At 59.0% G+C, this 57,671-nt stretch carries 50 protein-coding genes and 1 pseudogene (1 of these 51 running past the window's edge); 34 read left to right on the top strand and 17 right to left on the bottom strand.

The features are described 5' to 3' along the window. Both AB4P91_RS27020 and AB4P91_RS27015 read left to right on the top strand, forming a co-directional pair. Positions 1-762: the end of an efflux RND transporter permease subunit gene (locus tag AB4P91_RS27020; RefSeq protein ID WP_395604048.1), read on the top strand. Its footprint begins 2,307 nt before the window's first position; only the last 762 of its 3,069 coding nucleotides appear in the window; the start codon falls outside the window, past its left edge; its stop codon occupies positions 760-762. A gap of 1,156 nt (positions 763-1,918) precedes the next feature. Beyond that, positions 1,919-2,199: pseudogene (locus AB4P91_RS27015) on the top strand (DUF6124 family protein). Positions 2,200-2,258: 59 nt separating this feature from the next. On the opposite strand, the gene AB4P91_RS27010 reads toward AB4P91_RS27015, so the two are convergent. The 3 genes from AB4P91_RS27010 to plsB form a co-directional block, all read right to left on the bottom strand. Then, positions 2,259-2,948, bottom strand: a complete 690-nt coding sequence (locus tag AB4P91_RS27010) for a DUF4197 domain-containing protein (RefSeq protein ID WP_395604047.1) — start codon at positions 2,946-2,948, stop codon at positions 2,259-2,261. Positions 2,949-2,969: 21 nt separating this feature from the next. Further along, positions 2,970-3,368, bottom strand: coding sequence for a YbaY family lipoprotein (locus tag AB4P91_RS27005; protein WP_395604046.1), 399 nt, complete (start codon positions 3,366-3,368; stop codon positions 2,970-2,972). Between the two features lie 122 nt (positions 3,369-3,490). After that, a complete protein-coding gene (plsB, locus tag AB4P91_RS27000) occupies positions 3,491-5,992 on the bottom strand; it encodes a glycerol-3-phosphate 1-O-acyltransferase PlsB (RefSeq protein WP_395604045.1) in 2,502 nt (833 codons plus the stop codon). A gap of 503 nt (positions 5,993-6,495) precedes the next feature. Here plsB and AB4P91_RS26995 point away from each other — a divergent pair. Beyond that, positions 6,496-6,705, top strand: a complete 210-nt coding sequence (locus AB4P91_RS26995) for a cold-shock protein (protein WP_150687717.1) — start codon at positions 6,496-6,498, stop codon at positions 6,703-6,705. Positions 6,706-6,809: 104 nt separating this feature from the next. On the opposite strand, the gene AB4P91_RS26990 is transcribed toward AB4P91_RS26995, so the two are convergent. The 4 genes from AB4P91_RS26990 to AB4P91_RS26975 form a co-directional block, all read right to left on the bottom strand. Next, positions 6,810-7,187 (bottom strand): hypothetical protein, encoded by a 378-nt coding sequence (locus AB4P91_RS26990; protein ID WP_150594540.1) that lies wholly within the window; start codon positions 7,185-7,187, stop codon positions 6,810-6,812. A 75-nt stretch (positions 7,188-7,262) separates the two neighbouring features. Next, a complete protein-coding gene (locus AB4P91_RS26985; RefSeq protein ID WP_395604044.1) occupies positions 7,263-8,072 on the bottom strand; it encodes a putative RNA methyltransferase in 810 nt (269 codons plus the stop codon). Further along, entirely contained in the window at positions 8,072-9,223 is a 1,152-nt protein-coding gene (gene dapE, locus AB4P91_RS26980) for a succinyl-diaminopimelate desuccinylase (protein ID WP_395604043.1), read from the bottom strand. The genes AB4P91_RS26985 and dapE overlap by 1 nt, the downstream gene beginning before the upstream one ends. Positions 9,224-9,462: 239 nt before the next feature. Continuing rightward, positions 9,463-12,054, bottom strand: coding sequence for a glycosyltransferase (locus AB4P91_RS26975; protein ID WP_395604042.1), 2,592 nt, complete (start codon positions 12,052-12,054; stop codon positions 9,463-9,465). A gap of 214 nt (positions 12,055-12,268) precedes the next feature. On the opposite strand from AB4P91_RS26975, the gene tcdA reads away from it, so the two are divergent. After that, positions 12,269-13,087 carry a tRNA cyclic N6-threonylcarbamoyladenosine(37) synthase TcdA gene (tcdA, locus tag AB4P91_RS26970; RefSeq protein ID WP_042557865.1) on the top strand — a complete coding sequence of 273 codons (819 nt, stop codon included), beginning with the start codon at positions 12,269-12,271 and terminating at the stop codon, positions 13,085-13,087. Between the two features lie 44 nt (positions 13,088-13,131). Here tcdA and AB4P91_RS26965 read toward each other — a convergent pair whose 3' ends face one another. The 4 genes from AB4P91_RS26965 to AB4P91_RS26950 all read right to left on the bottom strand — a co-directional run bounded on the left by AB4P91_RS26965 (position 13,132) and on the right by AB4P91_RS26950 (position 16,220). Next, a complete protein-coding gene (locus AB4P91_RS26965; protein ID WP_150687721.1) occupies positions 13,132-13,536 on the bottom strand; it encodes a SufE family protein in 405 nt (134 codons plus the stop codon). Then, positions 13,533-14,738, bottom strand: coding sequence for an aminotransferase class V-fold PLP-dependent enzyme (locus tag AB4P91_RS26960; protein ID WP_395604041.1), 1,206 nt, complete (start codon positions 14,736-14,738; stop codon positions 13,533-13,535). The genes AB4P91_RS26965 and AB4P91_RS26960 overlap by 4 nt, the downstream gene beginning before the upstream one ends. A 107-nt stretch (positions 14,739-14,845) precedes the next feature. After that, positions 14,846-15,880, bottom strand: a complete 1,035-nt coding sequence (gene dapD, locus AB4P91_RS26955; protein WP_003222105.1) for a 2,3,4,5-tetrahydropyridine-2,6-dicarboxylate N-succinyltransferase — start codon at positions 15,878-15,880, stop codon at positions 14,846-14,848. A gap of 31 nt (positions 15,881-15,911) precedes the next feature. Continuing rightward, complete coding sequence (locus AB4P91_RS26950) at positions 15,912-16,220, bottom strand: arsenate reductase (protein WP_230679665.1); 309 nt, start codon at positions 16,218-16,220, stop codon at positions 15,912-15,914. A gap of 284 nt (positions 16,221-16,504) precedes the next feature. On the opposite strand from AB4P91_RS26950, the gene AB4P91_RS26945 reads away from it, so the two are divergent. Continuing rightward, a complete protein-coding gene (locus AB4P91_RS26945; RefSeq protein ID WP_150594532.1) occupies positions 16,505-18,136 on the top strand; it encodes a Na+/H+ antiporter in 1,632 nt (543 codons plus the stop codon). Between the two features lie 25 nt (positions 18,137-18,161). Here AB4P91_RS26945 and AB4P91_RS26940 read toward each other — a convergent pair whose 3' ends face one another. The 5 genes from AB4P91_RS26940 to map all read right to left on the bottom strand — a co-directional run bounded on the left by AB4P91_RS26940 (position 18,162) and on the right by map (position 25,020). Continuing rightward, positions 18,162-18,902, bottom strand: coding sequence for a peptidase M12 (locus AB4P91_RS26940; protein ID WP_150594531.1), 741 nt, complete (start codon positions 18,900-18,902; stop codon positions 18,162-18,164). A 202-nt stretch (positions 18,903-19,104) separates the two neighbouring features. Then, entirely contained in the window at positions 19,105-19,827 is a 723-nt protein-coding gene (locus AB4P91_RS26935) for a M12 family metallopeptidase (RefSeq protein WP_395604040.1), read from the bottom strand. 254 nt (positions 19,828-20,081) lie between these two features. Further along, entirely contained in the window at positions 20,082-21,281 is a 1,200-nt protein-coding gene (gene dapC / locus AB4P91_RS26930) for a succinyldiaminopimelate transaminase (RefSeq protein ID WP_150594530.1), read from the bottom strand. Between the two features lie 213 nt (positions 21,282-21,494). Further along, positions 21,495-24,197 (bottom strand): [protein-PII] uridylyltransferase, encoded by a 2,703-nt coding sequence (locus tag AB4P91_RS26925; protein WP_150687723.1) that lies wholly within the window; start codon positions 24,195-24,197, stop codon positions 21,495-21,497. A 40-nt stretch (positions 24,198-24,237) separates the two neighbouring features. Further along, positions 24,238-25,020 carry a type I methionyl aminopeptidase gene (gene map / locus AB4P91_RS26920; RefSeq protein WP_042557873.1) on the bottom strand — a complete coding sequence of 261 codons (783 nt, stop codon included), beginning with the start codon at positions 25,018-25,020 and terminating at the stop codon, positions 24,238-24,240. 375 nt (positions 25,021-25,395) lie between these two features. On the opposite strand from map, the gene rpsB reads away from it, so the two are divergent. From rpsB to ispD, 23 genes are all read left to right on the top strand, one after another. After that, on the top strand, positions 25,396-26,136 hold the full coding sequence (gene rpsB, locus AB4P91_RS26915; RefSeq protein ID WP_042557874.1) for a 30S ribosomal protein S2: 741 nt from the start codon (positions 25,396-25,398) through the stop codon (positions 26,134-26,136). 192 nt (positions 26,137-26,328) lie between these two features. After that, on the top strand, positions 26,329-27,192 hold the full coding sequence (tsf, locus tag AB4P91_RS26910; protein WP_042557875.1) for a translation elongation factor Ts: 864 nt from the start codon (positions 26,329-26,331) through the stop codon (positions 27,190-27,192). Between the two features lie 208 nt (positions 27,193-27,400). Beyond that, positions 27,401-28,144: a UMP kinase gene (pyrH, locus tag AB4P91_RS26905; RefSeq protein WP_003222124.1), complete on the top strand. Its 744-nt coding sequence runs from the start codon at positions 27,401-27,403 to the stop codon at positions 28,142-28,144. Next, positions 28,141-28,698: a ribosome recycling factor gene (gene frr / locus AB4P91_RS26900; protein WP_042557876.1), complete on the top strand. Its 558-nt coding sequence runs from the start codon at positions 28,141-28,143 to the stop codon at positions 28,696-28,698. The genes pyrH and frr overlap by 4 nt, the downstream gene beginning before the upstream one ends. Positions 28,699-28,712: 14 nt before the next feature. Continuing rightward, the gene (gene uppS / locus AB4P91_RS26895) at positions 28,713-29,468 is read left to right on the top strand and encodes a polyprenyl diphosphate synthase (protein WP_042557877.1); all 756 of its coding nucleotides are present in this window, start codon (positions 28,713-28,715) and stop codon (positions 29,466-29,468) included. After that, a complete protein-coding gene (locus AB4P91_RS26890; RefSeq protein ID WP_150594528.1) occupies positions 29,468-30,274 on the top strand; it encodes a phosphatidate cytidylyltransferase in 807 nt (268 codons plus the stop codon). The genes uppS and AB4P91_RS26890 overlap by 1 nt, the downstream gene beginning before the upstream one ends. Further along, positions 30,271-31,461 (top strand): 1-deoxy-D-xylulose-5-phosphate reductoisomerase, encoded by a 1,191-nt coding sequence (ispC, locus tag AB4P91_RS26885; protein ID WP_395604039.1) that lies wholly within the window; start codon positions 30,271-30,273, stop codon positions 31,459-31,461. Before AB4P91_RS26890 ends, ispC begins: the two co-directional genes overlap by 4 nt. 54 nt (positions 31,462-31,515) lie before the next feature. Then, positions 31,516-32,868, top strand: a complete 1,353-nt coding sequence (gene rseP, locus AB4P91_RS26880; RefSeq protein WP_150597625.1) for a sigma E protease regulator RseP — start codon at positions 31,516-31,518, stop codon at positions 32,866-32,868. A gap of 74 nt (positions 32,869-32,942) precedes the next feature. Beyond that, positions 32,943-35,333, top strand: coding sequence for an outer membrane protein assembly factor BamA (gene bamA / locus AB4P91_RS26875; protein ID WP_150594525.1), 2,391 nt, complete (start codon positions 32,943-32,945; stop codon positions 35,331-35,333). 45 nt (positions 35,334-35,378) lie between these two features. Beyond that, positions 35,379-35,882, top strand: a complete 504-nt coding sequence (locus AB4P91_RS26870) for an OmpH family outer membrane protein (RefSeq protein WP_042557882.1) — start codon at positions 35,379-35,381, stop codon at positions 35,880-35,882. Between the two features lie 3 nt (positions 35,883-35,885). Then, positions 35,886-36,941 (top strand): UDP-3-O-(3-hydroxymyristoyl)glucosamine N-acyltransferase, encoded by a 1,056-nt coding sequence (lpxD, locus tag AB4P91_RS26865; RefSeq protein ID WP_150594524.1) that lies wholly within the window; start codon positions 35,886-35,888, stop codon positions 36,939-36,941. A gap of 106 nt (positions 36,942-37,047) precedes the next feature. Continuing rightward, positions 37,048-37,488 (top strand): 3-hydroxyacyl-ACP dehydratase FabZ, encoded by a 441-nt coding sequence (fabZ, locus tag AB4P91_RS26860; RefSeq protein ID WP_042557884.1) that lies wholly within the window; start codon positions 37,048-37,050, stop codon positions 37,486-37,488. Further along, a complete protein-coding gene (lpxA, locus tag AB4P91_RS26855; protein WP_150594523.1) occupies positions 37,485-38,261 on the top strand; it encodes an acyl-ACP--UDP-N-acetylglucosamine O-acyltransferase in 777 nt (258 codons plus the stop codon). Before fabZ ends, lpxA begins: the two co-directional genes overlap by 4 nt. 2 nt (positions 38,262-38,263) lie before the next feature. Further along, the gene (gene lpxB, locus AB4P91_RS26850; protein ID WP_150594522.1) at positions 38,264-39,394 is read left to right on the top strand and encodes a lipid-A-disaccharide synthase; all 1,131 of its coding nucleotides are present in this window, start codon (positions 38,264-38,266) and stop codon (positions 39,392-39,394) included. Between the two features lie 11 nt (positions 39,395-39,405). Next, positions 39,406-40,032: a ribonuclease HII gene (gene rnhB / locus AB4P91_RS26845; protein WP_150594577.1), complete on the top strand. Its 627-nt coding sequence runs from the start codon at positions 39,406-39,408 to the stop codon at positions 40,030-40,032. Positions 40,033-40,108: 76 nt separating this feature from the next. After that, the gene (gene dnaE, locus AB4P91_RS26840) at positions 40,109-43,630 is read left to right on the top strand and encodes a DNA polymerase III subunit alpha (RefSeq protein WP_150594521.1); all 3,522 of its coding nucleotides are present in this window, start codon (positions 40,109-40,111) and stop codon (positions 43,628-43,630) included. A 139-nt stretch (positions 43,631-43,769) separates the two neighbouring features. Beyond that, positions 43,770-44,717: an acetyl-CoA carboxylase carboxyltransferase subunit alpha gene (locus tag AB4P91_RS26835; protein WP_042557889.1), complete on the top strand. Its 948-nt coding sequence runs from the start codon at positions 43,770-43,772 to the stop codon at positions 44,715-44,717. A gap of 145 nt (positions 44,718-44,862) precedes the next feature. Next, positions 44,863-46,191 (top strand): tRNA lysidine(34) synthetase TilS, encoded by a 1,329-nt coding sequence (gene tilS, locus AB4P91_RS26830; protein WP_150594520.1) that lies wholly within the window; start codon positions 44,863-44,865, stop codon positions 46,189-46,191. Between the two features lie 274 nt (positions 46,192-46,465). Beyond that, positions 46,466-48,097, top strand: a complete 1,632-nt coding sequence (locus AB4P91_RS26825) for a CTP synthase (RefSeq protein WP_150594519.1) — start codon at positions 46,466-46,468, stop codon at positions 48,095-48,097. 5 nt (positions 48,098-48,102) lie between these two features. Beyond that, entirely contained in the window at positions 48,103-48,948 is an 846-nt protein-coding gene (gene kdsA, locus AB4P91_RS26820; RefSeq protein WP_150594518.1) for a 3-deoxy-8-phosphooctulonate synthase, read from the top strand. A 156-nt stretch (positions 48,949-49,104) separates the two neighbouring features. Next, positions 49,105-50,394, top strand: coding sequence for a phosphopyruvate hydratase (gene eno / locus AB4P91_RS26815; protein WP_042557893.1), 1,290 nt, complete (start codon positions 49,105-49,107; stop codon positions 50,392-50,394). A gap of 171 nt (positions 50,395-50,565) precedes the next feature. Further along, on the top strand, positions 50,566-50,844 hold the full coding sequence (gene ftsB / locus AB4P91_RS26810) for a cell division protein FtsB (RefSeq protein WP_007908838.1): 279 nt from the start codon (positions 50,566-50,568) through the stop codon (positions 50,842-50,844). Then, the gene (ispD, locus tag AB4P91_RS26805; protein WP_395604038.1) at positions 50,841-51,548 is read left to right on the top strand and encodes a 2-C-methyl-D-erythritol 4-phosphate cytidylyltransferase; all 708 of its coding nucleotides are present in this window, start codon (positions 50,841-50,843) and stop codon (positions 51,546-51,548) included. Before ftsB ends, ispD begins: the two co-directional genes overlap by 4 nt. Before the next feature lie 33 nt (positions 51,549-51,581). On the opposite strand, the gene AB4P91_RS26800 is transcribed toward ispD, so the two are convergent. Next, on the bottom strand, positions 51,582-52,478 hold the full coding sequence (locus AB4P91_RS26800; RefSeq protein ID WP_395604037.1) for a LysR substrate-binding domain-containing protein: 897 nt from the start codon (positions 52,476-52,478) through the stop codon (positions 51,582-51,584). Between the two features lie 116 nt (positions 52,479-52,594). On the opposite strand from AB4P91_RS26800, the gene AB4P91_RS26795 reads away from it, so the two are divergent. The 6 genes from AB4P91_RS26795 (at position 52,595) to AB4P91_RS26770 (ending at position 57,605) form a co-directional block, all read left to right on the top strand. Further along, positions 52,595-53,707: an S-(hydroxymethyl)glutathione dehydrogenase/class III alcohol dehydrogenase gene (locus tag AB4P91_RS26795; RefSeq protein WP_042557895.1), complete on the top strand. Its 1,113-nt coding sequence runs from the start codon at positions 52,595-52,597 to the stop codon at positions 53,705-53,707. A 65-nt stretch (positions 53,708-53,772) separates the two neighbouring features. Beyond that, on the top strand, positions 53,773-54,618 hold the full coding sequence (fghA, locus tag AB4P91_RS26790) for an S-formylglutathione hydrolase (protein WP_150594514.1): 846 nt from the start codon (positions 53,773-53,775) through the stop codon (positions 54,616-54,618). Between the two features lie 44 nt (positions 54,619-54,662). Then, positions 54,663-55,136, top strand: coding sequence for a 2-C-methyl-D-erythritol 2,4-cyclodiphosphate synthase (gene ispF / locus AB4P91_RS26785; protein WP_150594513.1), 474 nt, complete (start codon positions 54,663-54,665; stop codon positions 55,134-55,136). Further along, positions 55,133-56,191: a tRNA pseudouridine(13) synthase TruD gene (gene truD, locus AB4P91_RS26780; protein WP_150687730.1), complete on the top strand. Its 1,059-nt coding sequence runs from the start codon at positions 55,133-55,135 to the stop codon at positions 56,189-56,191. The genes ispF and truD overlap by 4 nt, the downstream gene beginning before the upstream one ends. Continuing rightward, positions 56,179-56,928 (top strand): 5'/3'-nucleotidase SurE, encoded by a 750-nt coding sequence (surE, locus tag AB4P91_RS26775; protein WP_042557899.1) that lies wholly within the window; start codon positions 56,179-56,181, stop codon positions 56,926-56,928. The genes truD and surE overlap by 13 nt, the downstream gene beginning before the upstream one ends. Before the next feature lie 41 nt (positions 56,929-56,969). Further along, positions 56,970-57,605, top strand: a complete 636-nt coding sequence (locus AB4P91_RS26770) for a protein-L-isoaspartate(D-aspartate) O-methyltransferase (protein ID WP_170947254.1) — start codon at positions 56,970-56,972, stop codon at positions 57,603-57,605. Positions 57,606-57,671: the final 66 nt, after the last annotated feature.

Raw genomic sequence — 57,671 nt, 5'->3', positions numbered from 1 at the left:
GAGTTGTCGTTGTTGCCGAGCCTGGCGGTACCGACTGATAACGGTCGCAGTGTGGCGTTGTCGCAGGTCGCCACGCTCGAATATGGTTTTGAAGAAGGCATCATCTGGCACCGTAATCGTCTGCCGAACGTGACCGTGCGTGCGGACATTTATGGCAAGGAGCAGCCCGCGACGCTGGTGAAGCAGATCATGCCGACGCTGGATCCGATTCGCGCTGAATTGCCGGACGGTTATCTGTTGGATGTCGGCGGTACAGTGGAGGATTCGGCGCGCGGGCAGGCGTCGGTGAATGCCGGTGTGCCGATGTTTATTGTCGTGGTGCTGACCTTGCTGATGGTGCAACTGCGTAGCTTCTCGCGCACGGTGATGGTGTTTTTGACGGCGCCGTTGGGGTTGATCGGGGTGACGTTGTTTTTGATGGTGTTCCGTCAGCCGTTCGGGTTTGTGGCGATGCTGGGGACGATTGCGCTGTCGGGGATGATCATGCGCAATTCGGTGATTCTGGTGGATCAGATCGAGCAGGATATTGCCTCGGGTTTGAAGCCTTGGCAGGCGATTATCGAGGCGACGGTGCGGCGTTTTCGGCCGATTGTGTTGACGGCGCTGGCGGCGGTTCTGGCGATGATTCCGTTGTCGCGCAGTGTGTTTTTTGGACCGATGGCGGTGGCGATCATGGGCGGGTTGATTGTGGCTACGGCTCTGACGCTGTTGTTTTTGCCTGCTCTGTATGCGGCTTGGTTCAGGGTTCGTCGGGAGGGGTGATCTTCTTGGGGCTTGGCGGCCTTTGGGCCGACCATGCTCTGGGGGGGTTGGGGGTATATCCGTTTCTGCGGGTGTTGCCGCTGGCGGTTTCGCTCTTACAGCGAGTCCCTTTGGCAAACGCCCCAAAGGAACCAAAGGTCTGGGCCCCGGCGTTCGGCCCGCTCGCTGGGGCTCGGGGTTCCTTCGCTCCGGAATTGATCCGGGGGCATCGCTTCCGGTTTGCTTCGCTGCACCTCCTTTCGATGTATTCGACTTCGTCGAACGGCGCTTCGCGCCCACCCCCGGATCAATCCCTCCACTCAGCCTGCCGAAGGGGCCGGTACGGCAAGATCAAGAGCTGCAGCCGAGCTAACGCTCATCCTGTTGAGTGGTTAAGAGCGATGCGGTGTGAGTCATACGGTGTGCTGTTTTTGCTTTTGTTTTTCTGTGGGAGCGAGCCTGCTCGCGAAGGCGGCCTGACAGCCGACCGATCTCTGCCTGAATGCGCGCGGCCGAAATTGTGGGAGCTGGCTTGCCAGCGATGGCGTCCTGACAGACCCCGGTTTTCTATCTGAATGCCCCGAGCCCAAATTGTGGGAGCGAGCTTGCTCGCGAAGGCGGCCTGACAGCCGACCGATCTCTGCCCGAATGCGCGCGCCCGAAATGGTGGGAGCTGGCTTGCCAGCGATGGCGTCCGACAGACCCCGGTTTTCTATCTGAATGCCCCGAGCCCAAATTGTGGGAGCGAGCTTGCTCGCGAAGGCGGCCTGACAGCCGACCGATCTCTGCCTGAATGCGCGCGCCCGAAATGGTGGGAGCTGGCTTGCCAGCGATGGCGTCCTGACGGGCTTCCAGTTTTCTATCTGAATGCCCCGAGCCCAAATTGTGGGAGCGAGCTTGCTCGCGAAGGCGGCCTGACAGCCGACCGATCTCTGCCCGAATGCGCGCGGTACTGATTGTGGGAGCTGGCTTGCCAGCGATGGCGTCCTGACAGGCTTCCAGTTTTCTATCTGACTACCCCGAGCCCAAATTGTGGGAGCGAGCCTGCTCGCGAAGGCGGCCTGACAGCCGACCGATCTCTGCCCGAATGCGCGCGGTACTGATTGTGGGAGCTGGCTTGCCAGCGATGGCGTCCTGACAGGCTTCCAGTTTTCTATCTGAATGCCCCGAGCCCAAATTGTGGGAGCGAGCTTGCTCGCGAAGGCGGCCTGACAGCCGACCGATCCCGCCCAAACCCATTAATCATCCCAGCACGATCTTCACTGTCCTCCCCGAAGTCGATTCCGAAACACTACTCGCTCACGCCTGTGAAACGTTGGCCTCAGCCAATATCATGGTCACGGAACTGGCGTTCACCCTGAGTGGCCCGACGTGTAATCACCTTCTGGGTATTTCAAATGATTCCTCGCAGAGCTGTCGGTGAACCGCGTCCTCGATCAAGTCGATCCGCAAACCTGACGCCCAACAAAAAGCCCGCTGGACCTGTGAGGTTCAGCGGGCTTTTTGTCGTTCAGAACTTACAACGTGCCGAACACCTTCTTCGCCAGTCCCGTCGCCGCAGCGGCCGGGTTCTTGCGCAGGGTTTCTTCCTGTTTGCCGATCATTTCGAACAAACCATTGAGCGCTTGCTCGGTGACGTAGTTTTCGACGTTGGCACTTTTCGCGTCGACAACGCCGAAGGTCGCGGCTTGGCCGGCGAAGGCGTTGTATTTCTGTGCCACGCCGACTTTGTCGGTGGCTTGTTTGACGATGGGCAGGAATTTGGCGCGGATTTGTTCGCGGCTGGATTTGTCCAGGTATTGGGTGGCCGAGTCGGTGCCGCCGCTGAGGATGCCTTTGGCGTCGGTGACGCTCATTTTCTTCACGGCGTCGACGAGGATCGGCTGGGCCTGGGTTACGGCAGTTTCCGCGGCTTTGTTCATGGCGGTTTCCAGCTCTTCGACCTGGGCGCCCATGCCGAAGGCTTTCATCTTGCTGGCGGCTTTGCCGAGTTTGCCCGGCAGTTCGATTTTCACGTCAGGGTTGTTGGAGAAACCGCCCGGGGTACCTAATTGTTTGACGGCCAGTTGCGCGCCTTGGGTCAGGGCATCCTTGAGGCCGCCGGCGGCGTCTTGCTGCGACAGGTCGGCGAGCGACAGCGCCAGTACGTTGGCGGAGATCATCAGGCCCGCGCACAGGCCGGCGAAGCGAAGGGTAGGGCGGAACATGGCAGCTTCCTTGATAGGCAATTAGCGAATGGCGTCGACGCGGATTTTCAGCGGCTGTGGATCGTTGCCGTCGAGTTGCACGGCGTGGTTTTCGGTGGTGATGAACATCAGTTCACCGTTGACCTCGATGCGTGCGCTGACCGAATAGCGGTGGCCGGGTTTGACTTGCGCCGGATCGTAGGTCAAGTGGAATGGCAGTGGCACCTGACCTTTGACCGGGCCTTTCTGTTCATCGAGCACCACGGCCGGGGCGTCGGCCAGCGATACGTCTTGCAGGCTCACGCTCAGGGTCGCGCTCGGTGGCAGGGCGATGCGTTGCAGGTAGAACACTTCGCCGTCGAGGCTGGCCTTGCCGGCGGGTGTGGTCGATTGGCAGGCGCTGAGCAGCGTGGCGGCTGCGAGAATGGTCAGTTTTTTCATGGTGTACTCCTTTCAGTGTGGGAGCGAGCTTGCTCGCGAAAACAGTGCTTCAGTCACTGGAGATGTCGACTGGCATTGCGCATTCGCCAGCAAGTCGAATCGTCGCTCCCACAGGGTTTGCATCAGGTCTCGGGCTGAGTGGTGGTCTGGTCGGCCGCATCTTCACTGCGATGCAACGCCACCTGACGGATCGACAAGCGAATCTCCGCCGGCAGCACGCGTTTGGCTGCGCCTTCGGCCAGTTCGCCGAGCAGTTCGTGATAGCTCAGTTTGCCGGCTTCGTCGCGACGCAAAACGTCGAGGTCGAGCAGGGTCTGGATGAAATGGCGGAACAGGCTCTTGTCGAAGAATTCCGGCGCGTTGAGGCCGTGCAGGATCGACAGGCGCTGGGCCATGACGGTGCACAGGTCTTCCAGCTCTTCGGCGCTGATGGTGTTCTGCCCGGCGTTGAGCAGCAGCGACACGGTCATGTAGAAGCGCTGCAAGGTCTGCGCGATGCTTTTCGATAGCAGGGTCAGCAACACGAAGTGCCGCGAACTTGGCGCCGGGCGCAGGTACACCTCTTTCTCGAAGCGCAGCAGACCTTGCTCGACAAACGCTTCCAGCCACTGATCGACCACGGCGTCGAGTTCGTCCAGCGTCCAGCGGATGAACAACTCCGATTGCAGGTACGGGTACAGGGCGCGGGTGTAGCGCAGGATCTGATCGCGGCTCATGCGCGAAGTACTCTGGAAGAAGCTCGCCAGCAGCGACGGCAGCGCGAAAATGTGCAGCACGTTGTTGCGGTAGTAGGTCATCAGGACGGCATTCTGCTCGTCGAGATAGAGAATCTTGCCCAGCGCATCATTCTGCTCGGACAGCAGGTCCATGTCCTTCACATGCTCGATCAGCGCGCGGCCATCGCCTTCGGGCAGCGTGGTGTGCGGCGAGTAGGGAACCTTGCGCAGCAGCGCCAGGTACAGATCCAGCACGCGTGCCATCGCCCGATCGTCCAGCGCCAGGCGTGTGGTCGACAGGAGGGCGAGCGCGACCAGATTCACCGGGTTGATCGCCGCCGCTTCGTTCAGATGCTGCGCGACTTTTTCGCCGAGGCGATGCGTGGTTTCGTTGAGCCACGCCGGTTTGAATTGCGGACCGAGTTCCTGTTGGCGCCAGTCCGGCTGCTCGCTGTCGAGGAATTCCGCCAGTTTGATCGGTTCGCCGAAGTTGACCGCGACCTGACCGAAGCGCTGCTTGAGTGCGCCGATGACTTTGAAGATGTCGAAGATCGACTCTTTCTTCTTGCTCGCGCCGCGCAGTTCACCGAGGTAGGTACGACCTTCCAGCACCCGCTCGTAACCGATGTACACCGGTACGAACACAATGGGCATCCGCGACGAGCGCAGGAAGCTGCGCATGGTGATCGCGAGCATCCCGGTTTTCGGTTGCAGCATGCGCCCGGTACGCGAGCGGCCGCCCTCGACGAAGTACTCGACCGGGAAACCTTTGGTGAACAGCGTGTGCAGGTATTCGTTGAACACCGAGGTATACAACGGGTTGCCCTTGAACGTGCGGCGCATGAAGAACGCGCCGCCACGACGCAGCAGGCTGCCGATCACCGGCATGTTCAGGTTGATCCCGGCGGCGATGTGCGGCGGGGTCAGGCCGTTGCGGAACAGCAAGTACGAGAGCAGCAGGTAGTCGATGTGGCTGCGGTGGCACGGCACGTAGATCACTTCGTGACCCTGCGCGACGTTCTGTACGCCTTCGATGTGGTTGACCTTGATGCCGTCGTAGATTTTGTTCCAGAACCAGCTCAGCACCACTTCAAGAAAGCGGATCGCGGTGTAGGTGTAGTCCGAGGCGATCTCGTTGCCATAGCGCAGGGCCTGGGCCTTGGCTTTTTCCGGCGAAATGTTTTCGCGTTCGGCTTCGTCGAGGATCGCTTGCTTGACCAGCGGTTGGTTGAGCAGGCCTTTGACCAGATTGCGCCGGTGGGAAATGTCCGGACCGATAACGGCGGCTTTGAGATTGCGGAAGTGCACGCGCAGGATTCGCTGGGCCATGCGCACGGTGCGCTCGTGGCCCTTGTTGTGATCGATCAGTTCGCGCAGGTGGATTGGCGCGGAGAATTGCACGCGGGTCTTGCGCCCGAGAATCATGATGCTCAGCAGTCGACGCAGGCGCCCGGTGACCGCCCAGCTGTCGGCGAACAGCAGCTTCCACGGGCTCGATTCGCTGTCCGGCGACTGGCCCCAGAACACGCTGACCGGGATGATCTGCGCATCTTCGGCGGCGTTTTGGCTCAACGCGCTGACCAGTCGGGTCAGGGTCGGCGGCGCACCGCGTTTGTCCTGACGGCCGAGCCAGTCCGGGTCCGGCGTCAGGTAAAAGAACGCCGCCGGCTCCAGCAGATTACCCACCGACACCGCCAGCACTGGCCGTGGCAGGCCGGCCTTGGTGCACTCGGTGTCGAGCACGGCCAGATCGGTCAGCGAAGGGTTTTGCAGGACGTAGAACACCGGACGACTGCGGTCAAGGTTGAGGGTGAACGACGACTGGTTGATGGTCTCCGAGCGAACCCAGAGGTACAACAGTCGGCGCAAGGTGCCAAACACAAGACGGCGGAACGGGGAACGGGTCATACGGCTTCTGCGTGAGTGGATAAAACCGAGCGTTTGCTCGGGTGGGCAGGGGGCGTTCTTCATGAGTTTTCGTGCCGCGCCGTGCCTGCTGCTGTGCAGGGCAAGGCGCGAGAAGCGTGGTTTGGTCATTCCAAACAAGCTTCGAGCAACGCAGCCCTGCACAACAGCAGGCGCGGCCCTTCGGGTTGTGCCTTAAAGCGGACCAGGCTGCGTTGCAGTCCTTGGAAAGGGAACAACCATTCCCAGCGGCCTGCGCCTTGCCTGGTCCGCTTTAAGGCGACAACGCGGCGCGAAAACTCATGAAGAACGCCCCCTAGTTTGCCGTATTCATCGAAAATCGGCAAAAAAGCGGCGAAGTAATCTCCTGTTGAGAGTTTTTGCGCCTGTCATATACTCGGCGGTCTGTCGTCGCGGCCCTTTAATGGCCGTCGGACGCAGGCTGGCGTTCCTCAAAGGCTTTCCTGCGAAAAGCCTGTCCAATAATAAAAAAGGAGTATGAACAGATGGCAGCACGTGAAACCGGCAACGTGAAGTGGTTCAACGACGCCAAGGGCTACGGCTTTATTCAGCGCGAAGACGGGGTGGACGTGTTCGTGCACTACCGCGCAATTCGTGGCGAAGGGCACCGCTCGCTGGCGGAAGGTCAGCAGGTCGAGTACGCCGTGGTGACGGGAGAGAAGGGTTTGCAGGCTGAGGATGTAGTCGGGCTGTAGGCTTGAGCTACAAGCTACAAGCTACAAGCTACAAGCTACAAGCTACAAGCTACAAGCTACAAGCGGTCAGCTCGAGGCTTTCAGCTTGTAGCTTGTAGCTGCTTTTACGCCGTTTTCCAGGTGATCTCTTCTTCACCGTCTTCGCTGATGCGCATCCAGCGATCCGCCGTCTCCTCACCTTCTTCCTCAACCCACGTGCCCGGCGCGCAACGCACTTCGACGTTCAGCGCGGCAAAGGCTGCGCGGGCGCAGGCGATGTCGTCGTCCCACGGGGTCTGGTCGCTTTCCAGGTACAGGCTGTTCCACTTGCCCACGGCTTTTGGCAGCCAGGTGACCGGGACGTTGCCGGCCTTGCACTTGTAGGTCTGGCCTTTCTGTACCCAGTCGGTGCACGGGCCCAGCGCGGCGCCGAGCCAGGCGGAGATGGCCTTGTGGTCGACGTCGGCGTCTTTCAGGTAAATCTCGATGTCCGGTTGGCGCATGGATGTCCTCACTGCGGGTCTGAAAAATCCATTCGCGGATTTAGCCGGCCCCGGGCATGTGCCCGAGACCAATAGTTATTGAAGAACGAAATAATCGTAGCGCATCGACACAGTGGTCTCGAACGGCTCGGCCTGCTCGATCACTGCCGCACGACGCTCGGCACTGGCGCGCCAGCCGTGGGGTGTCATCGCCAAGAGGTTGGCGCGATCCTGCGGCTTGTCCAGCGTCAGCTTGAATTCCAGGGTTTCACTGTGCGCCAGCGCCATGCCTTGCGGCACCAGGGCCAGATGCTTGTCGTCGGTGTATTCGCGCACTTCGTCGTACAGGCTTTCGCGCAGTTCCATCAGATGGCCGCTGGTCGGGCCGACTTTCATCAATCCGCCACCGACGCTCAGCAGGCGTTTGGCTTCTTCCCAATCCAATGGACTGAAGACGCTGGCGAGAAACTGGCAGCTGCCCGACGCCAATGGCACGCGGGCCATGCTGGCGATCAACCAGGTCAATTGCGGATTGCGTTTGCAGGCGCGTTTGACGGCTTCACGCGAGATATCCAGTGCGTAGCCATCGGCATCCGGCAGCGCATCGGCGATCTGCGCGGTGTAGTAACCCTCACCACAACCGATGTCGACCCAGCGTGCCGGCGCGTAACTCGCCGCCAGCTCGGCCAGACGCTTGGCCACCGGCGCGTAATGCCCGGCGTTCAAGAAATCACGGCGGGCCTCGACCATCGCCTGATTGTCGCCAGGATCGCGGCTGTTTTTATGCTGCACCGGCAGCAGGTTCAGGTAACCCTGCCGCGCACGGTCAAAACGATGCCCGGCGGGGCAGGCCACGCCGTTGTCCACCGCATTCAGCGGCTCACTGCAGATCGGGCACGCGAGCATCAGGCGAGCAACTTGATCATGGTCTGGTAGTAAATCTCGGTCAGTACATCGAGATCGGCCGCCAGCACACGCTCGTTGACCTGGTGAATGGTCGCGTTGACCAAGCCCAGTTCAACCACTTGCGTGCCCATGGTCGCGATGAAACGGCCGTCGGAGGTGCCGCCGCTGGTCGAAGCCTTGGTCTGGCGACCGGTGATGTCCTTGATGCTCGCCGACACCGCGTCGAGCAGTGCGCCCGGCTCGGTGAGGAACGGCAGGCCGGACAGCGCCCAGTCGATGTGCCAGTCCAGGTCATGTTTGTCGAGGATGTCGGCAACGCGTTTCTGCAGGCCTTCAACAGTCGATTCAGTGGAGAAGCGGAAGTTGAACACGGCCACCAGATCACCCGGGATCACGTTGGTCGCGCCGGTGCCGGAATTGACGTTGGAAATCTGGAAACTGGTCGGCGGGAAGAAATCGTTGCCGTGATCCCAGTGCTCGGCGGCCAGTTCGGCCAGCGCCGGCGCGGCGAGGTGGATCGGGTTCCTGGCCAGATGCGGATAGGCCACGTGGCCCTGAATGCCTTTGACGGTGAGCTTGGCACCCAGCGAGCCGCGACGGCCGTTTTTCACCACGTCGCCGACCAGGGTGGTGCTCGACGGTTCGCCGACGATGCACCAGTCCAGACGCTCGTTACGTGCGGCCAGACGCTCAACCACAGCCTTGGTGCCGTGGTGCGCCGGGCCTTCTTCGTCGCTCGTGATCAGGAACGCGACCTTGCCTTTGTGGTTCGGGTAGTCGGTGACGAAGCGCTCGGCGGCGACGGTCATCGACGCCAGGCTGCCCTTCATGTCCGCCGCGCCACGGCCGCAAAGCATGCCGTGTTCATCGATCAGCGCGTTGAACGGGTCGATCTGCCAGGCAGTCACCGGACCGGTCGGTACCACGTCGGTGTGACCGGCGAAACACAGCACGGGGCCATCGTTGTTGCCGTGGGTGGCCCAGAAGTTATCCACGTCTTCAATGCGCATCGGCTCCAGTTTGAAACCGGCATCGCCCAAGCGCTGCATCATCTGCTTCTGGCAGTCGGCGTCGACCGGCGTCACGGATGGACGGCGGATCAGATCGATGGCGAGTTGAAGGGTCGGCGAAAGGTCGGCGTGGGCCGTCATGGAAAACTCCGAAAACTTGAAATTGGGCAAGGGCCAATGTGGAAGCGAGCCTGCTCGCGAAGGCGGTGTGTCAGTCAACATAATCGGTGATTGTTACAACGCCTTCGCGAGCAGGCTCGCTCCCACAGGGGATTGCGTTCGGTCAGTAAGACCGGTTATCACGCCAAGCCCCGCAAAATGGCGGTTATCTTAAAGCAAAACGGCGACCATTGGCCGCCGTTTAGTGCATCGATAAGGAATTAGACGGCCGGTGCCGGCTCAGGCGCCGCCGCCGGTTTTGGCAGCGACGACAGGAACGCCATGATCAGCGCCGCCAGATACGGCAGCGACTGCACCAGCAACATGACCACCCAGAAACGCATGTCGTTGCTCGGCATGCCATTGACCAGATAGATCCCCAGCGCCGCGCCCCACAATAGCAGCATGATGAACAGCTCTTCGCGTGCTTCGGAGATCGCCACCCAGAAACCGTGGTTATCAGCGTTTTTCGGCGTGCGGAAGAACGGAATGCTGCTGGTGAAGAAACCGTACAACACCGCTTTGGCGATGGTGTGCGACAACGCCAGCCCGGCCAGCGCGGCGCAGAACGCATCCTTGAGGTTCACGCCAACGGCGCGACGGTACAGGAAGATGATCTTGCCAACCTTGAACACAAACAGCGCCAACGGCGGGATCGCGAAAATCAGCAGCGGCGGATCGACCCGTTGCGGCACGATGATCATCGCCGCCGACCACAGCAGCGCGCCGACGGTGAAGAAGATGTTCATGCCGTCCGCGACCCACGGCAACCAGCCCGCAAGGAAGTGGTAGCGCTGACCGCGAGTCAATTCGGTGTCCTTGCCGCGCAGCAGGCTGCCGGTGTGGCGCTTGATGATCTGAATCGCACCGTAGGCCCAGCGGAAGCGCTGCTTCTTGAAATCGATGAACGTATCCGGCATCAGGCCCTTGCCGTAGCTGTCGTGGCAATACGCCGCCGACAGGCCTTTTTCGAATACGCGCAGACCGAGTTCGGCATCCTCGCAGATACACCAGTCGGCCCAGCCCAACTCTTCCAGAACCGAACGGCGAGTCATGGTCATGGTGCCGTGCTGGATGATCGCATCGCGGTCGTTACGGGTGACCATGCCGATATGGAAGAAGCCTTTGTACTCGGCGTAGCAGAGCTTCTTGAAGGTGCTTTCGTTCTGGTCGCGGTAATCCTGCGGCGACTGCACCACGGCGATTTTCGGGTCGGCGAAGTGCGGCACCATGTGCTTGAGCCAGTTCGGCGACACGCAGTAGTCGGAGTCGATGACCGCGATCACTTCGGCATCCTTGGCGGTGTGCGGAAGCAGGTAATTCAGCGCGCCGCCCTTGAACCCGGCCAATGGCGAAACGTGGAAGAACTTGAAGCGCGGGCCGAGGGTTTCGCAGTAGTCGCGCACCGGCTCCCACACCGCCGGGTCCTTGGTGTTGTTGTCGATGATCAGGACTTCGTAGTCCGGGTAATCGAGGGCCGCCAAGGCGTCGAGGGTCTGTTTGACCATCTCCGGCGGTTCGTTGTAGCACGGCACATGGATCGACACTTTCGGGCGGTAGTCCGAATCACCCACTACCGGCAGGAATTCGCGTCGACGTTTGTGAATCCACACCGCTTCAGCCAGTTCATGGGCCTCGGTGAGTAACACGATGAACACCCCGAACGCACCGAGCGCCAGCAGGAAACCCACCGTCAGACTGAACCACGTGCTGTATTGCAGGCTGTAGTCATAACCGATCCACACCAGCACCGACCCGCAAAGAAAGGCGATAAAGGTCAGGAAGATTCGGCCGCGCTGGCGCAGCGCCGAGCCATCAATCATCAGCAACGTCAGCGACAACAGCGCCAGCACCACCGAGCCGACCGCCAGCACGCGCCACTGCGGGATCGCGACCACCGGGCCTTCGAAATTGAATTTCTGCTGGCGCGCGGCGTTGAACACGCCCCAATACGCGCCGACAGAACCTTCGTCGCTGGCCTTCCACGGCTGGTCGAACGCTTCGATCACAAAGTAGTTGAAGCCCTGACGGTTGAGTTTGTTGACCAGCGTACGCAGGTAGATCGCCTGATCCGCCGGCGACGCATCAGCGCCACCGCGCATGCGACCGTTGCTCGGCCAGCCGATTTCGGACAGCAGCAGCGGTTTTTTCGGGAACATCTTTTTCAGGTCACGGGCACGGTCGAAGACGAACTGGCCGGCCTTGTCGACCGGGATGAATTCCCAGTAAGGCAGAACGTGCGCGGCGATCAGGTCAACGTGCTTGGCCAGTTCCGGGTGTTCTTCCCAGACGTGCCACTGTTCGGACGTGGTGACCGGCACTTTCACCGCAGCACGAACCCGGTCGAGCAGTACGCTGAGTTGTTCAGCGGTGATTTCCTTACGGAAGATCGCCTCGTTACCGACCACCACGCGAACGACACTGCGCGACGTGTTGGCCAGTTCGATGGCGCGAGTGATTTCCCGCTCATTGCGCTCTTCATCGGGGCTGATCCAGATCCCCAAAGTCACGCGCAGACCAAACTCTTCAGCCAGTTTCGGAATGTCTTGCAGGGAGCCGTCGACCGAGTAGATGCGGATGTTATCCGTCAACTTGCTCATGATCTCGAGGTCGCGGCGCATCTCGTCGTCGGACGGATACTGGTCCTTCTGTGGGTACTGTCCCTGCTGGAAGGGTGAATAAGAGAAACCGGAGATCTGTTCCGGCCAATTGGGCGCAGAGACCGGGCGATTGATCAGCGCCCAGAAACCAGTGAACAGGGCGGCGATTGCCAGAACCACCACCAGGTTGAGACCAAATTTACGCGATGACATAGCTGTTTCGGGTTCCAAAGGCTGTGGAACGAAGGATCGGTAGGCTATACGCCAAAGGGGCGCGCATCCTACACCGGTAGTTCGCCAGTCGTACAACGGACGGGGAAATTACTCACATTGGGCACGTGCCGTTGACTTAAGTTCTTACACTTGTCGCTTGAAACTTAAAACTTGTGGCTGCGTAGCCCTATAATGCGCGCCGGTTTTTGGGGTAATGGTCATGAGTACAGAAGATCCGCGGTTTGCAGGCATCGCCCGTTTGTATGGCATCGAAGGCATGGAGCGCTTGCGCGCGGCCCATGTGGCGATCGTCGGCGTCGGTGGCGTCGGTTCCTGGGCGGCGGAAGCCATTGCGCGGTGTGGCGTGGGCGAGATTTCGCTGTTCGACCTCGACGACGTCTGTGTCAGCAACGCCAACCGCCAGTTGCACGCACTGGACAGCACCGTCGGCAAACCCAAGGTCGAGGTGATGGCCGAGCGTCTGCGCGGGATCAACCCGGATTGCACGGTGCACGCCGTGGCGGATTTCGTCACCCGCGAGACCATGGCCGAATACATCACGCCGAACATCGACTGCGTGATCGACTGCATCGACGCGGTCAATGCCAAAGCGGCGCTGATCGCCTGGTGCAAGCGCCGCAAGATTCAGATCATCACCACCGGTGGCGCGGGTGGGCAGATTGATCCGACGCTGATTCAGGTCTGTGACCTCAACCGCACATTCAACGATCCGCTGGCCTCGAAAGTGCGCTCGACATTGCGCCGTGATTACGGTTTCTCGCGCACCGTGACCCGTCATTACAGCGTGCCGTGCGTGTTCTCCACCGAGCAACTGCGTTATCCGAAACCGGACGGCAGCATTTGTTTGCAGAAGAGTTTTGTCGGCGACGGCGTGAAGCTGGACTGCGCGGGCGGGTTTGGCGCGGTGATGATGGTCACGGCGACGTTCGGGATGGTTGCGGCGACCAAGGCTGTGGACAAGATTGTGGCGGGTGTTCGGCGCCCGGCGGAGCGGGTCAAACCTCAGGTTTGAGGTTGCCAGTGATGGCCCCTTCGCGAGCAGGCTCGCGAAGGCGATCAACCTGCCAACTCATTCATCCGCTTGAGCACAGCATTCAGGCCATTGCTGCGCGACGGCGACAACTGCCGCGACAGCCCCAACTGACTGAACCAGTCCGGCAAATCCACTTGCTGCAACTCATTAGCGGTCAGGCCATTGACTCGCAACAGCAGCAACGCCACCAACCCTCGGATCATCCGTGCATCGCTGCTCGCTGCGAACTGCCAGTGGCCATCCTGTAACGCGCCGACCAGCCACACCTGGCTTTCACAGCCATGTACCCGGTTGGCATCGCACTTGTCCGCGTCATTCAACGGCGGCAGACGATCACCAAACTGCATCAACAACCGCGCCCGCTGTTCCCAACCGGCGGCATCCTGAAAGGTTTGCAGCGCCTCGGCGGCCTCTATCGGCAAGCTCATCGCAACAACTCCAGCGCCTGATCCAGCGCTTCGAAGAACCGTTCCAGGTCCTCGGAATCGTTGTACAGCGCCAGCGACACCCGAATCGCCCCTGCCAACTCGAAACGCTTCAGCAGTGGCATCGCGCAGTGATGACCCGCACGCACGGCAATGCCTTGCTCGGTCAGCAGGTGCGCGAGATCGGCGTTGTGCACGCCTTCAACGACAAAACTGGCCAGTGCCAGTTGCGGTTTGCCCAGCAGACGAATGCCATTACGCGCTGCGAGGCCGCGCAACAGATAGTCATGCAGTGCCGCTTCGTGCGCCGACACCGCTTCCTGATCCAGCCCGGCCAGATAGTCGAGGGTCGCACCGAGGCCGATCACGCTGGCAATCGGCGGCGTGCCCGCCTCAAAACCCAGCGGAGCAGGGCGGAAACGTGCGTCGTGATAGTTGGCTTCCAGGACCATTTCGCCACCGAACTGCCACGGCTTCAGCTGCTCGAGCGCAGTGTTGCGCCCGAACAGCACGCCGAGGCCATCGGGGCCGTACAGCTTATGGCTGGAAAATACGTAGAAGTCGCAACCCAGTGCCTGCACGTCATGCCGACCGTGAACCACACCTTGCGCGCCATCGACCACGGTCAGCGCGTTGTGCGCCTTGGCCATGCCCAGCAGCGCCGGCAAGGGTTGCCAGGCACCGAGCACGTTGGACAACTGACTGACCGCCAGCAAGCGCGTACGCGGGCCAATCAGGTGCACAGCGGCCGCGAGGTCGATCAAACCGTCGGCGTCCAGTGGCAGGATCACCAGTTTCAGTTGACGACGTTGTGCCAGTTGCTGCCACGGCAGCAGATTGGCGTGATGCTCCAGGGCGCTGATGACAATTTCATCGCCCGGCTGGAAAAGATGTTCCAGGCCATAAGCCAGGAGATTCAGCGCGCTGGTGGCGCCGTGGGTAAAGATGATCTGTCCGCTGTCACCGGCATTCAGCCATTGCGCAACTTTCAGCCGACTGTCTTCGAACGCCTGGGTGGCATGGGCGCCGGGCAGGTGTTGTGCGCGGTGCACATTGGCCGCGCCGTTGGCATAGTAATGCGTCAGCGCGTCGAGCAGGGCTTGAGGTTTTTGGGTGGTGGCGGCGTTGTCCAGATAGGTCTGGTCTTGCCGTTGCAGGGCGGCGATGGCCGGGAAATCGGCGCGCCAGGGAGAAGGAATCATCATGGGTTATACGCCTGACCCTGTGGGAGCGAGCTTGCTCGCGAAGCTTTTGGCGACGTCAAGGACGCCTTCGCGAGCCAGCTCGCTCCCACAGGTGATCAATGTGCTGCTTAGTTGTGAGCGTGCAGCGCTTCGTTCAGCTCGATCGCCGATTTGTGGGTTTTGCATTCCACCGCACCGGTTTCCGAATTGCGACGGAACAGCAGGTCAGTCTGGCCGGCCAGTTCACGCGCCTTCACAACTTTAACCAGATTGTTGTGTTCATCCAGCAGCGCAACCTTGGTGCCGGCGGTCACGTACAGGCCCGACTCGACAGTGTTGCGGTCGCCCAACGGAATACCGATACCGGCGTTGGCGCCGATCAGGCAGCCTTCGCCAACCTTGATCACGATGTTGCCGCCGCCCGACAGGGTGCCCATGGTCGAGCAACCGCCGCCCAGGTCCGAACCCTTGCCGACGAAGACGCCAGCCGACACGCGGCCTTCGATCATGCCCGGGCCTTCGGTGCCGGCGTTGAAGTTGATGAAACCTTCGTGCATCACGGTGGTGCCTTCGCCCACGTAAGCACCCAGACGCAGACGCGCGGCGTCAGCGATACGCACGCCGGCCGGTACCACGTAGTCGGTCATTTTCGGGAACTTGTCCACCGAGAACACTTCCAGCAGCTCGCCACGCAGACGCGCTTCGAGTTGCATTTCCGCGAGCTCGCTCAGGTCGATTGCGCCCTGGCTGGTCCATGCAACGTTCGGCAGCAGCGGGAAGATCCCGGCCAGGCTTACGCCGTGCGGCTTGACCAGACGGTGCGACAGCAGATGCAGCTTCAAATACGCCTCAGGCGTGGAAGTCAGTTGCGCGTCTTCAGCCAGCAAAGTAGCGACCAGTGGCTTGTGGCTCTCGGCCAGACGGGTCAGCAGTTTGCCTTGAACGGCGTCAATGCCTTTGACTGCTTCAGCCAGTTGCGCAGCCTGTGCGGTGGTGAAGGTGATGGCCTGGTTGCCTTCGGTGTAACCGAGGATCGGCGCAACAGCAGCGACCAGTTCGGCCGAAGGATTAAGCAGTGGCTGTGCGTAAAACACTTCGAGCCAGGCGCCCTGACGGTTTTGCGTGCCGACACCGAAGGCGATGCTGAACAGAGAGTTGGACATGTGAATACCTCTACAAAGAGTGACGGGCTGCTTACTTCAGAGCGGCCGCGTAGATATCTGGCTTGAAGCCAATCAGGGTTCGGTCACCGAGATCGAGCACCGGGCGCTTGATCATCGAGGGTTGGGCGAGCATCAGTTCGATGGCTTTTGCTTGGTCGAGATCGGCTTTACGTTCGTCGTCGAGTTTGCGAAAGGTCGTGCCTGCGCGGTTCAACACCGTTTGCCAGCCGTGCTCGTCACACCATTGGGTCAGGTGTTCACGGTCGATACCGGCGGTCTTGTAGTCGTGAAAGTCATAGGCGACAGCGTGTTCATCAAGCCAGGTGCGCGCCTTTTTCATGGTGTCGCAGGCTTTGATGCCGAAAAGGTGCAACGTTTTACTTGAAACGGTCAAGGAATTGCCCCCTTTACAGGTGCTGGAAAAAAATGGTGTCGGATTATGCCATGACCAAACCGGTTCGCGGCGCCCACGGTCGATTTCCCAGCGCAAAACCTGTGGGAGGTAGCCTGCTGGCTTCCACAGGCGATCGGTGTTCCAGGCTGCGACATAGGTGCAACGGTCAGGCGCAGCCTAAACGGCTAATATGGCAGTTCAACGCTGTCGATTGTCTGAGATTTTGATTTATGCAAACCGCTTACACCGTCCTGATCCTGCTGATGCTGGTCAGCGTTTCGCGTCTGGTCGGACGGGTTATCCCGCTGCCGCTGCCACTTGTGCAAATTGCCGCCGGCGCCTTGCTGGCCTGGCCGACCCTTGGTTTGCACGTGGCGCTGGATCCCGAGTTGTTTCTGTTCCTGTTCCTGCCGCCGTTGCTGTTTTCCGATGGCTGGCGCATGCCCAAACGCGAACTCTGGCACCTGCGTGGCCCGATCCTGACACTGGCTGTGGGGCTGGTACTGTTCACGGTGGTCGGCGCCGGGTACTTCATTCATTGGTTATTGCCGACGATTCCGCTGCCGGTGGCATTCGCGTTGGCGGCAGTGCTGTCGCCGACTGATGCCGTGGCCGTCTCGGCGATCTCGCAAAACCGCTTGCCGACCCCCTTGATGCACATGCTGCAAGGCGAAGCGCTGATGAACGATGCGTCGGGCCTGGTGACGTTCAAGTTTGCTTTGGTCGCTGCGGTAACGGGCGTGTTCTCGCTGGCCACCGCCAGTTTGACGTTCGTATTGGTGGCGGTCGGCGGCCTGGCTGTCGGTGTGGCGCTGAGTTGGCTGGTCGGGCGTTTGCGGTCGTGGATGATCGCTCGCGGGTGGGATGATCCGGCGACCCACGTCGTTTTCATGTTGCTGCTGCCGTTTGCGGCTTATGTGTTGGCTGAACGCCTTGGCGCCTCGGGCATTCTGTCGGCGGTGGCGGCGGGGATGATGCAGAGCTGGCTCGATCTGCTGCCGCGCCAGACCAGCACGCGATTGCTCAATCGCAGCGTTTGGTCGCTGTTGGAGTTCGCTTTCAATGGCTTGATTTTCCTCCTGCTCGGTCTGCAATTGCCTGACATCATCAAAGCGGTGGTCAGCCATGAACCGACGTTGTGGCCGGCGTTGTTCTATCGCTGCCTTGATGTGGTCGCGATTTTCCTCGCACTGGTGCTGCTGCGGTTTATCTGGGTACAGAGCATCTGGCGCTTGTCGGTGTTGTTGCGGCGGTTGCGTGGTAAAGGTGCGCTGACGCAGGTGCCGACTGCGCGATCCTGCTGGCTGCTGACCGTCGGTGGTGTGCGCGGTGCGGTGACACTGGCGGGTGTGATGTCGGTGCCAATGTTGATGGGGGCGGACGCCTTTCCCGAGCGTGATCTGCTGATCTTCATTGCTGCGGGGGTGATCCTGTTGTCGCTGGTCTCGGCGTGCATTGCCCTGCCGCTGTTGCTGCGCGGCATCGAAAAAAGCCCTGATGACAAGCGTCGTCAAGAGGTTCGCGATGCCTGGCGCAAGACGGCCGAGGCCGCGATTCACGCGCTCGAAACCGAAGAGGCCAATCAGCAGGACGCCGCGCAAGCCGCCCTCGCGGCGGAACTGAAGGCGCGGATCATGTCCGAATACCGCCATCAACTGGACGTGTTCAACGATTCGGCGGAAGCCCAGGCCCTGGCGTTCCAGATGGATCTGCTGGAACGCCGATTGCGCCTCAAAGCGCTGCGGGCGCAACGACTGGAGTTGTATAGCCTCAGCCGTCATCACCAGATTGGCGATGACGTACTGCGGGAAGTGTTGGGTGAACTGGATCTGAGTGAGGCCAATCTGGGGGTAGTAAAGTGATGGAGTCACCCGGTCCGGGTTGGGCTTACCTCGGATAAAGTAATTTCATCAGTTGTTTGTCTTTTTTGCTGATCTTGCGGTTGATGGGGACTTCCCAGTCACCCACTGTCAGATCGTTCGCCACCGGGTGATGCATGATCGACCTTTTGTCGTAGGCCGTGTAAATCGCTTCCAGCGTGTCGAAAGGGGTAAACAGGTTGTGGTCGACTTGCGCGGGCGTGAGCGGACCCATTTCGCGATTCTGATAGAACGCGTAGACCTTTGGTTTATCCCAAGGGATTTTCGCCTGCGGATGCTGGTGTTCATGCATCGCGCCAAGGGCGTGACCGAACTCATGAGTCACGATGACTTCGAAGTCTGGATGATCCGGTTTTACGCCAAGATCCATGGTTCTGTCGTCAGGATGAATCAACAGCGCGTCGGTGCCGAGCATTGAGCTGTTGGAGTTGTTGGTAGTGGCGATGCGTATGTCACCCACGAGGTCGTCAACGAACTCGAATGTCAGGTTGATATACGGTAACCATTGACTGGCTGCCTTGATGATTTTGTCTTTATGATCCGCTTCGAGTTCGTCCATGAAGGCAATCTTCAAGGTACGGCCGTTTGCCCATAGCTTTGAATAATTAAATACCGAGCGTTTGCGGCGGTTGCCGGTAGTTGAGCTTTTCGTTGTGCCGGCATTGGCGGGGTTTTCATTGATGGCTGCCGTGTAAGCCTCTTGATCGTCGGGCCATTGTATAAGTTGACAATCTGTTAGTTCGTGCATGGTGGGTTTCATCCTTGAAATTAAGAGTCGCAGTTATTCAGAAACGGCGAATAGTGCAAGTCGAGACTACTGCCTGGTCGACAGACAAGTGCAGTGCACAGCTATATAGACTGTTACGTCGTGTTTGAATGTTTCGAGCAGGGGCGAGCCCGGCACCACGGTTACGCATCACTTGAAAATTGCTGGATGGGCGCTGACATGCTCAGGCAGGCAACTGCCCATAGTTGAGGGCAGGGTAGATCTTCCTGGCGAAGGCCTTGTCCTTGTCGCTAAGCGTCAAATTGAGGCCAACCGCGTCATTTCCGTAAATCAGGTTGGTAGTTGGGTAATGCATGATCGAGAGTTTGTCGTAGTCGCCGAAGATGGCGGCTTGCGGAAACTCCAGATCGAAAACATTGCTGTCCACGTCCTCCCTTGTCCAGCCATGATGCTTGGCCAGATACTGATAGGCTGCTTCCTTGTTCCATGGGATGCGAGCCTGCGGGTGCAAATGGGCGTGGTGGAAGCCTAGGGCGTGGCCAAATTCGTGCTGGACCACCTGGTCGAAAATCGGTGAGTCCGGCTGGGTGCCCAGAACCATTGTGGGTTCGTTGAAATCCACTTTCATTGCGTCGGTCCCTATAAACGAATAGCTGTCCTTCCCTTGCAGGGCGATCCGAATCATTCCAGGCACGTTTTCGACCCATTTAAAGGCCAGACTGACGAAAGGTTCCCACTTGCGGATGCCTAGTTCGATTCGGTATTTCAGTTCGTCGGGCAGGTCATGCATGAAAGAGATCGTGAGGGTGCTGGCATTTTCCCAGAACTTGGTTGTGTAACCCAAGGAGCGTTTACGGCGCACTGCCGGCGTGTCGTGATTGTTTTCCGAGAAGCGCTCGGAGTTGTCTGTCGGTTTTGCCATTCTCACGAAATTATAATTGTGCATGGTCAATATCCTTATTGATTGCAAAAGAGTTGCCTTGATTGAACAGGCATCAGGGTTTCAATGTTTGAGGGTAATAAAGTTTTGGGTTTTAGCAGGCTCGGTTTAATAGAAGTTCGCGCGATTAAGTCGCTCTACAATGGACCGCTTTCAAGGGGGAAGTTAGACCGAGCAGGAAGAAGAGTAAATGTGCTCGTTGTAAACGCTTATATCACGTCGGTGAACACCCGCACCGGATTGCCCGGTGCGGGCCATGATTACTGTTGGCGAGTAATAAACGCGCGGATCCGCTGTGCCGCCTCAACGCATTCGGCAAGTGGTGCAACCAGCGCCATCCGTACCCGGCCTGCGCCCGGATTGACGCCGTCCACTTCGCGGGACAAGTACGAACCTGGCACCACGGTCACGTGTTCTTCAGCAAACAGGTCACGGCAGAATGCCGCGTCGTCACCTTTCACGTTTGGCCACAAATAAAAGCTGCCATCGGGACGCTGCACGTCCATTACCGGGCTGAGGATTTCCAGTACTGCGTCGAATTTCTCGCGATACAAGGTGCGGTTGGCGCGCACATGTTCTTCGTCATTCCAGGCGGCAACACTGGCCAGTTGGGTTTGAACCGGCATCGCACAGCCGTGATAAGTGCGATACAGCAGGAACCCCTTGAGGATCTCGGCATCGCCGGCAACGAAGCCGGAACGCAAACCGGGCAGGTTCGAGCGCTTGGACAGGCTATGGAACACCACGCAGCGCTTGAAATCCTTGCGACCCAGTTCGACGCACGCGCTGAGCAGGCCCGGCGGCGGTGTCTGCTCGTCGAAGTAAAGCTCGCTGTAGCACTCGTCGGCGGCGATCACGAAGTCGTGTTCATCCGCCAGGGCGATGAGTTTTTTCAGGGTGTCGACCGGAATCAGCGCGCCGGTCGGGTTACCCGGCGAGCACAGGAAAAGAATCTGGCAGCGCTTCCAGATGTCCGCTGAAACAGCGTCGAAATCCGGGTTGAAACCGTTATCGTCCAGGCACGGCAGGTAATGTGGCTTGGCGCCGGCCAGAAACGCCGCGCCTTCGTAGATCTGATAAAACGGGTTCGGGCTGACCACCAGCGCATCATCACCACGATTGACCACGGTCTGGGTGAAGGCGAACAGCGCTTCACGGGTGCCATTGACCGGTAACACGTTGCGGGCCGGGTCGATCCAGCCGCTCGGCACGCCGAAGCGGCGTTCGCACCAGCCGGCGATGGCTTCGCGCAGGGCCGGGATGCCGAGCGTGGTTGGATACACCGCCATCTGATCCAGACTGTTCGCCAGTGTCTCGGCGACAAAGCCTGGCGAACGGTGCTTCGGCTCGCCGATGGACAGCGCGATCGGGCGCTTGTCCGGGTTCGGGGTCACGGTGCCGAGCAGGGCGCGGAGCTTCTCGAACGGGTAGGGCTGGAGCTGGTTCAGAGCGTTGTTCATGCGGGCCTCGTTCAATGTGGGAAAGGCTGACTCCAATTTCAGTCGTGACAGCAGACCTGTGGGAGCGAGCTTGCTCGCGATGAGGGCGGCACATTCGACATCAATGTGCGTTGCTACGCCGCTATCGCGAGCAAGCTCGCTCCCACAGGGTTTCAGCGTGACTGAAAACTTTTGGAGTTGCCCATTTCACAGGGGAAAATTGCTAATTCAAAATCAAATACTGATGCGCGAAAGATTGGTATCGGGTTCGTGATTAACGCTCAGCTGCTCGACAATTGCATCCTGCAAACGGCTGCACAGCAGCGGATCGGACAAGGGCTGATTTTTCGCATCAGTAATAAAGAACACGTCCTCCACTCGTTCGCCCAACGTTGCAATCTTGGCGTTTTGCAGCGACAGGTCGAACTCCAGAAAGATTCCGCCGACCCGCGCCAGCAGGCCTGGTCGGTCAGGTGCGGTCAATTCCAGTACGGTGACCGGACGTTGTGCGTCGTTATGGATAGTGACTTGCGGCGCGAACGCGAAATGCTTGAGCTGGCGCGGCACCCGGCGCTGAATGATCGTCGGGTAGTCGTCCGGATTGCGCAGGGCGTCGGTCAAGCCGTCGCGGATCTGCTTGATCCGCACAGGGTTGTCGCCGATGGATTCGCCATCGTTGTCGAGCACGATGTAAGTGTCGAGGGTGAACTGGCTGCTCGAGGTAATAACCCGGGCATCGTGAATGTTCAGGTTGAGCTGATCCATCGCCGCCACGGTCACCGCGAAGAAGTCGTGCTGATCCGGCGCATAAATGAAGATCTGTGTGCCGCCCTCGAACTCGCGCTGGGTGGTTTCCTTGATCAGTACCAGCGGCCCGCCATCGACGGGTTGCTGGAGGATTGCATCGCTGTGCCAGGCCACGTCGCCGGCGGTGTGGCGCAGGAAATAGTCGTCACCCAACTGCGCCCACAGTTGTTCGACGTCATCCGGATCGGTACCGCCGCGCACGAGGATGTCGAGTGCCGCGCTCTGGGTCTGGCGGATCTGCTCTTCGCGATCCACCGGGTTCTCCAGGCCGCGACGCAATGCCCGCTTGGTTTCGGTGTAGAGCTGTCGCAACAGGCTGGCGCGCCACGAATTCCACAGCGTCGGATTGGTCGCGTTGATGTCGGCCACGGTCAGCACGTACAGATAGTCGAGACGGGTTTCATCGCCGACCGCCTGCGCGAAATCGTGGATCACCTGCGGGTCGGACAAGTCCTTGCGCTGGGCGGTGGTCGACATCACCAGGTGGTTCTGCACCAGCCAGACAATCAGGCGGCTATCCCACACTGGCAACTGATGGCGCTGACAGAACGCCTCGGCATCGATCGCGCCGATCTCCGAGTGATCGCCATGACGGCCCTTGCCGATGTCGTGATACAGGCCGGCAAGATAAATCAGCTCGGGTTTCGGCAGCTTGGCCATGAGCTTGCTGGCCAGCGGGAATTTTTCCGACACCTGGGTGTACTGCAGCTTACGCAGGTGTTTGATCAGGTTCAGCGTGTGTGCATCGACCGTATAGATGTGGAACAGGTCGTGCTGCATTTGCCCGACGATAAAACCGAACTCTGGCAGGTAGCGCCCGAGAATGCCGTAACGGTTCATCCGTCGCAGATTGCGATGAATGCCGATCTTGCATTTGAACAGCTCGATAAACAGGCTGGTGTTGCGGATGTCGTTGCGGAAATCGTCGTCGATCAAGTGACGATGTTCGCGCAGCAGACGAACGGTGTCGGCGCGCACGCCTTTGATTTCCGGCTGCTGGGCCATCAACACGAATATCTCGAGCATGGCGAATGGGGTGCGGCGGAACACATTGTCGTTGCGCGCTTCGATGTAGCCGTCATGTAGCTGGAAGCGCGAATTGATCGGTTGCGGCGGCGCTTCGTCTTCCGGCGCGAGGATGACTTCCTCGAAGTGCTGGATGATCAGGTCGCTCAGCTGGGCGATGCTCATGACCACCCGGTAATACTGCTGCATGAAGTTTTCGATGCTGTGCTTGGCGTCATCGCCTTCGAACCCCAGCAACGTCGCAATCGAACGCTGATGATCGAACAGCAGGCGGTCCTCGGAGCGCCCGGCGAGCATGTGCAGGGCGTAGCGCACCTTCCAGAGGAATTCCTGGGAGGACGCGAGCAACGCATTCTCGCTCTCCACCAGGAAACCTTCGCCGGCGAGTGCACGTAAATTCAGCGTGCCGTATTGCCGACGGGCAACCCACAGAATCGTCTGAATATCCCGTAGTCCGCCGGGCGAGCCTTTGACGTTGGGTTCCAGGTTGTATTCGGTATCGTTGTACTTGTGGTGGCGAGCTTTCTGCTCGGCGCGTTTGGCCAGGAAAAACTCCTTGGCCGGCCACATGTGCGCAGTGCTGGTGACGTCGAGCATGCGTTGGCGCAAACGCTCGGGACCGCTGATGGTGCGGCTTTCCATGAGGTTGGTGACCACGGTCAGGTCGGCGCGCGCCTCTTGCGCGCACTCGTCTACCGAGCGAACGCTCTGACCGACTTCCAGGCCGATATCCCACAACAATGTGAGAAACCGCTCGATGGAATCGCGGAAAACTTCGTGATCGGCGCTGTCCAGCAGGATCAGCAAATCGATGTCCGAGTAAGGGTGCAATTCACCCCGGCCGTAACCGCCGACCGCGACCAGCGCGATGTCCGCGTCTTCGCTCCAGTTGAACTGCTCCCAGGCCTTTTGCAGGATATTGTCGACGAACCAGGCACGGTCTTCGATCAGCCGCCGAATATCACGACCACTGCGAAAACGGGCGTCGAGCACGTCGCGGGCCTGGCGAATCGCCTTCTTGAAGGCGGCAATGGGGCTCGCTTTCAGGGCCAGCTCAGCCTGGAACTGGCCACGGTCGAAGAGTTCGGGATCCACCTGCGGCATCGATTGGCTTTCCTTCTATAAGGCTGGGAGCGATTGTGGATCAGGCCGAGATGCGTGGAATGGTGTCATCGGCACGCAAGGTGAAGATCTCGTAGCCGGTGTCGGTGACCAACAGGGTGTGTTCCCACTGGGCCGAGAGTTTGCGGTCCTTGGTGATCGCGGTCCAGCCGTCGCCCAATACCTTGGTGTCGGCCTTGCCCTGATTGATCATCGGCTCGATGGTGAAGGTCATGCCGGCCTTCAGTTCCATGCCGGTACCGGCGCGGCCGTAGTGCAGGATCTGCGGCTCTTCGTGGAACACCTTGCCGATGCCGTGGCCACAGAACTCGCGAACCACCGAGAAGCCATTCTTTTCCGCGTGTTTCTGGATAACTTCACCGATGTCGCCGAGGCGGCAGCCGGGTTTGACGATCTCGATCGCCTTGTACATGCATTCCTGAGTGATCTGCGACAGACGCTCGGCCCATACCGGCACTTCACCGACATGGAACATGCGGCTGGTATCGCCGTGGTAACCGTCCTTGATCACGGTGACGTCGATGTTCAGGGTGTCGCCGTTTTTCAGCGGCTTGTCATTCGGAATGCCGTGGCAGACGACGTGGTTGATCGAGGTGCAGATCGACTTCGGGTAGCCCTTGTAGTTGAGCGGGGCAGGGATGGCCTGCTGCACGTCGACGATGTAGTCGTGGCAGATCTGGTTCAGTTGATCGGTGGTAACGCCCGGTTTGACGTGTTCGGCAATCATTTCCAGCACATCGGCGGCCAGTTTGCCGGCGACACGCATGCCAGCGATGTCCTCGGGAGTTTTGAGGTTAACGGTCATACAGGCTCTCTTTGCGCTCGGCGGCGCTTGCTGTTACGGATAGGGTGGCAGGTGTGCGTTTTTTGCGACCCTGAAAAACGCGATTCTAACAGACGAGAGGAGCAAATCCGCGCCTGCGTGCATCGCTTCTGTCTATACAATGGGGCCCGCGGCGCCGATTCCAAGGGGGCTGTGCCCATGTCCTTGGTGCGATTGCAGATTTCGAGTTCCGTTTCTGCCATCCTTGTGATATAAAATGCGCCGCTTTCCGGGGATACCCCGAAAGGCTTAAATCCACACACGTGTCGACACGATGACCTGGGTGCTTTTGGCTTTATGCCACTGGTTGGTCATTGGGATACGTGGAGGCCAAACCCGACTTATTAAGGAACTATCATGTCCCAAGTCAATATGCGCGATATGCTGAAGGCCGGTGTGCACTTCGGTCACCAAACCCGTTACTGGAACCCGAAAATGGGTAAGTACATTTTCGGCGCGCGTAACAAGATTCACATTATCAACCTTGAAAAAACCCTGCCAATGTTCAACGAAGCTCTGACTTTCGTAGAGCGTCTGGCCCAGGGCAAAAACAAGATTCTGTTCGTCGGCACCAAGCGTTCCGCTGGCAAGATCGTTGCTGAAGAAGCAGCACGTTGCGGTTCGCCGTACGTCGATCACCGCTGGTTGGGCGGCATGCTGACCAACTTCAAAACCATTCGTGCTTCCATCAAGCGTCTGCGTGATCTTGAAGTTCAAGCCGAAGACGGTACTTTCGCCAAGCTGACCAAGAAAGAAGCGCTGATGCGCACTCGTGATCTTGAGAAGCTGGATCGCTCCCTGGGCGGCATCAAGGACATGGGCGGTCTGCCAGACGCACTGTTCGTGATCGACGTTGATCACGAGCGCATCGCGATCACCGAAGCCAACAAGCTGGGCATCCCGGTAATCGGCGTTGTCGATACCAACAGCAGCCCGGAAGGCGTTGACTACATCATCCCAGGCAACGATGACGCCATCCGCGCTATCCAGCTGTACATGGGTTCGATGGCTGACGCTGTTATCCGTGGTCGCAGCAATGTTGGCGGCGGCACTGTAGAGTTCGCAGCTGAAGAAGCTCCGGCAGCTGCAGCTGAGTAATTGACGCCCTGGCGTTGACTCAGTAAGCAAAAAGGGGGCTTGGCCCCCTTTTTGCCACCTCGAAAACCATTTGTTAACAGCGCAGCTACAGCATCTGTAACGTGCAGCGGCTAACAAGGGTGATTCGGGAAGAATTGAACGCCCGTTCGATCGGGTGGAATGGTTGAAAACCTATCCAAGAGGAATTTGAAAATGGCAGAGATTACTGCAGCGTTGGTTAAAGAACTGCGTGAGCGTACTGGCGAAGGCATGATGGATTGCAAAAAGGCCTTGACCAAGGCCGGCGGCGACATCGAAAAAGCCATCGACGACATGCGTGCTTCGGGCGCCATCAAGGCCGCCAAGAAAGCCGGCAACGTCGCTGCTGAAGGCGCGATCGCTCTGGTTGAAGATGGCAAGTCTGCCGTTCTGCTGGAAGTGAACTCGCAGACCGACTTCCTGGCTCTGCAAGACGACTTCAAGGCATTCGTTGCTGCCAGCGTCAAAAAAGCATTCGACGAGAAGCTCACTACCGTTGAGCCTCTGATCGAATCGCAGGAAGCTGATCGCCTGGTACTGGTCGGCAAGGTTGGCGAAAACGTCAACATCCGTCGTCTGGTTCGCGTTGAAGGTGATGTTGTTGGTGGTTACCTGCACGGCAACAAGATCGGTGTTGCAGTTGTTCTGAAAGGCGGCGACGTTGAGCTGGCCAAGGACATCGCCATGCACGTAGCGGCGACCAACCCTGAATTCCTGCTGCCATCGGAAGTTTCCGCTGAAGCGGTTGAGCGTGAGAAGGGCGTGTTCCTGAGCCTGAACGCTGACAAGATCGCTGGCAAGCCAGAAAACATCGTTGAAAACATGATCAAAGGCCGTATCAGCAAGTTCCTGGCTGAAGCGAGCCTGGTTGAGCAGGCGTTCGTCAAGAACCCTGAAATCAAGGTCGGCGACCTGGCCAAGAAAGCCGGTGCTGAAATCGTGTCCTTCACCTACTTCAAAGTAGGCGAAGGCATCGAGAAGCCGGTCGACAACTTCGCTGAAGAAGTTGCTGCCCAGCTGGCTGCCGCCAAGCAGTAAGACGGTTTTCAACTGTCGCCCGAAAGAGGCTGCCCGCTCACGCGCGCAGCCTCTTTTCAGATGGGGTAACCAATTATTTATTGGTTTCCACTTGGAACTGACTTACAAAGCCATGTTCCGATGGCGCTGAAGCAGCGCCAAGCTAGAGTGAACGCCAGCTGAAAACAGCTCGCAAAGAATTTTAAATACGCCGCAGGAGAGATTCGCAATGGCTCAGCAGGGCAGTGGTTATCAGGCTCGCTATAAACGCATTCTACTCAAGCTTAGCGGCGAGGCCCTGATGGGCTCGGAAGAGTTCGGGATCGATCCAAAAGTGCTGGATCGGATGGCGCTGGAAGTCGGCCAACTGGTCGGCATCGGCGTACAGGTCGGTCTGGTGATCGGCGGTGGCAACCTGTTCCGCGGCGAAGCCCTGAGCAAGGCCGGTATGGATCGGGTGACAGGCGACCACATGGGCATGCTGGCCACTGTGATGAACGCCCTGGCCATGCGCGACGCGCTGGAACGTGCGAATATCTCGGCAATCGTCATGTCGGCCATTTCGATGGTGGGCGTGACCGATCACTATGATCGCCGCAAAGCCATGCGTCACCTGAACTCCAAAGACGTAGTGATTTTCGCAGCCGGTACCGGCAATCCGTTCTTTACCACGGATTCGGCAGCCTGCCTGCGTGCAATCGAAATCGATGCCGACGTCGTCCTCAAGGCGACCAAGGTCGATGGCGTCTACACCGCAGATCCGTTCAAGGACCCGCATGCCGAGAAGTTCGATCATCTGACTTATGATGAAGTACTGGATCGCAAGCTGGGTGTAATGGACCTGACAGCTATTTGCCTGTGCCGCGACCACAAGATGCCGTTGCGTGTATTCAACATGAACAAGCCCGGCGCCCTGCTGAACATCGTGCATGGCGGCGCTGAAGGCACCCTGATCGAGGAAGGTCAACAATGATCAACGAAATCAAGAAAGACGCTCAAGAGCGTATGCAGAAATCCCTGGACTCTCTGGCCCACGCATTTGGTCAGATTCGTACCGGCAAGGCTCACCCAAGCATTCTGGGCAGCGTAATGGTGCCGTACTACGGCGCTGATACCTCCATTACCCAGGTTGCCAACATCACCGTAAAAGACTCGCGCACCCTGCAAGTCGTGGCTTTCGAGCGCAACATGCTCGCGGCTGTCGACAAAGCGATCCAGAGCGCTGGCCTGAACCTCAACCCGACCAACCTGGGCGAGTTGTTGCTGATCTCCATGCCTGCCTTGACCGAAGAAACCCGCAAGGGCTTCACCAAGCAGGCACGCAGTGCCGCTGAAGACGCTCGTGTTGCCGTGCGCAACATCCGTCGCGATGCGCTGGGCGATTTGAAGAAGCTGGTTAAAGACAAAGAAATCAGCGAAGACGAAGAGCGTCGCGCTGCAGCCGATATCCAGAAACTCACCGACAAGGCTGAGGCTGATATCGACGCGGCTACCAAGCAGAAAGAAGCGGATTTGATGGCCGTATAAGGGTCGAGTTTTTAATGGACAAGACCAAGCAGACTGCGCCGTCCGCGGTGCCGCGCCATGTCGCGATCATCATGGATGGCAACAATCGCTGGGCGAAAAAACGCTTTATGCCGGGTGTCGCCGGGCATAAGGCGGGCGTGGATGCGGTTCGTGCGGTAATCGAGGTGTGTGCCGAGGCCAAGGTCGAGGTGCTCACCCTGTTCGCTTTCTCCAGTGAAAACTGGCAGCGCCCGGCCGATGAGGTCAGCGCTTTGATGGACCTGTTCTTCAAGGCGCTGCGTCGTGAGGCCAAGCGCCTCAACGACAACAACATCAGCTTGCGCATCATCGGTGATCGCTCGCGCTTTCATCCGGAGCTTCAGGTCGCGATGCGCGAAGCCGAGGCCATGACCGCGGGTGCCAACCGTTTTATCCTGCAGATTGCCGCCAATTACGGCGGTCAGTGGGATATCGCACAAGCTGCACAGCGTCTTGCACGTGAAGTTCAGGCCGGGCATCTGCGTCCGGAAGACATCACCCCGGATCTGCTGCAAACCTGTCTGGCGACCGGCGATCTGCCGTTGCCGGACTTGTGCATCCGCACCGGTGGCGAGCACCGCATCAGCAACTTTCTGTTGTGGCAACTGGCTTACGCCGAGTTGTACTTCTCCGACCTGTTCTGGCCGGACTTCAAACACGATGCCATGCGCAATGCGCTGGCCGATTTCGCTTCGCGCCAACGTCGCTTCGGTAAAACGAGCGAACAGGTCGAAGCTGGAGCCCGGGTTTAATGCTTAAACAACGAATCATCACCGCGCTGATCCTGCTGCCGATCGCCTTGTGCGGGTTTTTCCTGCTTGAAGGTTCCGGTTTTGCGCTATTCATCGGGCTGGTTGTGAGCCTGGGCGCCTGGGAATGGGCGCGACTCGCGGGCTTCACTGCACAATCGTTCCGCGTCGGTTTTGCCGCCGTCGTCGCGTTGATGCTGTTCGTCATGTATGTGCTGCCCGGTCTCGCACCTTGGGTGCTCGGTGCTTCGGTGCTGTGGTGGGCGGTCGCGACGTATCTGGTGCTGACCTATCCACGTTCCAGTGAGCATTGGTCCAGTGCGGCCACCAAACTGGTGATCGGCTTGCTGATTTTGCTGCCGGCCTGGCAAGGTCTGGTACAGATCAAGCAGTACCCGTTGGGTAATTGGCTGATCATGGCGGTCATGGTGTTGGTCTGGGGCGCAGACATCGGTGCCTATTTTTCTGGTCGTAAATTTGGCAAGCGCAAATTGGCTCCTCAAGTCAGCCCCGGTAAGAGCTGGGAAGGCGTTTACGGTGGTCTGGCGCTGAGCCTGGTGATCACCGCGATTGTCGGCCTGGTGCGTGACTGGACGGTGGCCGAGTTGCTCAAGGGGCTCATTGGCGCTGCGCTGATCGTCTTCATCTCGGTCGTGGGAGACCTCACCGAAAGCATGTTCAAGCGTCAATCCGGCATCAAGGACAGCAGTAACCTGCTGCCCGGACATGGCGGCGTGCTTGATCGCATCGACAGTCTGACCGCGGCCATTCCAGTGTTTGCCGTGTTGCTGTGGATGGCTGCGCCGTGAGCCGCCCGCAACTGATTACCGTACTGGGCGCTACCGGCTCGATTGGTCTGAGCACCCTTGATGTGATTGCGCGTCATCCTGAGCGTTATCAGGTGTTCGCATTGAGCGGTTTCGCGCGACTCAGTGAACTGTTGGCCTTGTGCATCCGTCACGTGCCGCAATTTGCCGTGGTGCCGGAAGTCGCTGCAGCTCGCGGTTTGCAGGACGATTTGCGTGCAGCCGGTCTGGCGACCCGTGTGCTGGTGGGTGAGGCTGGCTTGTGTCAGGTCGCTTCTGCGCCGGAAGTCGATGCGGTCATGGCGGCGATCGTCGGTGCCGCAGGCCTGCGTCCAACACTGGCGGCTGTCGAAGCAGGCAAGAAGATTCTCCTGGCTAACAAAGAGGCGCTGGTCATGTCCGGCGCCTTGTTCATGCAGGCTGTGCGCAAGAGTGGTTCGGTGCTGTTGCCGATCGACAGCGAGCACAATGCGATTTTCCAGTGCATGCCGCAGGATTTCGCCAGCGGACTAAGCAAGGTCGGGGTCCGTCGGATTTTACTGACCGCCTCTGGTGGGCCGTTCCGGCAGACACCCCTGAGTGAATTGGCGCATGTTTCGCCTGAGCAGGCGTGTGCGCATCCGAACTGGTCAATGGGTCGCAAGATTTCCGTGGATTCGGCCAGCATGATGAACAAAGGTCTCGAGTTGATCGAGGCCTGCTGGTTGTTTGATGCAAAACCGGCGCAGGTCGAGGTGGTGATTCATCCGCAAAGCGTGATTCACTCGCTGGTCGATTATGTTGACGGTTCGGTCCTGGCGCAGTTGGGCAATCCTGACATGCGCACACCGATCGCCAACGCGCTGGCCTGGCCGGAGCGTATCGACTCCGGCGTCGCGCCACTGGATCTTTTCGCGATTGCGCGTCTGGACTTCGAGGCGCCGGATGAAGAGCGCTTCCCGTGCCTGCGTCTGGCACGGCAAGCGGCCGAGGTGGGCGACAGCGCACCGGCGATGCTCAATGCGGCCAACGAAGTAGCGGTGGCAGCGTTTCTCGACGGACGGGTTCGTTACCTGGAAATCGCGAGTATCATCGAGGACGTCTTGAGTCTCGAGCCGGTCGTAGCGCTGGATGATCTCGATGCTGTGTTCACGGCGGACGCGAAGGCCCGAGTTCTGGCCGAGCAATGGCTGGCTCGTCACGCCCGATAGGTTTTGCAACACAATGGTTTCAAGCAGCACTGAACAGGATTGCGGAGAAAGTAGATGAGCGCGCTCTATATGATTGCCGGCACCCTGATCGCCTTGGGTGTGTTGGTCACCTTTCACGAATTCGGCCACTTCTGGGTCGCGCGTCGCTGTGGCGTCAAGGTCCTGCGCTTTTCCGTAGGCTTTGGCATGCCGCTGCTGCGCTGGCACGACAAGCAAGGTACTGAGTTCGTCATCGCTGCGATTCCGCTGGGTGGCTACGTCAAGATGCTCGATGAGCGCGAAGGCGAGGTCCCGGTTGATCAGCTCGATCAGTCATTCAATCGCAAGTCCGTTCGTCAGCGTATTGCTATTGTCGCCGCCGGCCCTATCGCCAACTTTCTTCTGGCCCTGGTGTTCTTCTGGGTGTTGGCGATGCTCGGTAGTGAGCAGGTCCGCCCGGTCATCGGTGCGGTCGAATCCGGCAGTATCGCCGCGCAGGCTGGTCTGGGTGCAGGTCAGGAGATCGTCGCGATTGATGGCGAGCCGACTTCCGGCTGGGCCGCGGTCAATTTGCAGCTGGTTCGCCGGCTCGGCGAAAGCGGCTCGCTGCAGGTGCTGGTGCGCGAGCAGGGTTCTACGGCGGATTCGCCGCGTGAACTGACGCTGGATAAATGGCTCAAGGGGGCTGATGAGCCTGATCCGATCCGCTCTCTGGGGATTCGTCCATGGCGTCCGGCCCTGCCACCTGTGCTCGCCGAGCTTGATCCAAAGGGCCCGGCCCAGGCCGCTGGCCTGAAAACCGGTGATCGCCTGGTGTCTCTGGACGGTCAGGCGCTCAATGACTGGCAGCAAGTGGTCGATACCGTTCGTACGCGTCCTGATACCAAAATTTTGCTGCGGGTCGAACGCGATGGTGCTCAAATCGACGTCCCTGTCACTTTGGCAGCGCGCGGTGAAAGCAAAGCGCCAAGCGGTTATCTGGGCGCAGGAGTCAAAGCGATCGACTGGCCGCCGGAGATGATCCGCGAAGTCAGTTATGGCCCGTTGGCCGCGATTGGCGAGGGCGCCCGTCGTACTTGGACCATGAGCATCCTGACGCTGGATTCGCTCAAGAAAATGCTGTTCGGCGAGCTCTCGGTAAAAAACTTGAGTGGACCGATAACCATTGCTAAAGTGGCGGGCGCTTCTGCCCAGTCGGGTGTCGCTGATTTCCTGAATTTCCTTGCTTATCTGAGTATTAGCCTGGGGGTTCTGAATTTGCTGCCCATTCCTGTACTGGATGGGGGGCATTTGTTGTTTTATCTGATCGAGTGGGCGCGTGGTCGTCCCTTGTCGGATCGGGTGCAAGGTTGGGGGATACAGATCGGTATCAGTTTGGTGGTCGGGGTGATGTTGCTTGCTCTGGTCAACGATCTGGGTCGACTGTAACGCTTCGCTGAATTGCGAATCTGCCGCATTTTGCGGCAGTTTGTTTATTGCCAGTTGGAATAAGAAAGGACTTCATGAAACGTCTGCTGCTAACTGCGGTTCTCACCGTATTGATGATCGCCGAAGTTCACGCCGAGTCCTTCACCATCTCTGATATTCGCGTCAATGGCCTCCAGCGGGTCTCCGCGGGTAGTGTCTTTGGTGCCTTGCCGTTGAACGTCGGCGAGCAGGCGGATGATCGTCGCCTGGTGGAATCCACTCGTGCGTTGTTCAAAACCGGTTTCTTTCAAGACATCCAGCTGGGCCGCGAAGGCAACGTTCTGGTGATCACGGTCGTCGAACGTCCGTCGGTTGCCAGTATCGAGATCGAAGGCAACAAGGCGATCTCCACTGAAGACTTGATGAAAGGCCTCAAGCAGTCCGGTCTGGCCGAAGGCGAAATCTTCCAGCGTGCCACCCTCGAAGGCGTGCGTAACGAACTGCAGCGCCAGTACGTCGCGCAAGGTCGCTATTCGGCTACGGTCGATACCGAAGTGGTCTCCCAGCCGCGTAACCGCGTCGGCCTGAAAGTGAAGATCAACGAAGGCACCGTTGCGGCCATTCAGCACATCAACGTGGTGGGTAACACGGTTTTCCCTGAAGAAGACCTGACCGACCTGTTCGAGCTGAAGACCACCAACTGGCTGTCGTTCTTCAAGAACGATGACAAATATGCCCGTGAAAAACTGTCCGGTGACCTGGAGCGTCTGCGTTCCTACTATCTGGACCGTGGCTATATCAACATGGATATCGCTTCGACCCAGGTGTCCATCACCCCGGACAAGAAGCACGTCTACATCACTGTCAACGTGACCGAAGGCGAGAAGTACACCGTTCGCGACGTCAAGCTCAGCGGTGACCTCAAGGTTCCTGAAGACCAGGTCAAGTCCCTGCTGCTGGTGCAGAAAGGCCAGGTGTTCTCGCGCAAGCTGATGACCACTACCTCTGAACTGATCACTCGTCGTCTGGGTAACGAGGGTTACACCTTCGCCAACGTCAACGGCGTGCCCCAGCCGCACGATGATGACCACACCGTGGACATTCTCTTTGCCGTTGATCCGGGCAAGCGTGCCTACGTCAACCGCATCAACTTCCGTGGTAACACCAAGTCCGAAGACGAAGTGTTGCGTCGTGAAATGCGTCAGATGGAAGGTGGCTGGGCTTCGACTTACCTGATTGACCAATCCAAGACCCGTCTTGAGCGTCTGGGCTTCTTTAAAGAAGTCAACGTCGAAACCCCGGCCGTTCCGGGTGTCGATGACCAGGTTGATGTGAACTACAGCGTTGAAGAGCAGGCGTCGGGTTCGATTACCGCCAGTGTCGGCTTCGCCCAGAGTGCCGGTCTGATCCTCGGTGGTTCGATCACCCAGAACAACTTCCTCGGTAGCGGTAACCGCGTCAGCATCGGTCTGACCCGAAGCGAATACCAGAGCCGCTACAACTTCGGCTATGTTGACCCGTACTGGACCGCCGATGGCGTAAGCCTGGGTTACAACGCCTTCTACCGCACCACTGACTACGATGAACTCGATGCCGATATCTCGAGCTACTCCGTAGACAGCCTGGGCGCCGGTGTCAACGTTGGCTACCCGATCAGCGAGACTTCGCGACTGACCTTCGGTCTGTCTGCTCAGCAAGACACGATCAATACAGGTAAATACACCGTTGACGAGATTTTTGACTTCGTCAAAAAGGAAGGCGACAGCTATCTGAACTTCAAGGCGTCAGCCGGCTGGTCCGAGTCGACCCTGAACAAAGGTGTACTGCCGACCCGTGGCCGTTCCCAGAGCCTGACCCTGGAGAGCACCATTCCGGGTAGCGACCTGTCGTTCTTCAAACTTGATTACCGTGGTCAGTTGTTCCAGCCACTAAGCGAAAACTACACCATGCGTCTGCACACCGAGCTCGGTTATGGCGACGGTTACGGTTCGACTGACGGCTTGCCGTTCTATGAAAACTATTATGCTGGTGGTTTCAACTCGGTTCGTGGTTTCAAGGACAGTACGCTTGGCCCGCGAAGCACGCCGAGTCGTGGCGCAGATAGGACCGGTAACACCGGTACGCTGGCCGACCCGGATCAGGATCCGCTGCCATTTGGCGGTAACGTGTTGATCCAGGGTGGTGTCGAACTGCTGTTCCCGCTGCCGTTTGTCAAAGATCAGCGCTCCCTGCGTACTTCGGTATTCTGGGATGTGGGTAACGTATTTGACTCCAAGTGCGAGAAGACTACCAACGCTAACGTCGGTTCGACTTCCTCCACTCAGTGCAACGACATCAGCCTGAGCAACATGGCAAGTTCCGTCGGTGTGGGCGTGACCTGGGTCACCGCGCTGGGTCCTCTGAGCTTCGCATTGGCCATGCCGATCAAGAAACCGGATGACGCTGAAACTCAAGTGTTCCAATTCTCCCTCGGCCAGACGTTCTAAGCGTCTGACCCAAGATAACGACAATGGATTTTGTAGGAGTGCATCGTGCGTAAGTTGACTCAATTGGTTCTCCTGGCCTCCGTACTGGTGGCAGGCCCGGCGTTCGCCGACATGAAAATCGCTGTCCTGAACTATCAGATGGCCTTGCTGGAATCCGACGCGGCGAAGAAGTACGCCGTGGATGCCGAGAAGAAGTTCGGTCCGCAACTGACCAAACTCAAGACTCTGGAAAGCAGCGCCAAGGGCATTCAGGATCGTCTGATGGCCGGTGGGGACAAGATGCAGCAAGGCGAGCGCGAGCGTCTGGAACTTGAATTCAAGCAGAAGGCCCGTGATTTCCAGTTCCAGTCCAAGGAACTGAACGAAGCCAAAGCCGTTGCCGACCGCGAAATGCTCAAGCAATTGAAGCCTAAACTGGATGGCGCCGTGGAAGAAGTCATCAAGAAAGGTGGTTTTGACCTGGTGTTCGAGCGTGGTGCAGTGATCGATGTCAAACCTCAGTACGACATCACGCGCCAGGTTATCGAGCGCATGAATCAGCTGAAGTAACCCATGACCGTGACTATCAAGCTCGGCCAGTTGGCCGAGTTCCTCGGCGCCACCCTGCGTGGCGACGCGGAGAAGCAAATTACTGGGCTAGCCACTTTGCAAGAGGCTGGCCCAGCTCAGTTGAGCTTTCTGGCAAATCCGCAATATCGCAAATTCCTTGCCGGTTCTCAGGCAGCAGCGTTGCTGCTCAAAGAAGCGGACGCCGAGGGTTTTGCCGGTAATGCATTGGTGGTGCCGGATCCTTATCTGGCCTACGCACGCATCTCACACTTGTTCGACCCCAAGCCAAAAGCTACTGCGGGTATTCATCCTTCGGCGGTGATTGCGGCTGATGCGGTGGTTGATCCAACCGCCAGCATCGGCGCGTTTGTGGTGATCGAGGCGGGTGCGCGGATTGGTGCGCAGGTCACTCTGGGGGCCCATTGTGTTATCGGTGCACGCAGTGAAATCGGTGAGGGCGGCTGGCTCGCTCCACGGGTGACGCTGTATCACGATGTGCGCATCGGCAAGCGTGTGGTTATCCAGTCCGGAGCCGTGCTCGGTGGTGAAGGCTTCGGCTTTGCCAACGAGAAGGGTATCTGGCAGAAAATCGCCCAGATTGGTGGTGTGACCATCGGTGACGATGTGGAGATCGGCGTGAATACCGCCATCGACCGCGGTGCGCTGGCCGATACCGTGATCGGCAATGGTGTAAAACTCGACAACCAGATCCAGATTGCTCACAACGTCCAGGTCGGTGATCACACCGCGATGGCTGCGTGCGTGGGCATCTCCGGTAGCACCAAGATCGGCAAGCACTGCATGCTGGCCGGCGGTGTCGGTCTGGTCGGGCACATTGATATTTGCGACAACGTTTTCCTGACCGGGATGACCATGGTGACCCACTCGATTACCGAGCCGGGTGCCTATTCTTCCGGTACAGCCATGCAACCGGCTGCCGAATGGCGCAAAAGCGCGGCACGCATCCGTCAGCTCGATGACATCGCGCGACGTTTGAAACAGCTGGAAAAGCGCGTAGGGGAAGTGACCCCTGACGGCAATGCTTCATCTGATGGCTGATACCATTTCCATATCAAGTGTGCACAGCCTCTAGACTGCCTCCTTGATTTGCTAGAGGAGTGCGCGTCAGTCGCGCTCCCAATCTTTACATAGGCTTCCCCCCGAAATGATGGACATCAACGAGATTCGCGAATACCTGCCTCACCGTTACCCGTTTCTGCTGGTGGACCGGGTGGTGGATCTGGACACTGAAGGCAAGCGCATTCGCGCCTACAAGAATGTCAGCATCAATGAACCGTTCTTCAATGGTCACTTCCCTGCGCACCCAATCATGCCGGGCGTGCTGATCATCGAAGCCATGGCTCAGGCTGCCGGGATCCTCGGTTTCAAAATGCTCGACGTCAAACCGGCCGACGGCACCCTGTATTACTTCGTCGGTTCGGACAAACTGCGCTTCCGCCAGCCAGTCAAGCCGGGCGACCAGTTGATTCTTGAAGCCACGTTCATCAGTTGCAAGCGCAAGATCTGGAAATTCGAATGCCAGGCTTCGGTTGATGGCAAGCCGGTCTGCTCGGCCGAGATCATCTGCGCGGAACAAAAAGTATGAGTTTGATTGACCCTCGCGCAATCATCGATCCGTCGGCCGTTCTGGCTGACGGCGTCGAGGTCGGCCCGTGGTCGATCATCGGCGCAGGTGTGGAAATCGGCGAGGGTACCGTGATCGGGCCGCATGTGATCCTCAAAGGTCCGACCCGCATCGGTAAACACAATCGCATCTACCAGTTTTCATCGGTAGGCGAAGACACGCCCGATTTGAAGTACAAGGGTGAAGAAACCCGCCTGGTGATCGGTGACCACAACGTCATCCGTGAAGGCGTGACGATTCACCGCGGCACCGTTCAGGACCGTTCGGAAACCACGCTGGGCGATCACAACCTGATCATGGCGTATGCCCACATCGGTCACGACAGTGTCATCGGCAATAACTGCATTCTGGTCAACAACACCGCGTTGGCTGGTCACGTGCACGTCGATGACTGGGCGATCCTCTCCGGGTTCACCCTGGTTCACCAGTATTGCCACATCGGCGCCCACAGTTTTTCTGGTATGGGCACCGCGATCGGCAAAGATGTTCCGGCATTTGTCACGGTATTTGGCAACCCGGCCGAAGCGCGCAGCATGAACTTCGAGGGCATGCGCCGTCGCGGGTTCAGCGAAGACGCTATCCACGCGCTGCGCCGTGCTTATAAAACCGTTTATCGCCAAGGGCTGACAGTTGATCAGGCCTTGGCCGACCTGGCAGCACCTGCTGCTCAGTTCCCGGAAGTCGCTGTGTTCCGCGATTCCATCGAGTCATCGACTCGCGGCATCACCCGCTGATCATGGGCAGTCTGCGTATTGCGCTGGTGGCAGGGGAGGCTTCCGGTGACATTCTCGGTGCCGGCCTCATGCGTGCCCTCAAGGCACAACATCCGTCAGTCGAGTTCATCGGTGTCGGCGGTCCGTTGATGCAGGCCGAAGGCCTGACTTCCTACTTCCCCATGGAGCGCTTGTCGGTCATGGGACTGGTTGAGGTGCTCGGCCGACTGCGCGAGTTGCTCAAGCGTCGCAAGGAGCTGATTGCCACGCTGATTGCCGAGAAACCTGACGCGTTCATCGGCATCGATGCCCCGGACTTCAACCTTAATATCGAACTCAAGCTGCGTCAGGCCGGGATCAAAACCGTGCATTACGTCAGCCCGTCGGTCTGGGCATGGCGGCAGAAACGCGTGCTGAAGATTCGCGAAGGTTGCGATCTGATGCTGACGCTGTTCCCGTTCGAAGCCAAATTCTACGAAGAGAAAGGCGTGCCGGTGCGGTTCGTCGGTCACTCGCTGGCTGACGCCATACCGCTGCAAGCTGATCGCGCCGCTGCGCGTGCCGAGCTGGGCCTGCCAGACGGGCCGCTGGTCGCGTTGATGCCCGGCAGCCGTGGCGGTGAAGTCGGTCGTCTCGGCGCGTTGTTTCTCGATACGGCTCAGCGCCTGCGGGCCCTGCGTCCGGGAGTGCGTTTTGTCATGCCGTGCGCCAGTCCGGAGCGCCGTGTGCAACTTGAAGAGCTGCTCGCCGGCCGTGATCTGCCGGTGACCTTGCTCGATGGCAAATCCCACCTGGCTTTGGCCGCGTGCAATGCGGTGCTGATCGCTTCCGGCACGGCGACCCTTGAAGCGCTGTTGTACAAGCGGCCGATGGTGGTTGCGTATCGCCTGGCACCGCTGACGTTCTGGATTCTCAAACGCATGGTCAAGAGTCCGTACGTGTCCCTGCCGAACCTCTTGGCCCAGCGCCTGTTGGTGCCGGAATTGTTGCAGGACGATGCGACAGTCGAGGCGCTGGCTCAGACCCTGTCGCCATTGATCGAGGGCGGTGAAGAGCAGACCCGTGGTTTCGACGAGATCCATCGCACGCTGCGGCTGGATGCTTCCAACCAAGCGGCGGATGCTGTGCTGAACCTGATCGGTCAATCACGATGAGCAAGAAAGATATGCAGATGGGCCTGGATTTCACTCTGGTTGCCGAAGTCGAACAACTGGTCGCCGGCGTCGATGAAGTCGGTCGTGGCCCATTGTGCGGTGCGGTGGTGACGGCGGCGGTGATCCTCGATCCGAACCGGCCGATTCTCGGTCTCAATGACTCGAAGAAACTCACCGAAGCCAAGCGTGAAAAGCTTTATGACGAGATCATCGAGAAGTCCCTGAGCTGGTGCATCGCCCGCGCCGAAGTCGAAGAAATCGACGAGCTGAACATTCTCCATGCGACCATGCTGGCCATGCAGCGCGCGGTGGCCGGGCTGCACATTCAGCCGAAACTGGCGATGATCGACGGCAATCGCTGCCCGCATTTGCCCATGCGCGCCGAAGCGGTGGTACAGGGCGATGGCAAGGTTCCGGCCATTGCAGCGGCATCGATTCTGGCCAAGGTCAGTCGTGACCGCGAAATGGCCGCATTCGAGTTGATCTATCCGGGTTACGGTATCGGTGGGCATAAAGGCTACCCGACGCCCGTTCATCTGGAAGCGTTGGTACGTTTGGGCCCGACGCCGATTCACCGGCGCTCGTTCGCCCCGGTGCGTCAGGCTTATGAGGCGCTGGAAGGTCTGACGCAGGTTTAGTCGCAAGGCTGATGTTTTGTTCGAGGCCCGGTACAATCCGGGCCTTGTTGTCTCTCTGTAACTGGACAGGATCACTATGCCGGCTTCATTCGTTCATCTACGCCTGCACACTGAATACTCCCTGGTCGACGGGCTGGTGCGGATCAAACCGCTGGTCAAAGCGCTGACCGCCATGAACATGCCGGCGGTTGCGGTCACTGATCAGAACAACATGTGTTCCCTGGTCAAATTCTACAAAAACACCATGGGCGCAGGCATCAAGCCGATCTGCGGCGCCGACCTGTGGCTGTCGAACAAGGACCCGGACGCGCCCCTGAGCCGGCTCAGCCTGCTGGTGATGAACGCCAAGGGCTATCGCAACCTCACCGAGTTGATCTCGCGCGGCTTCATCGAAGGCCAGCGCAACGGCATGATCATCATCGAGCGTGAGTGGGTTGCTGAGGCGAATGAAGGCCTGATCATGCTGTCCGCCGCCAAAGAGGGCGAGATCGGCATGGCGCTGATCAGTGGCAACCCGGCCGAAGCCGAGGCCCTGACGCGTGAGTGGATGTCGGTGTTCCCGGACCGCTTCTACCTGGAAATCCAGCGCACCAGTCGCCCTAACGATGAAGAGCAGTTGCACGGCGCCGTGGCCCTGGCCGACAAGCTCGGCGCGCCGCTCGTGGCGAGCAACGATGTGCGTTTCATCAAGCAGGAAGACTTCGCCGCCCACGAAACCCGGGTGTGCATCGGTGAGGGCCGTGCCCTCGACGATCCGCGGCGCTCGAAGAATTACAGCGATCAGCAATACCTCAAAAGCGCCGAGGAAATGGCCGAGCTGTTCAGCGACATTCCCGACGCAATCGAAAATACCGTCGAGATCGCCAAGCGTTGCAACATCGAAGTAAAACTGGGCACACACTTTTTGCCCAACTTCCCGATTCCCGATGGCATGACCATCGACGAGTATTTCCGCAAGGTGTCCTTCGATGGTCTGGAGGAACGGCTGGCGGTTTTGTTGCCAAAAGACACCACCGAGGATTACGACGCCAAGCGTCAGGTCTACGTCGACCGGTTGAATTTCGAGCTGGATATCATTATCCAGATGGGCTTTCCCGGTTACTTCTTGATCGTTATGGACTTTATCCAGTGGGCCAAGAGCAACGGTGTTCCGGTAGGCCCGGGCCGGGGATCGGGTGCCGGCTCGCTGGTGGCCTATGTGCAGAAGATCACCGACCTCGATCCGCTGGAATATGACCTGCTGTTCGAACGTTTCCTTAACCCGGAACGGGTTTCCATGCCCGACTTCGACGTCGACTTCTGCATGGACGGGCGTGACCGGGTCATCGACTACGTGGCCGAGAAATACGGCCGCAACGCGGTAAGCCAGATCATCACGTTCGGTTCCATGGCCGCCAAGGCTGTGGTGCGTGACGTGGCGCGGGTGCAGGGCAAGTCCTATGGCCTGGCGGATCGTCTGTCGAAGATGATTCCGTTCGAAGTCGGCATGACCCTGGAAAAAGCCTACGAACAGGAAGAGATCCTGCGCGACTTCATCAAGGTCGATGAAGAAGCCGCGGAAATCTGGGAGATGGCGCGCAAGCTCGAAGGCGTCGTGCGTAACGTCGGTAAACACGCCGGTGGTGTGGTAATCGCGCCGACCAAGCTGACTGACTTCTCGCCTATCTATTGCGACGAGGCCGGTGACGGTCTGGTGACCCAGTTCGACAAGGATGACGTTGAGGCTGCCGGCCTGGTGAAGTTCGACTTCCTCGGTCTGCGAACCCTGACGGTCATCGACTGGGCGCTGAAGACCATCAACCGCGACCGCGCCAAGGTCGATCAGCCGCCGCTGGACATTGCGTTCATCCCGCTGGACGACAAGCCGACCTATCAGCTACTGCAAAAAGCCGAAACCACGGCGGTGTTCCAGCTCGAGTCGCGCGGCATGAAGGAGCTGATCAAAAAGCTCAAGCCCGACTGCCTGGAAGACCTTATTGCACTGGTGGCCCTGTTCCGTCCGGGCCCGCTGCAGTCAGGCATGGTTGACGACTTCATCAACCGTAAGCACGGTCGCGCCGAACTCGCGTACCCGCACTCGGACTACCAGTACGAGGGCCTCAAGCCTGTATTGGCGCCGACTTACGGCATCATCCTGTATCAGGAACAGGTGATGCAGATTGCCCAGGTCATGGCCGGTTACACCCTTGGCGGTGCGGACATGCTGCGTCGGGCCATGGGTAAGAAAAAACCCGAAGAAATGGCCAAGCAGCGCGGCGGTTTCATTGAGGGTTGCAAGACCAACAATATCGACGCGGACCTGGCCGGTAACATTTTCGACCTGGTGGAAAAGTTCGCCGGTTACGGCTTCAACAAGTCTCACTCTGCCGCTTACGGCCTGGTGTCGTACCAGACCGCCTGGCTGAAGACGCATTACCCGGCGCCGTTCATGGCGGCGGTGCTGTCGGCGGATATGCACAACACCGACAAGGTCGTGACCTTGATCGAAGAAATTCGCACCATGAAGCTGCGTCTCGACGCGCCGGATGTGAATAATTCGGAGTTCAAGTTCACGGTGAACGACGACGGCCGCATCGTCTATGGCCTCGGCGCAATCAAAGGCGTCGGCGAAGGCCCGGTGGAAGCAATCACCGAGGCACGTCAGGCGGGGCCGTTCAAGGATCTGTTCGACTTCTGCGCCCGCGTCGACCTCAAACGCATCAACAAGCGCACCCTTGATGGTTTGATCCGCAGCGGTGCGCTGGATCGTCTCGGTCCGTATTTCCACGACGAACAGAAGGCATATCAGGCCAACATCGACCGCAACCGCGCCGTGCTGCTGGCGGCGATGGAAGAGGCTATCAAGTCAGCCGAACAGACCGCCCGTACCCGCGACAGTGGCCACGCCGATCTGTTTGGCGGGCTGTTCGTCGAGGAAGACGCCGATGTGTATGCGGTGCATCGCAAGGCCAAGGAGCTGACCCTCAAGGAACGTCTCAAGGGTGAAAAAGACACCTTGGGCCTTTACCTCACCGGTCACCCGATCGACGAATACGAAGGCGAAATTCGTCGTTTCGCCCGTCAGCGCATCATCGACCTGAAACCGGCGCGCGATACGCAAACCGTTGCCGGGATGATCATTGCCCTGCGGGTGATGAAGAACAAGAAGGGCGACAAGATGGGTTTCATCACCCTCGATGACCGCTCCGGGCGGATCGAGGCGTCGCTGTTTGCCGAGGCGTTTCACTCGGCGCAGTCGCTGCTGCAGACCGACGCGATGGTGGTGGTCGAAGGCGAGGTCAGTAACGACGACTTCTCCGGTGGCCTGCGCCTGCGGGTCAAGCGTGTGATGAGCATGGAAGATGCGCGCACCAATCTCGCAGAGAGCCTGCGCCTGAAGTTGCAGACGCAGCATCTGAAAGGCGATCAGCTACGCTGGTTGGGCGATCTGCTCAAGCGTCATCGCGGGGCGTGCCCGATCACCATGGAGTACACCAGCCCTGATGCGAAGACCTTGCTGCAGTTCGGCGAGACCTGGCGAATCGACCCGGCGGATGCCTTGATTCAAGCCCTGCGTGACCAGTTCGGGCGAGACAACGTCTTCCTCCAATACCGTTGACCGGCAGGTGCCATCATTGCACTTGCCCGCAACCTGAATTTTTAATCTCGACCTCAGCGCGCCTCTCCCTTAAGGTAGGGCGCGAATAGACAACCGGCCGGCCCAAGCTCATTTGGGACACGACCCAAGACGGACGCCTATGAACCCGAATTTTCTAGATTTCGAACAGCCGATCGCCGACCTGCAAGCCAAGATCGAAGAGTTGCGCTTGGTCGGTAATGACAATTCGCTGAATATCGGCGATGAGATCTCCCGCCTGCAGGACAAGAGCAAAACGCTGACCGAAGACATCTTCGGCAAGCTGACCAGCTGGCAGATCGCACGCCTGGCACGTCACCCGAAACGTCCGTACACCCTGGACTACATCGAGCACATCTTCACCGAGTTCGACGAACTGCACGGCGACCGTCATTTCTCCGACGACGCTGCAATCGTTGGCGGTATTGCCCGTCTGGACGACCAGCCAGTGATGATCATCGGTCACCAGAAGGGCCGCGAAGTACGCGAGAAGGTTCGCCGCAACTTCGGCATGCCGCGTCCGGAAGGCTACCGCAAGGCTTGCCGTCTGATGGAGATGGCCGAGCGTTTCAAAATGCCGATCCTGACCTTCATCGACACCCCGGGTGCCTACCCTGGCATCGACGCTGAAGAGCGCAACCAGAGCGAAGCGATCGCCTGGAACCTGCGTGTCATGTCGCGTCTGAAAACTCCGATCATCGCCACCGTCATCGGTGAAGGTGGTTCCGGCGGCGCATTGGCGATCGGCGTGTGCGATCAGTTGAACATGTTGCAGTACTCGACCTACGCGGTGATCTCGCCGGAAGGTTGCGCCTCGATTCTGTGGAAAACCGCCGAGAAAGCGCCGGATGCCGCCGAAGCGATGGGCATCACGGCCGAGCGTCTGAAAGGCCTGGGCATTGTCGACAAGGTTATCGGCGAGCCTCTGGGCGGCGCGCATCGTGACCCGGCAGCCGCTGCGGCGTCGATCCGTGCCGAGCTGAGCTCGCAACTGGCGATGCTGAAGAAGTTCGACAACGAAGCGCTGCTCAAGCGCCGTTATGATCGACTGATGAGCTACGGTCTCTAAGTCGACGCCGCTTTGGCCGATGATGGAAACCCTGTGGGAGCGAGCTTGCTCGCGAAAGCGTTGTAACAGTCGACGAATGTGTTGAATGTTAAACCGCCTTCGCGAGCAAGCTCGCTCCCACATTTGCTTTTGCGCAGGTACAAAAATGGGTCAGTCCACGAGTGATCTGCCATCCCGGCTACTGCTCAATCTTGCAGCCTGGCGCAATGCCAGGAGCTGGCGCGTCGCATTCTCCGGCGGCCTCGACTCAACTGTCCTGCTGCATCTGCTCGCCCACCTCGCAACCACCGAATCCCTGCCGACGCTAAGCGCCATCCACATCCATCACGGCCTTCAGGCTGCAGCAGATACGTGGCCGGAACATTGTCAGTCGGTTTGCGATGCGTTGGGTATTACGTTGCAAGTGGAGCGGGTGAAGGTGCAACCGGGCGCGAGTCTGGAGCGGGCGGCGCGGGATGCGCGTTATGCGGTGTTCGGTTCGGTCATCCAGTCCAACGACGTGTTGCTGACCGGTCAGCACCGCGACGATCAGGCAGAAACCCTGTTGTTTCGTCTGTTGCGCGGTGCCGGCGTGCGTGGGCTTTCGGCAATGCCGGCGCGACGTCCCGTGGGGCAGGGCACGTTGGTTCGGCCTTTGCTCGACGTCACTCGCGCCGAACTTGAAGCCTACGCGGCGGCGCACCAGTTGCAATGGATCGAAGACCCGTCAAACGAAGATCGGCAGTTTTCGCGCAATTACCTGCGTCATCAGATCGTGCCGCTGCTGACCGGGCGCTGGCCGCAAGCGCAAGCCAACATGGCCCGTAGCGCCGCGCATCTGCGTGAAGCGCAAGGCTTGCTGGATGAGCTGGCAGAGATCGATCTGGCGCACGCCAGAGCCTCTACTGATTTCGACTGGCTGGGCGTGCCGTCGCTGGAATTGGCACCGTTGGCGGCGTTGTCCGTGGCCCGTCAGCGAAATGCATTGAGCCATTGGCTCGAACCACTCACTCGCCTGCCGGATACTGACCACTGGTCGGGTTGGGCGGATGTGTGCGCAGCTGCCCACGATGCATCGCCGGTCTGGCGCCTGGCCGATGGCGAGTTGCACCGCAGCGTCGGTCGTCTCTGGTGGCTGAGCGGCGACTGGCTGCGTGCGCCAGTGATCGGCGGCGAGTGGCACACCCCGACATCACCGCTACGCTTGTCCGATAACGGGTGCGTCGTGTTCAGTGGTCAGACGCCTTGCGGGCCGTTGCGCATTGCTTACCGTCAGGGCGGCGAAGTGATGCATCTGGCCGATCGTGGCCATCGTGATCTCAAGCGGTTACTCAATGAACGCGCGGTGCCGGCCTTCGTGCGTGGCAGATTGCCGCTGCTGTTTCGCGGTGAAGAATTGCTCGCGGTGGCGAACCTGCCGGGCCTTGATGGCCATGCGCAGGATGGCTGGAAATTGCGTTGGCAGCCAACAGACGAAGATCTAGGTTTGAGATGAAAGGGTCATTCCGGTAGACTACGCTCCCTTCTTGATACAACTTCTGTGGATTCGCCTGAATTGCAGGAGTTGCCGATTACCAAGCAGTCTTTGCTGGGCGATTCCAAAAAATGTGTAGCGAGCAACGTACCGGTGTTTCATCTGCCGGTCTGTCCCAACGCGGCGGTTTTTTTGAAAGGTGCACTGTGATTAATGCAGGTGATCGGGGGCTTCGGCCTTCCTTCGCTTTCCCCGGCGGCTCGTACCGCTTTAACGCAGACTTCTAGGGTTTTTCATGACGCGCTACATATTCGTCACGGGCGGTGTTGTTTCTTCATTGGGGAAAGGCATTGCCTCGGCTTCATTGGCGGCTATCCTGGAGGCGCGGGGGCTTAAGGTCACCATGCTTAAGCTGGATCCGTACATCAACGTCGACCCGGGCACCATGAGCCCGTTCCAGCATGGTGAAGTGTTCGTCACCCACGACGGCGCCGAGACCGACCTGGACCTGGGCCACTACGAGCGGTTCATCCGCACGACCATGACCCAGAACAACAACTTCACCACCGGCCGTGTTTACGAACACGTGCTGCGCAAAGAGCGTCGTGGTGACTACCTGGGTGCAACCATCCAGGTGATTCCGCACATTACCGACGAAATCAAGCGCCGCATCATCAAGGGTGCAGGCGATGCCGACGTGGCGATGGTCGAAATCGGTGGCACCGTGGGTGACATCGAGTCGCAACCGTTCCTCGAAGCCATCCGTCAGCTGCGATTCGAAGTCGGCGCCAAGCGCGCGATGCTGATGCACCTGACGCTGGTGCCGTACATCGCCACCGCCGGCGAAACCAAAACCAAGCCAACCCAGCACTCGGTCAAGGAACTGCGTTCCATCGGCCTGCAGCCTGACGTGCTGGTTTGCCGCTCCGATCACCCGATCGACATCTCGTCGCGTCGCAAGATCGCGCAATTCACCAACGTTGAAGAGCGTGCGGTCATCGCACTGGAAGACGCCGACACCATCTACAAGATCCCGGGCATTCTGCATTCGCAGGGTCTGGACGATTTCGTCGTCGAGCGTTTCGGTCTGCAGTGCGGCGGTGCCGATCTGTCTGAGTGGGAAGCTGTGGTTGACGCCAAGCTCAACCCGGAACACGAAGTCACCATCGCCATGGTCGGCAAGTACATGGAGCTGCTGGACGCCTACAAATCGCTGATCGAAGCGATGAGCCATGCGGGCATCAGCAACCGTACCAAGGTCAACCTGCGTTACATCGATTCCGAAGACATCGAAAACCAGGGCACTGCGCTGCTTGAAGGCGTCGACGCCATCCTCGTACCGGGCGGCTTCGGTCTGCGCGGCGTGGAAGGCAAGATCACTGCCGTTCAGTACGCTCGCGAAAACAAGGTTCCGTACCTGGGTATCTGCCTGGGCATGCAAGTGGCGGTCATCGAGTTCGCTCGTAACGTCATGGGCTGGAAAGACGCCAACTCCACCGAGTTCGATCGCGCCAGCGGCCACCCGGTTGTCGGCCTGATCACCGAGTGGGAAGACGCCACCGGTGCCGTGGAAGTGCGTACTGAAACCTCCGATCTGGGCGGCACCATGCGCCTCGGCGCTCAGGAATGCCTGCTCGAAACCGGCTCCAAAGTGCACGACTGCTATGGCAAAGACGTGATCGTCGAGCGTCACCGTCACCGTTACGAAGTGAACAACAACCTGCTGCCGCAAATCATCGAGGCCGGCCTGAAGATTTCCGGTCGCTCCGCCGATGCAGCCCTGGTGGAAGTGGTTGAAGCACCGGATCATCCATGGTTCGTCGCCTGCCAGTTCCACCCTGAGTTCACCTCGACACCACGTGATGGCCATCCGCTGTTCAGCGGCTTCGTCAAAGCAGCGTTGGCTCAACACCAGAAGAAGGCGTAACCCCGATGGCACAGAAGATCATCCGCGTCGGCGACATCGAGATTGCCAACGACAAACCCATGGTGCTGTTCGGCGGCATGAACGTGCTGGAAAGCCGTGACATGGCCATGCAGGTTTGCGAAGAGTATGTGAAGGTCACTGAAAAACTCGGTATCCCTTACGTGTTCAAGGCCAGTTTCGACAAGGCCAACCGTTCTTCTGTGACCTCGTATCGCGGTCCTGGCCTGGAAGAGGGCATGCGCATCTTCCAGGACATCAAGCAGGCTTTTGGCGTGCCGATCATCACCGACGTCCACGAGCCTGAACAGGCTGCGGTCGTCGCCGAGATCTGCGACATCATCCAGTTGCCGGCCTTCCTGTCGCGCCAGACCGATCTGGTCGTGGCGATGGCCAAGACCAACGCGATCATCAACATCAAGAAAGCCCAGTTCCTCGCCCCTCAGGAAATGAAACACATCCTGAACAAGTGCGTTGAAGCGGGTAATGATCAACTGATCCTCTGCGAGCGTGGTTCGAGCTTCGGCTATAACAACCTCGTGGTCGACATGCTCGGCTTCGGCATCATGAAGCAGTTCGAGTACCCGGTATTCTTCGACGTGACCCATTCGCTGCAAATGCCTGGCGGGCGTTCCGACTCCGCCGGCGGTCGCCGTGCGCAGGTCCTGGACCTCGCCAAGGCTGGCATGAGCCAAGGTCTGGCAGGTCTGTTCCTCGAAGCTCACCCGGATCCGGACAACGCCAAATGCGACGGCCCTTGCGCCTTGCGTCTGGACAAACTGGAGCCATTCCTGGCCCAGCTCAAAGCCCTGGACGAACTGGTTAAGAGTTTTCCGACGGTAGAAACCGCGTAAACCTCAATTCTCCGGTAAAGTACCGCACGATTTGTCGCTCATGCCCTCGGGCATGAGCGTTATCGTCTGCAAATCTGCCCGCTGCACCCCCTTGCCGACGGTAAAAAGATTTCCTCTAGCTGCGTCGTTTTCGTCAACTTTGGAGTGTTTACAACAATGGCAAAAATCGTCGACATCAAAGGTCGTGAAGTTCTCGACTCCCGTGGCAATCCCACCGTGGAAGCGGACGTGCTTCTCGACAACGGCATCATCGGCAGCGCATGCGCGCCGTCCGGTGCATCCACTGGCTCGCGTGAAGCGCTCGAGCTGCGTGATGGCGACAAGAGCCGTTACCTGGGCAAGGGCGTGCTTAAAGCGGTAGCCAACATCAACGGTCCGATCCGCGACCTGCTGCTGGGCACCGACCCAAGCGATCAGAAAGCCCTCGATCACGCGATGATCAAGCTCGACGGTACCGAAAACAAAGCGACCCTGGGCGCCAACGCCATTCTCGCCGTGTCCCTGGCGGCGGCCAAGGCTGCTGCACAGGATCAGGACCTGCCGCTGTACGCTCACATCGCCAACCTGAACGGCACCCCGGGTGTGTACTCGATGCCGGTTCCGATGATGAACATCATCAACGGTGGCGAGCACGCCGATAACAACGTCGACATCCAGGAATTCATGGTTCAGCCGGTTGGCGCCAAGTCTTTCTCGGAAGGTCTGCGCATGGGCACCGAGATTTTCCATCACCTCAAAGCTGTGCTGAAGGCTCGTGGCCTGAGCACTGCTGTCGGCGACGAAGGTGGTTTCGCGCCTAACCTGGCTTCCAACGAAGACGCGCTGAAAGTGATTTCCGAAGCCGTGGCCAACGCCGGTTACAAGCTGGGCACCGACGTGACTCTGGCCTTGGACTGCGCAGCCAGCGAATTCTACGAAGACGGCAAGTACAACCTGTCCGGCGAAGGCCAGGTGTTCACGGCTGAAGGTTTCGCCGACTACCTCAAAGGTCTGACCGAGCGTTACCCGATCATCTCCATCGAAGACGGTCTGGACGAGTCCGACTGGGCGGGCTGGAAAATTCTCACCGACAAAATCGGCGAGAAAGTGCAGCTGGTGGGCGACGATCTGTTCGTGACCAACACCAAGATCCTGAAAGAAGGCATCGATAAAAAGATCGCCAACTCGATCCTGATCAAGTTCAACCAGATCGGCACCCTGACCGAAACCCTGGAAGCCATCCAGATGGCCAAGGCTGCCGGTTACACCGCAGTGATCTCGCACCGTTCCGGCGAAACCGAAGATTCGACCATTGCTGACCTGGCGGTGGGCACCTCGGCTGGCCAGATCAAGACCGGTTCGCTGTGCCGTTCCGACCGCGTTTCCAAGTACAACCAACTGCTGCGTATCGAAGAGCAGTTGAATGGCAAAGCCAAGTACAACGGTCGTAGCGAGTTCCGCGGTTAAGCTGAAACTGATAAAAGGACACCGGATTGTGTCGAAAAAGTCGTGACAGCGATGGATTTGCCACTAATCTGATGCCTTAACAGCACAAGCCTGGATTTTCCAGGCTTCGTGCTATCAGACGCTGCAAAGTTTTGGCGTGGCTGTCTTTTTTCACTGGATACCTGATATTCGATGCGCAGTCCTTACTGGTTGTTTCTCGTTTTGCTCCTGCTGCTGGCCGGTCTGCAGTACCGCCTGTGGGTGGGCAATGGCAGTCTGGCGCAAGTCGCCGAGCTGAATCAGCAGATTGCTGATCAACATGCCGAGAACGAAGGTTTGCTGGAGCGCAACCGGGTGATGGACGCTGAGGTCAGCGAGTTGAAGAAAGGCATGGAGACCGTCGAAGAGCGGGCTCGTCACGAGTTGGGCATGGTCAAGGACGGCGAAACCCTTTACCAGTTGGCTCAATGATCAATTCCCTGCCGGCCTTCTGGGCCGTGATTCCTGCCGCGGGCGTCGGTGCCCGAATGGCCGCGGACCGTCCCAAGCAATATCTGCAACTGGGCGGGCGCACAATTCTCGAACACAGCCTCGGCTGTTTCCTCGATCACCCGAGCCTCAAGGGTTTGGTGATCAGTGTTGCTGTTGATGATCCTTATTGGCCAAGCCTGGCATGCGTCAACAATCCGCGTATTCAACGCGTTGACGGCGGTGCCGAGCGTTCCGGTTCGGTGCTCAATGCCTTGCTGCATCTGCACGCGCAAGGTGCGGACGATGAGGACTGGGTGCTGGTGCACGATGCGGCTCGGCCCAATCTGAGTCGCGATGATCTCGACAAATTACTCGCTGAACTGGCGGATGACCCGGTGGGTGGTTTGCTGGCGGTTCCCGCGCGCGACACCCTGAAGCGGATCGACAAGCACGGTCGTGTGGTTGAAACCGTTGACCGCAGCGTAATCTGGCAGGCTTACACGCCGCAGATGTTCCGCCTCGGTGCACTGCATCGCGCATTGGCGGACAGCCTGGTAGCGGATGCGGTGATTACCGATGAGGCTTCAGCGATGGAGTGGGCGGGTCAGGCGCCCCGTCTGATCGAAGGGCGTGCGGATAACCTCAAGGTGACCCGGCCTGAAGATCTGGAGTGGTTGCGTCAGCGTTGGGCCAACCGCCGCTAAAAGATCGCTGCCGCAGGCTGCGATTTTTTGATCTTAGTTTCGATACTCCGGCCGCTCGGCCAACCCCTCCTTAAGAAAATCCACCAACTTGCGTACCTTTGGCGACAAATGTCGCTGCTGCGGATACAGCGCCCACACCGCGGTATTCGGCGGCTGATGCGCCTCCAGCAACGAAATCAACGCGCCACTGTGCAAGTGCTCCAGCACGTAATAGTCCGGCAACTGACACAACCCGACCCCTTGCAAAGCAGCATCCAGCACCGCTTGCCCACTGTTGCAACGCCAGTTTCCCTGCACTCGCTGGGAAAATTCCCGCCCGTTTTGCTCAAGCTGCCAGATGTCCGTGCTGCCAATCAGACAATTGTGTCGACTGAGTTCCGACAAGCTGTGTGGGCGGCCGTACCGTTCCACGTAGGAAGGTGACGCGCACAGATACATACGCCGTGGCGCCAGGCGCGTCGCGACCAGTCGTGAATCCTGCAATCGTCCCAAGCGAATCGCCAGATCCAGCCCCTCGTGCACCAGATCGAGTTGCCGATTGCTCAGCTCTATATCGATGCGCAGTTGCGGGTAGAGCCCCATAAACCGGGTCACCAGCGGCACGATAAATCGCTCGCCATAGGCTACAGCGCAGGTCATGCGCAGCATGCCTTTGGGTTCGCTGGTCAGATCGCCCACCGCGCGCAGGGCTTCTTCGCGTCCGTCCTGCAGGCGTTGGCAGTGTTGCAGGAAGGTCTGCCCGGCTTCGGTCAGCGTCACCCTGCGGGTACTGCGATACAGCAGGCGTGTCTGCAAACGCTCTTCCAGTCGTACGATTTGTCGACTGATGTGCGAGGAAGAAACCCCAAGACGTTCAGCCGCGGCGGTGAATTGGCTGCATTCAGCCACGGCGACAAACTCGTCAATGCCTTCCCAACGGTTTTCGGACATCGGGATTATCCCTGTATGGCAATAATGTTTTGCTTTCGGCCTGATTATTCATCGTCAGGCCATGTATTACACTCCTTGTCTGCTTTTTTATTTAATGGATTCATTGGAGAGTCAGCATGATCAAGTCGCGCGCCGCCGTTGCCTTCGAGGCCAAGAAGCCGCTGGAAATCGTAGAAGTTGATGTCGCCATGCCCAAGGCCGGTGAAGTGCTGCTGCGAGTTGTCGCTTCCGGTGTTTGCCATACCGACGCCTACACCTTGTCCGGCGCTGACCCGGAAGGGATCTTCCCTTCGATCCTCGGCCACGAAGGCGGCGCCATCGTTGAGGCGATTGGCGAAGGCGTGACTTCGGTTGCAGTAGGCGATCACGTTATCCCGCTCTACACCCCAGAGTGCGGCCAGTGCAAATTCTGTAAGTCGGGCAAGACCAACCTGTGTCAGGCCATTCGTGCGACCCAGGGCAAAGGCTTGATGCCGGATGGCACTTCGCGTTTTTCCTACAAGGGCGAAACGATTTTCCACTACATGGGTACTTCGACCTTCTCGGAATACACCGTGTTGCCGGAAATCTCCGTGGCCAAAATCGCTAAAGACGCACCGCTGGAAAAGGTCTGCCTGCTCGGTTGCGGCGTCACCACCGGTATCGGTGCCGTGCTCAACACCGCCAAGGTTAAACCGGGCGACACCGTGGCCATTTTCGGTTTGGGCGGCATCGGTCTGTCGGCAGTCATCGGTGCGGTGAAGGCCAAGGCCGCGCGCATCATCGCCATCGACATCAACCCGGCCAAGTTTGAAATCGCCAAGCAACTGGGGGCAACCGACTGCGTAAACCCGAAAGATTTCGACCGTCCGATTCAGGAAGTCATCGTCGACATGACCGATGGCGGCGTCGACTTTTCCTTCGAGTGCATCGGCAACGTACAACTGATGCGCGCGGCCCTCGAGTGCTGCCACAAAGGCTGGGGCGAATCGGTCATCATCGGCGTTGCCGGTGCCGGTCAGGAAATCGCTACCCGTCCGTTCCAGTTGGTCACCGGTCGCGTCTGGCGCGGTTCGGCATTCGGTGGCGTACGTGGCCGCAGCGAATTGCCAAGCTACGTCGACATGGCCCAGAGCGGTGAAATCCCGCTGGATACCTTCATCACCCACACCATGGGCCTGGAGGATATCAACAAGGCGTTCGACCTGATGCACGAAGGCAAGAGCATCCGTACCGTCATCCATTTCTGATCAATCGTGATGTCATGGCTACGAGTCTTGAAGGCTTGTGGTCGTGACTGCGTAGGAGTCTTTACATGAACCTGGAAAATATCTCCTGTCAGAAGAGTTTTGGCGGTTGGCACAAGCGCTATCGTCACCGTTCCGACGTGCTGGGCTGCGACATGGTGTTTGCCGTGTACCTTCCGCCGCAGGCGGAGCAGGGCGGCAAGCTGCCGGTGTTGTACTGGCTGTCGGGGCTGACCTGTACCGACGAGAACTTCATGCACAAGGCCGGCGCGTTGCGCATGGCTGCTGAACTCGGTCTGATCATCGTCGCACCGGACACCAGCCCGCGCGGTCCCGATGTCCCGGGCGATCCGGATGGCGCGTGGGACTTTGGTCTTGGTGCCGGATTTTATCTGAATGCCACGCAGGAACCTTGGTCGCGGCACTATCGGATGCATGACTATGTCGTGCAGGAATTGCCTTCACTGGTTGAAGCGCATTTCCCGGCCTCGGATAAACGCAGCATCAGCGGCCACTCCATGGGTGGCCACGGTGCGTTGGTGTGTGCCTTGCGCAATCCGGGGCGTTATCAATCGGTCTCGGCCTTTTCGCCCATCAACAACCCGATGGATTGCCCGTGGGGGCAGAAGGCATTTTCTCGTTATCTGGGTGAAGATCGTTCGAAGTGGAAAGAGTGGGATGCCTGCGCGCTGATCGCCGAGGCTGACGAGAAGCTCCCGCTGCTGGTCGATCAGGGTGATCGCGATGATTTCCTCGCGACTCAGCTCAAACCCGAAGCCCTGCAACAAGCGGCCAAACAAGCGGGTCATCCGCTGACGCTGCGCTTGCAACCGGGCTACGACCACAGCTATTTCTTCATCTCAAGCTTTATAGATGACCACTTGCAGCATCACGCACAAGCCCTTCGGGGCTAATGCAGGTAGAATCACGCCCTGACAAAAATCGGGGCGTTTTTTTTATGCGTATTGGCCACGGCTATGATGTGCACCGTTTCGCTGAAGGCGATTTCATTACTCTGGGCGGCGTGCGCATTGCACACAGCTTCGGGCTGCTCGCTCACTCCGACGGTGACGTCCTGCTGCACGCCTTGAGCGATGCCTTGCTCGGCGCGGCTGCGCTGGGTGATATCGGCAAACACTTCCCGGATACCGACCCGCAATTCAAGGGCGCCGACAGCCGTGCGTTGTTGCGTCATGTGGTCGGTCTGATCCACGCCAAGGGCTGGAAAGTCGGCAACGTCGATAACACCATCGTTGCCCAGGCGCCAAAAATGGCCCCGCATATCGAATCGATGCGCGCAGTGATCGCCGCGGATCTTCAAGTTGAGTTGGATCAAGTGAACGTGAAAGCTACCACCACCGAAAAGCTTGGCTTTGTCGGTCGCGAAGAAGGCATCGCCGTACACTCCGTTGCCTTGTTGCTCCGCGCATGAATGAACTGCAATTGCTCGGCCCGCGCGCCTATGGCGAACCCCTCGGCACCGCCGTACTGAAAGCCATCGCTGAAGATTTTCAGGTGGATGAAGTGCTGGATATCCCCTTCAGCGGCGACGGCGAACACCTGTGGATCTGGGTGGAAAAACGTGGCCTGAACACCGAAGAAGCCGCACGGCGTATCGCCAAGGCTGCCGGTGTGCCGCTGCGCACTGTCAGCTACGCCGGTCTCAAGGATCGTCAGGCGCTGACCCGTCAGTGGTTCAGCGTGCAGCTGCCGGGCAAGGCAGACCCTGATCTGTCGGCGGCGGAAAACGACACGCTGAAAATCCTCAAGACCACTCGCCACAAGCGCAAGCTGCAACGCGGCGCGCATTCGGCGAATGGTTTCACGTTGCGCCTGACGCAGTTCGCCGGCGATAAAGCTGCGATTGAAGAGCGCCTGCAACTGATCGTCAAACAAGGTATTCCCAACTATTTCGGCGCCCAGCGTTTCGGTCATGACGGCGGCAACGTCGTCGATGCCCGATCGTGGGCGGCGCGCAAGGCCCTGCCAGAGCAGCGCAATGTGCGTTCGCGCCTGCTGTCGACGGCGCGCAGTTTTCTGTTTAACCAGGTGCTGGCTGCACGTGTGGCGGATGGCACCTGGCAGCGCGCGCTGGTTGGCGATCTGCTGGCCTTCACCGATAGCCGTAGCTTCTTCCCGGCCGGTGAAGCTGAATTGAGCGACCCGCGTCTGGCGATTCTCGATCTGCATCCGACCGGCCCGCAGTGGGGTGAAGGTGACTCCCCGGCTGCGGGCGCTGTCCATGATCTGGAGCAGGGGATTGCCGCGCGTGAAGCGGATCTGCGCGATTGGTTGATCAACGCCGGCATGAGTCAGGAACGTCGCATCCTGCGGCTGCCCATTGGCGGGTTGACGTGGCATTATCCCCAGCCTGACATTCTGCAACTGGAATTCGTCCTCCCGGCCGGATGCTTCGCCACTGTATTGGTGCGCGAGCTCGTTGATCTGGTGCCGGTGGGGCAGACGGACAGCCCATGCGTATTCTGATTTCTAACGATGATGGAGTAACCGCACCCGGTCTCGCCGCGCTTTATGCTGCGCTGGCGGATTACACCGAGTGCGTGGTTATCGCCCCTGAGCAGGACAAAAGCGGCGCCAGCAGTTCGCTGACGCTCGACCGTCCGTTGCACCCGCAATACCTGGCCAACGGCTTTATCAGCCTCAACGGCACGCCAACCGACTGCGTACATCTGGGCCTGAACGGCTTGCTGGAGCGCCAGCCGGACATGGTGGTTTCCGGGATCAATCTCGGCGCCAACCTTGGCGATGACGTGTTGTATTCCGGGACGGTGGCGGCGGCCCTTGAAGGACGTTTCCTCGAGCGCCCTTCGTTCGCCTTCTCGCTGGTCTCACGCCAGGTCGATAATCTTCCTACGGCGACCTACTTTGCGCGCAAACTGGTCGAAGCCCACGCCGGGCTCGATTTGCCACCGCGCACGGTGCTCAACGTGAACATTCCCAATCTGCCGATCGACCACATTCGCGGCATCCAGCTGACCCGACTGGGGCACCGTGCCCGGGCGGCGGCGCCGATGAAAGTGGTCGATCCGCGTGGCAAGGCCGGTTACTGGATTGCGGCCGCCGGCGATGCCGAAGATGGCGGCCCGGGCACTGACTTTCATGCGGTGATGCAGGGCTATGTTTCGATCACGCCACTGCAGCTCGATCGCACCTTCAACGATGCCTTCAGAAGTCTCGATGGCTGGCTGGAGGGACTGCGCTGATGGCTCGTGAACACGAAGACAGAATGCGCAGCGGCATCGGCATGACGTCCCAGCGCACGCGGGAACGTTTGATCCAGCGTCTTTATGAAGAAGGGCTGTCCAACGCCAAGGTGCTGGAAGTCATCCGGCGCACGCCGCGTCACCTGTTCGTCGACGAAGCGTTGGCGCACCGCGCTTATGAAGATACAGCGCTGCCGATCGGCCATAACCAGACCATCTCTCAACCTTATATGGTGGCGCGCATGAGCGAGCTGCTGTTGGAGGCCGGTCCATTGGACAAGGTGCTGGAGATCGGCACCGGTTCCGGTTACCAGACTGCCGTGTTGTCGCAACTGGTTGAGCGGGTGTTCTCGGTCGAGCGCATCAAGGTCTTGCAGGACCGGGCCAAGGAACGTCTGGTCGAACTCAATCTGCGCAACGTGGTGTTTCGTTGGGGTGACGGTTGGGAAGGCTGGCCGGCGCTGGCACCGTACAACGGCATTATTGTCACCGCGGTGGCCACCGATGTGCCGCAAGCGTTGCTTGATCAACTGGCACCGGGCGGGCGCCTGGTGATCCCGGTCGGTTCCGGAGAAGTGCAGCAATTGATGCTGATCGTGCGCGAAGAAAATGGCTTTTCTCGACACGTTTTAGGTGCCGTGCGTTTCGTGCCATTGCTCAATGGGCCACTGGCCTGAGCATTTGTTCAACGGCGCTGAATTCCTTTCGTTGGCCTCGGTCTTACACCAGCAGCGATCGTTTAA

It is taken from the genome of Pseudomonas sp. B21128 (genome assembly GCF_044218865.1).
GTDB lineage: Bacteria > Pseudomonadota > Gammaproteobacteria > Pseudomonadales > Pseudomonadaceae > Aquipseudomonas > Aquipseudomonas iridis.
This window is presented reverse-complemented; position numbering and strand designations above follow the sequence as displayed.

Bases quoted from the DNA above. Each gene is read 5' to 3' on its own strand.
- AB4P91_RS27010 (WP_395604047.1), bottom strand. From the start codon at position 2,948: ATGTTCCGCCCTACCCTTCGCTTCGCCGGCCTGTGCGCGGGCCTGATG.
- AB4P91_RS27005 (WP_395604046.1), bottom strand. From the start codon at position 3,368: ATGAAAAAACTGACCATTCTCGCAGCCGCCACGCTGCTCAGCGCCTGC.
- plsB (WP_395604045.1), bottom strand. From the start codon at position 5,992: ATGACCCGTTCCCCGTTCCGCCGTCTTGTGTTTGGCACCTTGCGCCGA.
- AB4P91_RS26995 (WP_150687717.1), top strand. From the start codon at position 6,496: ATGGCAGCACGTGAAACCGGCAACGTGAAGTGGTTCAACGACGCCAAG.
- AB4P91_RS26990 (WP_150594540.1), bottom strand. From the start codon at position 7,187: ATGCGCCAACCGGACATCGAGATTTACCTGAAAGACGCCGACGTCGAC.
- AB4P91_RS26985 (WP_395604044.1), bottom strand. From the start codon at position 8,072: ATGCTCGCGTGCCCGATCTGCAGTGAGCCGCTGAATGCGGTGGACAAC.
- dapE (WP_395604043.1), bottom strand. From the start codon at position 9,223: ATGACGGCCCACGCCGACCTTTCGCCGACCCTTCAACTCGCCATCGAT.
- AB4P91_RS26975 (WP_395604042.1), bottom strand. From the start codon at position 12,054: ATGTCATCGCGTAAATTTGGTCTCAACCTGGTGGTGGTTCTGGCAATC.
- tcdA (WP_042557865.1), top strand. From the start codon at position 12,269: ATGGTCATGAGTACAGAAGATCCGCGGTTTGCAGGCATCGCCCGTTTG.
- AB4P91_RS26965 (WP_150687721.1), bottom strand. From the start codon at position 13,536: ATGAGCTTGCCGATAGAGGCCGCCGAGGCGCTGCAAACCTTTCAGGAT.
- AB4P91_RS26960 (WP_395604041.1), bottom strand. From the start codon at position 14,738: ATGATGATTCCTTCTCCCTGGCGCGCCGATTTCCCGGCCATCGCCGCC.
- dapD (WP_003222105.1), bottom strand. From the start codon at position 15,880: ATGTCCAACTCTCTGTTCAGCATCGCCTTCGGTGTCGGCACGCAAAAC.
- AB4P91_RS26950 (WP_230679665.1), bottom strand. From the start codon at position 16,220: ATGAAAAAGGCGCGCACCTGGCTTGATGAACACGCTGTCGCCTATGAC.
- AB4P91_RS26945 (WP_150594532.1), top strand. From the start codon at position 16,505: ATGCAAACCGCTTACACCGTCCTGATCCTGCTGATGCTGGTCAGCGTT.
- AB4P91_RS26940 (WP_150594531.1), bottom strand. From the start codon at position 18,902: ATGCACGAACTAACAGATTGTCAACTTATACAATGGCCCGACGATCAA.
- AB4P91_RS26935 (WP_395604040.1), bottom strand. From the start codon at position 19,827: ATGCACAATTATAATTTCGTGAGAATGGCAAAACCGACAGACAACTCC.
- dapC (WP_150594530.1), bottom strand. From the start codon at position 21,281: ATGAACAACGCTCTGAACCAGCTCCAGCCCTACCCGTTCGAGAAGCTC.
- AB4P91_RS26925 (WP_150687723.1), bottom strand. From the start codon at position 24,197: ATGCCGCAGGTGGATCCCGAACTCTTCGACCGTGGCCAGTTCCAGGCT.
- map (WP_042557873.1), bottom strand. From the start codon at position 25,020: ATGACCGTTAACCTCAAAACTCCCGAGGACATCGCTGGCATGCGTGTC.
- rpsB (WP_042557874.1), top strand. From the start codon at position 25,396: ATGTCCCAAGTCAATATGCGCGATATGCTGAAGGCCGGTGTGCACTTC.
- tsf (WP_042557875.1), top strand. From the start codon at position 26,329: ATGGCAGAGATTACTGCAGCGTTGGTTAAAGAACTGCGTGAGCGTACT.
- pyrH (WP_003222124.1), top strand. From the start codon at position 27,401: ATGGCTCAGCAGGGCAGTGGTTATCAGGCTCGCTATAAACGCATTCTA.
- frr (WP_042557876.1), top strand. From the start codon at position 28,141: ATGATCAACGAAATCAAGAAAGACGCTCAAGAGCGTATGCAGAAATCC.
- uppS (WP_042557877.1), top strand. From the start codon at position 28,713: ATGGACAAGACCAAGCAGACTGCGCCGTCCGCGGTGCCGCGCCATGTC.
- AB4P91_RS26890 (WP_150594528.1), top strand. From the start codon at position 29,468: ATGCTTAAACAACGAATCATCACCGCGCTGATCCTGCTGCCGATCGCC.
- rseP (WP_150597625.1), top strand. From the start codon at position 31,516: ATGAGCGCGCTCTATATGATTGCCGGCACCCTGATCGCCTTGGGTGTG.
- bamA (WP_150594525.1), top strand. From the start codon at position 32,943: ATGAAACGTCTGCTGCTAACTGCGGTTCTCACCGTATTGATGATCGCC.
- lpxD (WP_150594524.1), top strand. From the start codon at position 35,886: ATGACCGTGACTATCAAGCTCGGCCAGTTGGCCGAGTTCCTCGGCGCC.
- fabZ (WP_042557884.1), top strand. From the start codon at position 37,048: ATGATGGACATCAACGAGATTCGCGAATACCTGCCTCACCGTTACCCG.
- lpxA (WP_150594523.1), top strand. From the start codon at position 37,485: ATGAGTTTGATTGACCCTCGCGCAATCATCGATCCGTCGGCCGTTCTG.
- lpxB (WP_150594522.1), top strand. From the start codon at position 38,264: ATGGGCAGTCTGCGTATTGCGCTGGTGGCAGGGGAGGCTTCCGGTGAC.
- rnhB (WP_150594577.1), top strand. From the start codon at position 39,406: ATGCAGATGGGCCTGGATTTCACTCTGGTTGCCGAAGTCGAACAACTG.
- dnaE (WP_150594521.1), top strand. From the start codon at position 40,109: ATGCCGGCTTCATTCGTTCATCTACGCCTGCACACTGAATACTCCCTG.
- AB4P91_RS26835 (WP_042557889.1), top strand. From the start codon at position 43,770: ATGAACCCGAATTTTCTAGATTTCGAACAGCCGATCGCCGACCTGCAA.
- tilS (WP_150594520.1), top strand. From the start codon at position 44,863: ATGGGTCAGTCCACGAGTGATCTGCCATCCCGGCTACTGCTCAATCTT.
- AB4P91_RS26825 (WP_150594519.1), top strand. From the start codon at position 46,466: ATGACGCGCTACATATTCGTCACGGGCGGTGTTGTTTCTTCATTGGGG.
- kdsA (WP_150594518.1), top strand. From the start codon at position 48,103: ATGGCACAGAAGATCATCCGCGTCGGCGACATCGAGATTGCCAACGAC.
- eno (WP_042557893.1), top strand. From the start codon at position 49,105: ATGGCAAAAATCGTCGACATCAAAGGTCGTGAAGTTCTCGACTCCCGT.
- ftsB (WP_007908838.1), top strand. From the start codon at position 50,566: ATGCGCAGTCCTTACTGGTTGTTTCTCGTTTTGCTCCTGCTGCTGGCC.
- ispD (WP_395604038.1), top strand. From the start codon at position 50,841: ATGATCAATTCCCTGCCGGCCTTCTGGGCCGTGATTCCTGCCGCGGGC.
- AB4P91_RS26800 (WP_395604037.1), bottom strand. From the start codon at position 52,478: ATGTCCGAAAACCGTTGGGAAGGCATTGACGAGTTTGTCGCCGTGGCT.
- AB4P91_RS26795 (WP_042557895.1), top strand. From the start codon at position 52,595: ATGATCAAGTCGCGCGCCGCCGTTGCCTTCGAGGCCAAGAAGCCGCTG.
- fghA (WP_150594514.1), top strand. From the start codon at position 53,773: ATGAACCTGGAAAATATCTCCTGTCAGAAGAGTTTTGGCGGTTGGCAC.
- ispF (WP_150594513.1), top strand. From the start codon at position 54,663: ATGCGTATTGGCCACGGCTATGATGTGCACCGTTTCGCTGAAGGCGAT.
- truD (WP_150687730.1), top strand. From the start codon at position 55,133: ATGAATGAACTGCAATTGCTCGGCCCGCGCGCCTATGGCGAACCCCTC.
- surE (WP_042557899.1), top strand. From the start codon at position 56,179: ATGCGTATTCTGATTTCTAACGATGATGGAGTAACCGCACCCGGTCTC.
- AB4P91_RS26770 (WP_170947254.1), top strand. From the start codon at position 56,970: ATGACGTCCCAGCGCACGCGGGAACGTTTGATCCAGCGTCTTTATGAA.